At 67.8% G+C, this 56,330-nt stretch carries 51 protein-coding genes (1 of these 51 running past the window's edge); 21 read left to right on the top strand and 30 right to left on the bottom strand.

What is annotated here, in order from left to right; all coding sequences use genetic code 11:
- From hflX to F0Q34_RS17060, 10 genes are all read right to left on the bottom strand, one after another.
- Positions 1-600, bottom strand: partial view of a GTPase HflX gene (gene hflX, locus F0Q34_RS17105; RefSeq protein WP_149813464.1) — the start only. The gene continues 744 nt to the left of window position 1, outside the view; only the first 600 of its 1,344 coding nucleotides appear in the window; it begins with the start codon at positions 598-600; its stop codon lies off the left edge, out of view.
- A gap of 163 nt (positions 601-763) precedes the next feature.
- A complete protein-coding gene (locus F0Q34_RS17100; protein ID WP_161600927.1) occupies positions 764-1,723 on the bottom strand; it encodes an ornithine cyclodeaminase family protein in 960 nt (319 codons plus the stop codon).
- 162 nt (positions 1,724-1,885) lie between these two features.
- Positions 1,886-2,872 carry a Bug family tripartite tricarboxylate transporter substrate binding protein gene (locus F0Q34_RS17095; RefSeq protein WP_149813462.1) on the bottom strand — a complete coding sequence of 329 codons (987 nt, stop codon included), beginning with the start codon at positions 2,870-2,872 and terminating at the stop codon, positions 1,886-1,888.
- Positions 2,873-3,025: 153 nt separating this feature from the next.
- The gene (locus F0Q34_RS17090) at positions 3,026-4,291 is read right to left on the bottom strand and encodes an NAD(P)/FAD-dependent oxidoreductase (RefSeq protein ID WP_149813461.1); all 1,266 of its coding nucleotides are present in this window, start codon (positions 4,289-4,291) and stop codon (positions 3,026-3,028) included.
- Positions 4,288-5,952, bottom strand: a complete 1,665-nt coding sequence (locus F0Q34_RS17085) for a thiamine pyrophosphate-binding protein (RefSeq protein WP_149813460.1) — start codon at positions 5,950-5,952, stop codon at positions 4,288-4,290. The genes F0Q34_RS17090 and F0Q34_RS17085 overlap by 4 nt, the downstream gene beginning before the upstream one ends.
- Entirely contained in the window at positions 5,949-7,169 is a 1,221-nt protein-coding gene (locus tag F0Q34_RS17080; protein ID WP_149813459.1) for a pyridoxal phosphate-dependent aminotransferase, read from the bottom strand. Before F0Q34_RS17080 ends, F0Q34_RS17085 begins: the two co-directional genes overlap by 4 nt.
- 11 nt (positions 7,170-7,180) lie before the next feature.
- Positions 7,181-7,531 (bottom strand): RidA family protein, encoded by a 351-nt coding sequence (locus F0Q34_RS17075; protein ID WP_149813458.1) that lies wholly within the window; start codon positions 7,529-7,531, stop codon positions 7,181-7,183.
- A 12-nt stretch (positions 7,532-7,543) separates the two neighbouring features.
- Positions 7,544-8,512: a D-2-hydroxyacid dehydrogenase gene (locus F0Q34_RS17070; RefSeq protein ID WP_206668070.1), complete on the bottom strand. Its 969-nt coding sequence runs from the start codon at positions 8,510-8,512 to the stop codon at positions 7,544-7,546.
- A gap of 36 nt (positions 8,513-8,548) precedes the next feature.
- On the bottom strand, positions 8,549-9,262 hold the full coding sequence (locus F0Q34_RS17065; protein WP_241665549.1) for a GntR family transcriptional regulator: 714 nt from the start codon (positions 9,260-9,262) through the stop codon (positions 8,549-8,551).
- Positions 9,263-9,704: 442 nt separating this feature from the next.
- The gene (locus tag F0Q34_RS17060; protein ID WP_149813456.1) at positions 9,705-11,489 is read right to left on the bottom strand and encodes a di-heme-cytochrome C peroxidase; all 1,785 of its coding nucleotides are present in this window, start codon (positions 11,487-11,489) and stop codon (positions 9,705-9,707) included.
- A gap of 317 nt (positions 11,490-11,806) precedes the next feature.
- Between F0Q34_RS17060 and F0Q34_RS17055 the strand changes: the two genes are divergently transcribed.
- Positions 11,807-12,202, top strand: a complete 396-nt coding sequence (locus tag F0Q34_RS17055) for a DksA/TraR family C4-type zinc finger protein (protein ID WP_306419397.1) — start codon at positions 11,807-11,809, stop codon at positions 12,200-12,202.
- Between the two features lie 155 nt (positions 12,203-12,357).
- On the opposite strand, the gene F0Q34_RS17050 is transcribed toward F0Q34_RS17055, so the two are convergent.
- On the bottom strand, positions 12,358-12,933 hold the full coding sequence (locus F0Q34_RS17050; protein ID WP_149813454.1) for a hypothetical protein: 576 nt from the start codon (positions 12,931-12,933) through the stop codon (positions 12,358-12,360).
- A gap of 228 nt (positions 12,934-13,161) precedes the next feature.
- On the opposite strand from F0Q34_RS17050, the gene F0Q34_RS17045 reads away from it, so the two are divergent.
- Complete coding sequence (locus F0Q34_RS17045; protein ID WP_149813453.1) at positions 13,162-13,395, top strand: hypothetical protein; 234 nt, start codon at positions 13,162-13,164, stop codon at positions 13,393-13,395.
- A 147-nt stretch (positions 13,396-13,542) separates the two neighbouring features.
- Here the strand turns inward: F0Q34_RS17045 and F0Q34_RS17040 are convergent, their stop codons facing one another.
- The 5 genes from F0Q34_RS17040 to F0Q34_RS17020 all read right to left on the bottom strand — a co-directional run bounded on the left by F0Q34_RS17040 (position 13,543) and on the right by F0Q34_RS17020 (position 18,291).
- Positions 13,543-14,568, bottom strand: a complete 1,026-nt coding sequence (locus tag F0Q34_RS17040) for an ABC transporter substrate-binding protein (protein ID WP_149813452.1) — start codon at positions 14,566-14,568, stop codon at positions 13,543-13,545.
- Positions 14,569-14,639: 71 nt separating this feature from the next.
- On the bottom strand, positions 14,640-14,957 hold the full coding sequence (locus F0Q34_RS17035; protein ID WP_161600926.1) for a DUF3325 domain-containing protein: 318 nt from the start codon (positions 14,955-14,957) through the stop codon (positions 14,640-14,642).
- Positions 14,957-16,543, bottom strand: coding sequence for a PepSY-associated TM helix domain-containing protein (locus F0Q34_RS17030; protein ID WP_206668069.1), 1,587 nt, complete (start codon positions 16,541-16,543; stop codon positions 14,957-14,959). The genes F0Q34_RS17035 and F0Q34_RS17030 overlap by 1 nt, the downstream gene beginning before the upstream one ends.
- Positions 16,540-16,785, bottom strand: a complete 246-nt coding sequence (locus F0Q34_RS17025) for a DUF3649 domain-containing protein (RefSeq protein WP_241665548.1) — start codon at positions 16,783-16,785, stop codon at positions 16,540-16,542. The genes F0Q34_RS17030 and F0Q34_RS17025 overlap by 4 nt, the downstream gene beginning before the upstream one ends.
- Before the next feature lie 309 nt (positions 16,786-17,094).
- Positions 17,095-18,291 (bottom strand): acetyl-CoA C-acyltransferase, encoded by a 1,197-nt coding sequence (locus F0Q34_RS17020; protein WP_149813449.1) that lies wholly within the window; start codon positions 18,289-18,291, stop codon positions 17,095-17,097.
- Positions 18,292-18,644: 353 nt separating this feature from the next.
- On the opposite strand from F0Q34_RS17020, the gene F0Q34_RS17015 reads away from it, so the two are divergent.
- Together F0Q34_RS17015 and F0Q34_RS17010 are read left to right on the top strand one after the other, a co-directional pair.
- Complete coding sequence (locus F0Q34_RS17015; protein WP_149813448.1) at positions 18,645-19,973, top strand: aspartate aminotransferase family protein; 1,329 nt, start codon at positions 18,645-18,647, stop codon at positions 19,971-19,973.
- A complete protein-coding gene (locus F0Q34_RS17010; RefSeq protein WP_206668068.1) occupies positions 19,970-20,998 on the top strand; it encodes an amino acid ABC transporter substrate-binding protein in 1,029 nt (342 codons plus the stop codon). The genes F0Q34_RS17015 and F0Q34_RS17010 overlap by 4 nt, the downstream gene beginning before the upstream one ends.
- A gap of 266 nt (positions 20,999-21,264) precedes the next feature.
- On the opposite strand, the gene F0Q34_RS17005 is transcribed toward F0Q34_RS17010, so the two are convergent.
- Both F0Q34_RS17005 and F0Q34_RS17000 read right to left on the bottom strand, forming a co-directional pair.
- Complete coding sequence (locus F0Q34_RS17005) at positions 21,265-22,122, bottom strand: isocitrate lyase/PEP mutase family protein (RefSeq protein ID WP_149813447.1); 858 nt, start codon at positions 22,120-22,122, stop codon at positions 21,265-21,267.
- Positions 22,123-22,164: 42 nt separating this feature from the next.
- The gene (locus F0Q34_RS17000) at positions 22,165-23,127 is read right to left on the bottom strand and encodes a Bug family tripartite tricarboxylate transporter substrate binding protein (RefSeq protein ID WP_149813446.1); all 963 of its coding nucleotides are present in this window, start codon (positions 23,125-23,127) and stop codon (positions 22,165-22,167) included.
- A 126-nt stretch (positions 23,128-23,253) separates the two neighbouring features.
- Here F0Q34_RS17000 and F0Q34_RS16995 point away from each other — a divergent pair, with 126 nt between their 5' ends.
- On the top strand, positions 23,254-24,285 hold the full coding sequence (locus F0Q34_RS16995; protein WP_149813445.1) for a LacI family DNA-binding transcriptional regulator: 1,032 nt from the start codon (positions 23,254-23,256) through the stop codon (positions 24,283-24,285).
- Positions 24,286-24,413: 128 nt separating this feature from the next.
- Here the strand turns inward: F0Q34_RS16995 and F0Q34_RS16990 are convergent, their stop codons facing one another.
- Genes F0Q34_RS16990 through F0Q34_RS16975 form a run of 4 tightly spaced genes read right to left on the bottom strand, consistent with a single transcriptional unit; the run spans position 24,414 to position 28,161 of the window.
- The gene (locus tag F0Q34_RS16990; RefSeq protein WP_149813444.1) at positions 24,414-25,622 is read right to left on the bottom strand and encodes a Bug family tripartite tricarboxylate transporter substrate binding protein; all 1,209 of its coding nucleotides are present in this window, start codon (positions 25,620-25,622) and stop codon (positions 24,414-24,416) included.
- Between the two features lie 34 nt (positions 25,623-25,656).
- Positions 25,657-26,775 (bottom strand): Ldh family oxidoreductase, encoded by a 1,119-nt coding sequence (locus tag F0Q34_RS16985; RefSeq protein ID WP_149813443.1) that lies wholly within the window; start codon positions 26,773-26,775, stop codon positions 25,657-25,659.
- Positions 26,776-27,453 (bottom strand): RraA family protein, encoded by a 678-nt coding sequence (locus F0Q34_RS16980; RefSeq protein WP_149813442.1) that lies wholly within the window; start codon positions 27,451-27,453, stop codon positions 26,776-26,778.
- A gap of 54 nt (positions 27,454-27,507) precedes the next feature.
- On the bottom strand, positions 27,508-28,161 hold the full coding sequence (locus F0Q34_RS16975; protein WP_149813441.1) for a GntR family transcriptional regulator: 654 nt from the start codon (positions 28,159-28,161) through the stop codon (positions 27,508-27,510).
- A gap of 229 nt (positions 28,162-28,390) precedes the next feature.
- Between F0Q34_RS16975 and F0Q34_RS16970 the strand changes: the two genes are divergently transcribed.
- Positions 28,391-29,125 (top strand): response regulator transcription factor, encoded by a 735-nt coding sequence (locus F0Q34_RS16970; protein ID WP_149813440.1) that lies wholly within the window; start codon positions 28,391-28,393, stop codon positions 29,123-29,125.
- A 316-nt stretch (positions 29,126-29,441) separates the two neighbouring features.
- Here F0Q34_RS16970 and F0Q34_RS22665 read toward each other — a convergent pair whose 3' ends face one another.
- Positions 29,442-29,864 (bottom strand): hypothetical protein, encoded by a 423-nt coding sequence (locus F0Q34_RS22665; protein WP_161600924.1) that lies wholly within the window; start codon positions 29,862-29,864, stop codon positions 29,442-29,444.
- Positions 29,865-30,308: 444 nt separating this feature from the next.
- Between F0Q34_RS22665 and F0Q34_RS16965 the strand changes: the two genes are divergently transcribed.
- Genes F0Q34_RS16965 through F0Q34_RS16950 form a run of 4 tightly spaced genes read left to right on the top strand, consistent with a single transcriptional unit; the run spans position 30,309 to position 36,268 of the window.
- On the top strand, positions 30,309-31,253 hold the full coding sequence (locus F0Q34_RS16965; protein WP_241665547.1) for an NAD-dependent epimerase/dehydratase family protein: 945 nt from the start codon (positions 30,309-30,311) through the stop codon (positions 31,251-31,253).
- A 56-nt stretch (positions 31,254-31,309) separates the two neighbouring features.
- Positions 31,310-32,695 carry a class I SAM-dependent methyltransferase gene (locus F0Q34_RS22085; RefSeq protein ID WP_149813438.1) on the top strand — a complete coding sequence of 462 codons (1,386 nt, stop codon included), beginning with the start codon at positions 31,310-31,312 and terminating at the stop codon, positions 32,693-32,695.
- A complete protein-coding gene (locus F0Q34_RS16955; protein ID WP_149813437.1) occupies positions 32,692-35,529 on the top strand; it encodes a rhamnan synthesis F family protein in 2,838 nt (945 codons plus the stop codon). The genes F0Q34_RS22085 and F0Q34_RS16955 overlap by 4 nt, the downstream gene beginning before the upstream one ends.
- A gap of 4 nt (positions 35,530-35,533) precedes the next feature.
- Positions 35,534-36,268: a class I SAM-dependent methyltransferase gene (locus F0Q34_RS16950; RefSeq protein WP_206668067.1), complete on the top strand. Its 735-nt coding sequence runs from the start codon at positions 35,534-35,536 to the stop codon at positions 36,266-36,268.
- A 69-nt stretch (positions 36,269-36,337) separates the two neighbouring features.
- Here F0Q34_RS16950 and F0Q34_RS16945 read toward each other — a convergent pair whose 3' ends face one another.
- Both F0Q34_RS16945 and F0Q34_RS16940 read right to left on the bottom strand, forming a co-directional pair.
- A complete protein-coding gene (locus tag F0Q34_RS16945; RefSeq protein ID WP_241665546.1) occupies positions 36,338-36,964 on the bottom strand; it encodes a response regulator transcription factor in 627 nt (208 codons plus the stop codon).
- 50 nt (positions 36,965-37,014) lie between these two features.
- Entirely contained in the window at positions 37,015-39,420 is a 2,406-nt protein-coding gene (locus tag F0Q34_RS16940) for a PAS domain S-box protein (protein WP_161600923.1), read from the bottom strand.
- Positions 39,421-39,853: 433 nt separating this feature from the next.
- Between F0Q34_RS16940 and F0Q34_RS16935 the strand changes: the two genes are divergently transcribed.
- Together F0Q34_RS16935 and F0Q34_RS16930 are read left to right on the top strand one after the other, a co-directional pair.
- On the top strand, positions 39,854-40,108 hold the full coding sequence (locus F0Q34_RS16935; RefSeq protein WP_149813434.1) for a hypothetical protein: 255 nt from the start codon (positions 39,854-39,856) through the stop codon (positions 40,106-40,108).
- Positions 40,109-40,294: 186 nt separating this feature from the next.
- Complete coding sequence (locus tag F0Q34_RS16930; RefSeq protein ID WP_149813433.1) at positions 40,295-40,870, top strand: phasin family protein; 576 nt, start codon at positions 40,295-40,297, stop codon at positions 40,868-40,870.
- A 246-nt stretch (positions 40,871-41,116) separates the two neighbouring features.
- Here the strand turns inward: F0Q34_RS16930 and F0Q34_RS16925 are convergent, their stop codons facing one another.
- Together F0Q34_RS16925 and F0Q34_RS16920 are read right to left on the bottom strand one after the other, a co-directional pair.
- A complete protein-coding gene (locus F0Q34_RS16925; protein ID WP_149813432.1) occupies positions 41,117-41,335 on the bottom strand; it encodes a hypothetical protein in 219 nt (72 codons plus the stop codon).
- Between the two features lie 280 nt (positions 41,336-41,615).
- The gene (locus tag F0Q34_RS16920) at positions 41,616-42,404 is read right to left on the bottom strand and encodes a GntR family transcriptional regulator (protein WP_149813431.1); all 789 of its coding nucleotides are present in this window, start codon (positions 42,402-42,404) and stop codon (positions 41,616-41,618) included.
- A gap of 102 nt (positions 42,405-42,506) precedes the next feature.
- Between F0Q34_RS16920 and F0Q34_RS16915 the strand changes: the two genes are divergently transcribed.
- From F0Q34_RS16915 to F0Q34_RS16905, 3 genes are all read left to right on the top strand, one after another.
- The gene (locus tag F0Q34_RS16915; protein ID WP_149813430.1) at positions 42,507-43,508 is read left to right on the top strand and encodes a Bug family tripartite tricarboxylate transporter substrate binding protein; all 1,002 of its coding nucleotides are present in this window, start codon (positions 42,507-42,509) and stop codon (positions 43,506-43,508) included.
- A 91-nt stretch (positions 43,509-43,599) separates the two neighbouring features.
- Positions 43,600-44,970 carry a 3-carboxy-cis,cis-muconate cycloisomerase gene (pcaB, locus tag F0Q34_RS16910; protein ID WP_149813429.1) on the top strand — a complete coding sequence of 457 codons (1,371 nt, stop codon included), beginning with the start codon at positions 43,600-43,602 and terminating at the stop codon, positions 44,968-44,970.
- Between the two features lie 76 nt (positions 44,971-45,046).
- Positions 45,047-45,937 (top strand): dihydrodipicolinate synthase family protein, encoded by an 891-nt coding sequence (locus tag F0Q34_RS16905; RefSeq protein WP_149813428.1) that lies wholly within the window; start codon positions 45,047-45,049, stop codon positions 45,935-45,937.
- Between the two features lie 206 nt (positions 45,938-46,143).
- On the opposite strand, the gene F0Q34_RS16900 is transcribed toward F0Q34_RS16905, so the two are convergent.
- Positions 46,144-46,323, bottom strand: coding sequence for a hypothetical protein (locus F0Q34_RS16900; protein WP_149813427.1), 180 nt, complete (start codon positions 46,321-46,323; stop codon positions 46,144-46,146).
- A gap of 309 nt (positions 46,324-46,632) precedes the next feature.
- On the opposite strand from F0Q34_RS16900, the gene F0Q34_RS16895 reads away from it, so the two are divergent.
- The 4 genes from F0Q34_RS16895 (at position 46,633) to F0Q34_RS22185 (ending at position 50,863) form a co-directional block, all read left to right on the top strand.
- Entirely contained in the window at positions 46,633-47,670 is a 1,038-nt protein-coding gene (locus F0Q34_RS16895) for a D-2-hydroxyacid dehydrogenase (RefSeq protein WP_149813426.1), read from the top strand.
- A 56-nt stretch (positions 47,671-47,726) separates the two neighbouring features.
- On the top strand, positions 47,727-49,262 hold the full coding sequence (locus F0Q34_RS16890) for an ABC transporter substrate-binding protein (RefSeq protein ID WP_149813425.1): 1,536 nt from the start codon (positions 47,727-47,729) through the stop codon (positions 49,260-49,262).
- Between the two features lie 342 nt (positions 49,263-49,604).
- On the top strand, positions 49,605-50,207 hold the full coding sequence (locus F0Q34_RS16885) for an ABC transporter substrate-binding protein (protein ID WP_241665545.1): 603 nt from the start codon (positions 49,605-49,607) through the stop codon (positions 50,205-50,207).
- A 209-nt stretch (positions 50,208-50,416) separates the two neighbouring features.
- Positions 50,417-50,863: an alpha/beta hydrolase fold domain-containing protein gene (locus F0Q34_RS22185; RefSeq protein WP_277755295.1), complete on the top strand. Its 447-nt coding sequence runs from the start codon at positions 50,417-50,419 to the stop codon at positions 50,861-50,863.
- A 268-nt stretch (positions 50,864-51,131) separates the two neighbouring features.
- Here F0Q34_RS22185 and F0Q34_RS21860 read toward each other — a convergent pair whose 3' ends face one another.
- On the bottom strand, positions 51,132-51,602 hold the full coding sequence (locus tag F0Q34_RS21860; protein WP_161600922.1) for a hypothetical protein: 471 nt from the start codon (positions 51,600-51,602) through the stop codon (positions 51,132-51,134).
- Between the two features lie 259 nt (positions 51,603-51,861).
- On the opposite strand from F0Q34_RS21860, the gene F0Q34_RS16870 reads away from it, so the two are divergent.
- The gene (locus F0Q34_RS16870) at positions 51,862-53,265 is read left to right on the top strand and encodes an L-serine ammonia-lyase (protein WP_149813422.1); all 1,404 of its coding nucleotides are present in this window, start codon (positions 51,862-51,864) and stop codon (positions 53,263-53,265) included.
- 223 nt (positions 53,266-53,488) lie between these two features.
- Here the strand turns inward: F0Q34_RS16870 and F0Q34_RS16865 are convergent, their stop codons facing one another.
- Entirely contained in the window at positions 53,489-54,460 is a 972-nt protein-coding gene (locus F0Q34_RS16865; protein WP_161600921.1) for a calcium-binding protein, read from the bottom strand.
- Positions 54,461-54,954: 494 nt separating this feature from the next.
- Between F0Q34_RS16865 and F0Q34_RS16860 the strand changes: the two genes are divergently transcribed.
- A complete protein-coding gene (locus F0Q34_RS16860) occupies positions 54,955-56,298 on the top strand; it encodes an amidohydrolase family protein (RefSeq protein ID WP_161600920.1) in 1,344 nt (447 codons plus the stop codon).
- The last annotated feature ends 32 nt before the right edge of the window (positions 56,299-56,330 follow it).

Raw genomic sequence — 56,330 nt, 5'->3', positions numbered from 1 at the left:
GTCCCGGATCTTGCGGCGGTCGAGGTCGAGGGTGCTTTCGCCCGCGCCCGGACCCTGCCGGCGCTCGCCGCCGCCCGCGGACTCCCGCAGGCGGGGCGCGACATATTTCAGACGCGCCATCTCCACCTGCAGCTTCGCCTCGCGCGTATTGGCATGGCGGTGGAAGATCTCGACGATGACGCCGGTGCGGTCCAGCACCTGCGCGCCCGTGGCGCGCTCCAGGTTGCGGATCTGGCTGGGCGAGAGTTCATGGTCGACAATAACGAATTCCGGCCTGCGATCGGCTTCCGGCTCCGGCCCGGCCGCCTCGGCCGCGCCTTCGAACCGGCGCCGCGCCTTGGATTTCGGGGCCGTGGCCACCGATGCGACCACGCCGCTGCCGCCGGTCAGCGCCGCCAGTTCCGCCAGCTTGCCGCTGCCCAGCAAGGCTCCGGCGCCGGTGCCCTCGCGGCGCTGGGACACCGTGCCGGCCACCTCGTAGCCCAGCGTTTTCACCAGGCGCCCCAGCTCCTCAAGGCTGGCCTGGTGCGCGACGTCATCGACCTCCGGTGTCTGGATGCCAACAAGGATCGCGCGGGGGATAGGGGGCTTGGTCTCCATGGGCGCTTCAGTAGCACGGATCGGGCCGCATCCTGGAAGTCCCGGAAGGATGCGTGCGATGGTCGTCCCGGTGCCGGAGCCAGTGGGGGACGCCCACCTCGAAGGTCAGGCATGCGCGTTTGGCCCGCGGCGCCGGATCAGGCGGGCTCCAGCCTCGCGGGCATCAGAGCGGCAGGCGGCGCCCCAGGCCGCGCGCCTGGGCCGCGCGGTAAACGGCAATCGCCGCCGCCGCATCCGCCAGCCCGGTTCCGGAGAAGATCAGCGCCAGGCGCTGCGATGCATGGCTGCGGCCACAACTGCCGCTCACCACCTGCGCGAGGCTGCCCTGATAGGTCGTCAGCACATCGCCCGTCTCGGCATGGCCTTCGGATTGCGCCACATCATCCGAAAAGCGGGCCTCGAAGGCGCCCATTGTCGCGCCATCCCAGGCCACGCCGGAATCGACCATGGCGGCGAACCCACCTGGTGCCATCCAGCCGGCATCCAGGAAATGCGTGCGGGCAGCCAGGCGCGGCACCGTGCTGACAACGATATCCGCCTCCCGCAGCGCCGCGCGGGGATCGGTGCTGGTTTCGGCCTCCAGCCCCCTGGCGCGGACGAACTCGGCGAAGGCGGCCGTTGTTTCGGGGCGGTTGCCATGGAGGATGGCGCGGCGCAGCGGCCGCACGGCCTGCAGGGCCTCCAGGTTGGAGCGCGCCTGCGTGCCGCAGCCGATAAAGGCAACAGTGGCGCTCTCCGGCCGCGAGAGATGCCTGGCGCCCACCGCGCTGATCGCCGCCGTGCGGACAGCGGTGATCCAGTCGCCATTGATGACGGCGACAGGAAAGCCGGTTTCCGTCTCGTTCAGCAGGATCAGCGGGCGGAACTCGGCCTGGCCGAGCGCGGCGTTGCGGGGGAAGTAGCCATACCACTTCACGGCGCCAAAACCCTCGGCATTGACCACGCCACCCTTGGCGCGAAAGCTGGATGGCCCGCCGGCGGGGATGGACAGCGCCGGCCGTGTGGAGGCCTGGCTGGCGGAAACGGCCATGAAGGCCGCTTCAACAGCATCATTGATGCTCGCCGGCGACAATTCGCAGGCGGCGACGTCGGCGGCCGATAACCACAGAACTTCGTCTTGCACTGCCAAACATCCTTTGATGCGTCATCAACACCGGATCGTAGGCCAACCCAGGCGCCGCGGGGACGGTCCTGGCGGGGAAATTCCGGGAAAGCCGGAAGGCCTGCCAGCCGGCCGTGCGGCGGGAGGAGGCAGTGCCTCCCCCCTTTCGGCGAACGGCCCCCGTCAGTCCACCGTCGCGCCGGACTGCTTCACCACGGTTGCCCAGTTGGCCAGATCCTGTTCATGGATCTTGCGAAAGGCCTCCGGGCTCGGATCAGCCGGCGGGGAGATGCCCTGGGAGGTCACCAGCCATTCCTGGAAGCCGGGCTCGCTGATGATGCGGGTGACTTCCTCGCTCAGCCGCGCCTGGATGGAGGCCGGCAGGCCGGGCGGGGCGATGAGCCCGTACCAGGTGCTGGTGACGAAGCCGGGCAGGCCGCAGGCCTCGGACGCCGTGGGCACGTCCGGAAGCGGCGGCAGGCGTTTCGCGGTGGAAACCCCCAGCGCCCGCGCCTGGCCCTGCTGCACCGCCGCGATGGACGGGCCGCTCTGGTTGAAGAAGAACGTGACCTCGCCGGCGAGCAGCGCCGTCATCGCCGGCCCCTGGCCGCGATAGGGAACATGCATCACATCGATGCCCGCGGCCTGGGTGAGCTGCACCGCCGCCAGGTGGGACGAGGCGCCATTGCCGGTGGAGCTGTAGTTCAACTGCCCCGGTCGCGCCCGCGCCGCCGCCAGCAGGTCCTGGCAGGTGCGGAGCTCGGGGTTCTTCTGCGGGTTCACCAGCAGCACGTTGGGCACGTCACCCAACAAGGCGATGTGGGTGACGTCGCGGAAGGCGTCGAAGGGCAGGTTGCGGTACAGCGCCGCGTTGATGGCATGCGTGCCGGCGGTGGCCAGCAGCAGCGTGTAGCCATCCGGCCGCGCCTTGGCCACCTGCTCGGACGCGATGTTGCCGCCGGCGCCGGTGCGGGGCTCCACCACCACAGGCACCTTCAGCGCCTGGCTGAGCGGCTCGGCCAGCTTGCGGGCATAAATGTCCGTGCCCGCGCCGCTGGGGAAACCCCCCATGATGGTGATGGGGCGGGAAGGCCAGGACGCCTCCTGCGCCTGGGCGGCGGGAACGGCTGGCAGCAGCAGGGCCAGCATCGGTAGGGTTAAACGAAGCATGCGGTACCGTTTCCTTGTTCGCGGAACAGGTGGGGTCGTGTGATGTCTGGCGTCGTTGCGCCTCTAGGCTTGGGGCGGCGGACGATCATTGTCCTCCACCGGCCAATGGGGATTCGGGCGGCTGTTGCCGCCCCGTCGCCTGGTGCGTCGCGATTACCGGAAGCGTCGCGCCGAAAAGGCCTCCAGTGCGATTTCAGGCTTCTGGCCGGAAAGCAGCTGCGCCACCAAGCGCCCGGTGCGCGCGCCGGCCACCAGCCCGACATGGCCGTGGCCGAAGGCATGCACCACATCCGGCGTGGCGCTGGCGGGGCCGAGGCAAGGCAAGCCATCCGGCGTGCTGGGCCGGTGGCCCATCCAGACGCTGACGCGCTCCAGCGGCAGGTCGGCCGGCAAGGCGGGAAAGCTTTTCCGCAGATGGTCGCGCAGGATCTCGGCGCGCTTCCAGTTGGGCGCGGCCTCGAGGCCCGCGATCTCCACCTGCCCCGCCGCGCGCAGCCCATCGCGCATCGGGTTCACCACCATCTTGGCGAGGGAGAGGCTCATCGAGCGGTTGGGGCCGACATTGGTGCCACGGATCATGACGTGGTAGCCGCGCTCGCTTTCCAGCGGCACGTGGTCCCCGGCCTGGGCGGCCAGGGGCGCGGAACGGGCGCCGCAGCAGATCACCGCCGCGTCGCAGTCCAGCGCGGAGCCATCGGCCAGGGCCACCCCGCGCAGCCTTCCGCCCTCGATGCGCAGCCCTCGGGCGGCGACCGGGCGCAGCACGGCGCCCTGTTGCACCGCATGGGCCGCCAGCGCCGCCACATAGGCGCCGGGCGAAAGGCAGCGCCCCGCCTCCTCCACCAGCACCGCGAAGGTATAGGCGGGGTCCAGCTCCGGTTCCGCCGCGCGCAGCGCCGGGCCTTCCAGTTCGGTCCAGATGATGCCGACCTGTTGGCGGATGCGCCAGCCCATGGCCTCAGCCTCGAACTCGGCGCGGGAGGTGAAGGCATGCATCACCCCGCGCTGCTCGATCAGTTCCGGCACGCCGGCCTCGCGCGCCAGCGCGGCATGCAGCACGGCGGAGTCCTTGAGCAGCGGCCGCAGGGACTGGGCGATGCGCAGCAGCTTGGCTTCGCTGGAACCGGCTGCGATGTAGCGCAGCAGCCAGGGAAGCGCGGCCGGCAGGCGGCTCCAGCGCACCGCCAGCGGGCCGAGCGGATCGCTCAGCCAGCCGGGAATCTTGCGCCACAGCCCCGGACCGCTGGGCGGCAGCACGGAATGGGAGGAGAGCCAGCCCGCATTGCCGAAGCTCGCCGCCTGCTCTCCCCCGGGCTTGCCGGGGTCGAGCAGGGTGACGCGGTGGCCGGCGCGCAGCAGCTCCACCGCACTCGCGGCGCCTTCGATGCCGGCGCCGATCACCGCGACATGGCGTGTCACAGGGGCTGGCCTTCCGGCATGTCGCGGCCGACGGAGCGGGCGCGCGGGTCAAGGAAGCAGTGCAGGATGGCGGGCTTGCCGGAAGCCAGCGCCCGCTCGAAGGCGGGGGCGAATTCCTCCGTGCGGCGCACCGTCTCGCCATGGCCGCCGAAGGCGCGGGCATAGGCCGCGAAATCGGGGTTGGTCAGGCGCGTGGCGGAGATCCGGCCGGGATAGTCACGCTCCTGGTGCATCCGGATGGTGCCGTACATGCCGTTATCGATGACGACGATGATGGCGGGGATGCCATGCTGCACGGCGGTCGCGAATTCCTGCCCGTTCATCAGGAAGTCGCCGTCGCCGGCAATGGCGATGGCTGTGCTGCCGGGCTTGTGCCGCGCGGCCATCACCGCCGCCGGCACGCCATAGCCCATGGAGCCGGAAGTGGGCGCGAGCTGCGTGCCGAGCTGCCTGAAGCGCCAGTGCCGGTGCATCCAGCCGGCGAAATTGCCGGCGCCGTTGCAGAGCAGCGTATCCGCCGGCAGGCGCTCGTTCAGCCAGCGCAGCACCTCGCCATACTGGAAGTCGCCCGGCAGGGTGCGGGCTTGGCCGGAGAAGTCCAGGTAGGAGGCATGCGCCGCAGCCGTCGCTTCGGCCCAGGAGGGCGTGGCATCGGGGGAGAGCGCGGCCAGGGCTGGCGCGAAGCTGCGCGGCGCCGCCTGGATGGCCAGCACCGGCGCATAAACGCGCCCCAGTTCCTCGGCGCCGGGATGCACGTGGATGAGCTTCTGCCGGGGCACCGGGATGTCCAGCAGCTCATAGGAGTTGGAAGGCATCTCGGACATGCGGCCGCCGACCAGCAGCAGCAGGTCCGCCTCCCGCACCATGGCGGAGAGATGCGGGTTGGGGCCGATGCCGAGGTCGCCCGCGTAGCAGGGATGGTCCCAGCGGAAACGGTCGGCGCGGCGGAAGGAGGTGCAGACGGGCAGCGACCAGCGTTCGGCGAATCCCGCCATGGCGTCCACCGCCGCCTCGTCCCAGCCCGAGCCGCCGAGGATGACCAGCGGCTTGCGCGCGGCGCGCAGATGCTCGCCCAGTGCTTCGATATCCGCGGCGGCCGGGGCGGCGACGGCGGGCTCGACGCGCGGCGCATCGGCCACGCTGGCCATCTCGACCAGCATGTCCTCCGGCAAGGCGATGACCACGGGGCCGGGGCGGCCCTGCATGGCCACGCGGAATGCGCGGGAGACCATCTCGGGGATGCGGTCCGCCGTGTCGATCTCGGTGGCCCACTTGCACATGGTGCCGAAGACGGCGCGGTAGTCGAGCTCCTGGAAGGCCTCGCGCTCGCGCATCTCGCGCGCCACCTGGCCGACGAACAGGATCATCGGCGTCGAATCCTGCATCGCCACATGCACGCCGCAGGAGGCGTTGGTGGCGCCAGGCCCGCGCGTGACGAAGCAAATGCCGGGGCGGCCGGTCATCTTGCCATAGGCTTCGGCCATCATTGCGGCGCCGCCTTCCTGGCGGCAGGTGATGACGTCGATCGCGGCGTCATGCAGCGCGTCGAGCACGGCCAGGTAGCTTTCGCCCGGCACGCAGGTCACGCGCTCCACGCCCTGCGCCAAAAGCTGTGCGACGAGGATCTGCCCGCCCGTGCGGGGCGCCTCCGCGCCGCTCACGACAGCGCCTCCACCGCGCGGGCGATGCGCGTCATCGCCGTCCGCAGCTCCGCCTCCGCCGTGGCGTAGGAGATGCGGAAATACGGCGCGAGGCCGAAGATGGAGCCGGGAACCACAGCCACGTCATGCTCCTCCAGAAGGTAGCGGCAGAAATCGGCGTCGGTTTGCAGCACCTCGCCGGAAGGGGTCTTGCGCCCGATCACCCCGACGCAGCCCGCGAAGGCGTAGAAGGCGCCCTCGGGCTTGCGGCAGGAAAGGCCGGGGATGGCGTTCAGCGCCTGCACCACGAGGTCCCGCCGCTTCTCGAAGGAGGCGCGGCGTTCCTTCAGCAGCTCCTGCGGGCCGTTCAGCGCCTCGATGGCGGCAGCCTGGGAGATGGAGGAAGGATTGGTGGTGCTCTGGCTCTGCACCACCGCCATGGCGGCGATCAGTGCCCGCGGCCCGGCGCCATAGCCGACGCGCCAGCCCGTCATGGCATAGCTCTTGGAGACGCCGTTGACGATCAGCGTGCGCTCCCGCAGCGCCGGCTCCACGCTCACCGGGCTGGTGCAGGTGAAGTTGCCGTAGCAGAGATGCTCGTAGATCTCGTCTGACATCAGCCAGACCTGCGGGTGGCGCAGCAGCACGTCGCAGAGGGGGCGCAGGTCGGCCGGGGTATAGGCCGAGCCGGTGGGGTTGCTGGGCGAGTTCAGCATCAGCCAGCGGGTACGCGGCGTGATGGCGGCCTCCAGGTCGGCCGCATCCAGGCGGAAGCCGTTCTCCTCCCGCCCCACCACCGGCACGGGCACGCCGCCGGCGATGATCACCATGTCCGCATAGGAGGTCCAGAAGGGCGCGGCGATGACCACCTCGTCCCCCTCGTCCAGCGTCGCCATCAGCGCGTTGTGGATCACCTGCTTGGCGCCGGCGCCGACGGTGATCTCGGCCGGCTCATAGGCGAGGCCATTCTCGCGCTGCAGCTTGCCGCAGACCGCCGCCTTCATCTCCGGCGTGCCGTCCAGCGTGGTGTATTTCGTCTGCCCCGCGCGGATGGCGGCAACGGCGGCGTCCTTCACATGGTCCGGCGTGTCGAAGTCGGGCTCGCCGGCGCCCAGGACAATGACGGGCCGCCCCTCCCGCTTCAACTGCGCGGCACGCGCGCCGATCTTCAGGATCTCCGACACGCCGATATTGGCGATGCGCCGGGCCGGGCGGAACTGAGGGGTGGCCACGTCCATTCTCCGTCTCCTCAGCGCGCCGCGATCGCCATGATCTCGACGCGGATGTCCGGCAGGGCCAGCGTCACCGCGCCGCAGCAGCGCGCGGGGGTGTGGCCGGGCACCAGCCAAGCGTCATAGACCTCGTTCATCGCGGCGAAATCGGCCATGTCGGCCAGCCAGATCGTCACGTTCAGCAGCTTCGACTTGTCGGTGCCGGCGGCGGCCAGCATCTCGTCGATCTTGGCCAGCACCTGCCGCGTCTGGCCGGCCGCATCGGCCGAGCGGTCATCGGCGGTGTGGCCCGCCAGATAGACGGTGTCGCCATGGATCACGGCGCGGGAGCGGCGGTGGTTCTGGTCGAGCCGGGTGATCTCGCTCATGGGTCCTGTTCCTCAGACGATCTGGTTGTGCAGCCGGTCCTCGCCGCGCTGCAGCCGGTCGAGGTTCTCCACGAGGATGTCGAGCACATTGTCCTCGTAGCGCTGCGTTTCGCCGGCGCTGTGCGGGGTGATGAAGACATTGGGCAGGTCCCAGAGCGGCGAGGATTCCGGCAGCGGCTCCTCCACCACCACATCCAGCGCGGCGCCGGCGATGCGGCCCTCGCGCAGCGCCGCGATCAGCGCCGCCTCGTCCACCACCTTGCCGCGGGCCACATTGACCAGGCGCGCGGTGGGCTTCATCGCCGCCAGGGCCTCGGCGCCGATCAGGCCCGTGGTCTCCGGCGTGAGCGGGCAGGTGAGCGCCACGATATCAGCGCGCGGCAGCCACTCCTTCAGGGAGGCGATGGAATGCACCTCGTCCGCGCCATCGGCGCCGGCCGCCGGGTCCCGCCGAAGCCCCACCACATGCATGCCGAAGGCCTTGGCGAGACGCGCCAGGCGGCCACCGATGCGGCCAAGGCCCACCACCAGCAGGGTCTTGCCACCCAGCTCATCTTCGCGGCGGGCGATCTCGCCGATCATGCCGCGCCAATGGTGCTTCGCCTGGTTGTCGCGCGCCTGCGGCAGCAGGCGGGCCATGGCCAGGATCAGGGACATGGCGTGCTCGGACACCGCATTGGCGTTGACGCCCTGGGCGCTGGCCAGCCGCACGCCACGCGCGCGGAAAGCGGCCTGGTCATACTGGTCCACGCCGGCGCTGACGGATTGCACGAAGCGCAGCTTCGGCGCCTTCTCCAGCAGGGCATTGTCCCACAGCCCCGAGACGACCACCACATCCGCCTCGGAGGCGCGCGCCGCCAGCTCCTCGCGCGAGCCGACCTGGAAGGCGCGGATACCGGTGCCGCGCACCGCGAAGCGGTCATGCAGGCGGTAGGCGGGATGGGCGAAGAGGATGGTCAGGTCCTTGGAGTCTGGAAGCAAGGCTCTTCTCCGGAGACAGGGGTTTCAGGTACGGGCTCAGGCAGCGCCGTCCAGCACATGGGCGGCCAGCGCATTGCCGGTATAGATCTCGCCATAGCCGATGCGGATGACCTCGGTGATCTGGTCCAGGCGACGGCTGATGTGCTGGCGTATCAGCGTGCCGGCCATGGCGGCATCCCGCTGGCGCAGGTGCCGGACGATGGCCAGGTGCTCGTTCTGCGTGCCCGCGCGGCGGTCCTTCATGTCGATCCATCGCACGAAGCGGATCCGCTCGTTGGTGGCGCAGACGGCACGGACGAATTCGTCGTTGCCGGACAAGCCGGCGAGGCGCTCATGGAACTGCTCGTCCAGTTCCAGGAGGCGCAGGGCCTGGGCATCCTCGTCCGGCGCATCTCGGCTCGCGAGGGCGAAGGCTTCCAGCCCGTCCAGCTCGGCATCCGTGGCACGCTCGCAGGCAAGCTGCACGCCGCCCACTTCGATGGCCGCGCGGAACTCGTAAAGCGCGAGAACCTCGGCTGGGTCCAACGCCCGGACGTGGTAGCCCTTGTTCATGGTCGGCACCAGAAAGCCTTCCGAGGCGAGGCGGTTCAGCGCCTCCCGCAGCGGCGTGCGGCTGACACCTAGCTGACGCGCCAACTCCACCTCGTTCACCCGCCCGCCTGGCGAAAGGCGGTAGGTGCAGGCCATCGCCTTGACACGATCATAGATGCGGTCAGCGGCGCGAATGGAAGCCGGAAGGTTCATGGACATAGCTTTAACATGGCTACAGAATAACTGTATACACTATTGCCGTCAATTTTGTCCGCATCGTTGCGGTGCTGAAGCGTGAAGCTCTGATCCAGCTACATCCGAAGGTTTCACACACGTCATGGGACGAACTTGCGCGGGTGCTTCGTCATGGTAGAAGAAAACCTGGGATTGAAACAATTTCCTGATCTTCTCCTTTCTTGCCTTCCAGGGAGGAGAACAAGGAAACGCGGATTGGCCGGAAGCCAGGAAGACCTCGGGCATCGCTGAAACACGTCCCCGGGACCATCTGCGGCATCGCTTCCAGTGTCTGGAACCGAGGCAGGGTTCCCTCAGCGCAGGCACACCATCCCGAGGGGGGAAGGGTGGGGCAAAAGCCGCCCTTCACGGCCGCCACGAGGGCACGGAGCCGCTTTGCGCCGCGTACCGAGCACAAGAGCGCTGCCTAGAGGGTCTTGAGGTACTCGATGATCTCCCAGCGCTGCTGGTCCGTGAGTTCCGGGCCGATCACGCCATTCCCGAGGGGTGCGTCGCGGAACTCATGCCCACGGTTCGAATTGCCGGGGATCGAGGTGTCGAAACGGAAACCGCCATTGAAGGCGGTTGTCGCAAACCCGACATGCTTCGGATCGAACTGGCGGCTGCCGACATAAAAGGCCCTGTCCCGCTGGTCTGCCGGCAGCAACATCTGGTAAAGGCTGGGAACCGATCCGTTGTGCAGATAGGGCGCGGTGGCCCAGACCCCGTTGAGAGGGCGCGCGCGATAGGCCAGAGGCGCACGCCATTCATTGGGCCTTCCGCCGTTCATCTCATGGCGCCCCGGCCGGACCACGCCGCGGGCATCGGTCCAGGAACCCTGCTCAGGAACATTGTTCGCGTCGTACCAGGCATTGATCACATTGCTGGTGACCCGCCTCAGCCCCTCGGCCGCCGGGACCTCCTCGCCGCCAGGCAGGACAGCCCGGCGTTCGGCGAAGTTCCGGGCGGCCCTGGGATCGGTTTCGATCTTGTCGAGCGCAACCATCGTGACACGTGGCGGAATGGCTGCGGTGCCAATGGCGGCAGGGTCCCAGGGTACATGGCATCCGGAGCAAAGCCGCTGGAAATGGGCCCTTCCCCGCTCCGCGGCGGCGCGGTCGATGGAGCCCAGGATCTGCTCCTGCCAGGGCGGGGAACGCAATCCGCCGCCCGGCGCCCGGCCGGCAAGCTGCCGCTCCATGTCGTAGAGATTCTGGATCCGTACGGAGGATCTGTGAAGTTGCTCCGGCGGCCCGACCAGCTTCACCAGCGAACGCACGCCCATCGCTTCAGCGACGTTGCGGCTCATCGGCTGGAGGATGGAGCCATTATACTGCACCCAGTCGAACCAAGGCGCATCCCAGAGCGGAGGATAGCTGACCGGCGCGTCCGCGACAGCCAGATTGCCGTGATTGCCGGTCAGGGTTCCGAAAACGAAGTTCCCGCCGCGGCCAAGGGCATCCAGGCGGCCAAAGCCTTCCTCTACCGGGTAAAGCCTGCGCTTCTCCGCCAGCCCGCGTTCGGTGCGGCCCGCATCCAGGGCCAGCTCAAGCCTGCCATGAAGCCTGTTGCGGGCATCTGGCGTGTCGGGCTGACCATCGGCCCTCAGGACCCGTTCGGCGAAGCGTGCGAAGCGCGGCTGGGATTCGAAGGTCCAGAAGAGGGCGAGGCCAACCTGCTCCTGGAAGGCGCCGGTATCCGCCATCGAGGGGCCGCCATCGATCCGGATGGCACGCCGGCCATACTCGACCTGCCCGGTATGGCAGGCGGCACAGGTCATCCCGACAATCGCTTCCGGCTCATCGGTTCCTTCGTTGATGCCGAACGCGTCCCGGGCGAACCCGACGGGCAGGCCGTCCGGATTCACGGATGATGGCGCTGACGGAATGAAGCCGAAGCGCGCGAGGTGCTCCGGGGTGGCGAAACGAGGTGCCGGTCCCGGCCAGCTGGCGCGGGGCTGTTCCAGCGCCAGGAACCACGCATAGGGCATCACCTTGGTGCCCTGCGAGGTGTGATAGAACCATTCGCGCTGCTCCGGACGCCAGTTCTGCGCGTCGAGGTAGGTGACACTGTCGGGTGGATCATAGTCGGGCAGGCGCCCGGCGCAGCCGACGGCGCTGGCAGCGACCGCGATGATCCCGATCATCCGGAAGCGCCGGGCCACGATGTCGCCCCGCCATGCGACATGGTGCCGTGTCATCGCTGTGCGCATGCCATCTTCTCCAGCGCTGCATCCGGAGCGTCGTGACGGACCCCGTCCTGCCGGCATGCCATGAGCTGTCCCGAAGAAGGCTTCCTCGCGGTTGGCCCCGCAATGCTCAGCTGCGGCTCAGGAGGTCGACGACAAACTGTGGATGCACGAAAGGTCCGGTGTCCAGAAGAACTTGCCGCCTGTGCCTGCGATCCATCGCAGAGGCTCGGGGCCGGCCCTTCCGGTTCTCCATCCATGGCGTCGAAGGGCTTCTTCCCTGTCACCGCCTCATCAGGCATGTCCGGCGTCCCGATCGACGCCCGCTGGCCTGATGCGCGATGCTCCCGGGGATTCAGCAAAGACAAAGCCTGGGGGATGGAACGGTTCCCGCAACGCCGCGCGCATCGTTGAACGCGCCGCCGCGGCCACCAACTTCATCTGCTGCGACGCCAAACAGGCAGGAGGCAACAATGGCCAGTGGCTGGGCGCCGGATGGCGCGGTGCAGGATCAGATCGACGACACGGTTGCGGACGGGGTGCTGAGGGCGCGGGCCAACCTTCCCACGGGGGATGGAGAAACACATTGCCTGGAATGCGGCGATGAGATCCCGGCAGCACGCCGCCGGGCGCTCCCGGGCGTTCGGACCTGTGTTTCCTGCCAATCGGCCCTGGATCGGCGTCCGGTGAATATCGGCTTCAACCGCAGGGGCAGCAAGGACAGCCAACTCAGGTGATGCTGTGTTTCCGGCCGGACCCCGCCAAGGCACTGACCGCGCGACGGGCGGGGCATCGCCGATCAAGGCGCCTTGCCGGCAGGGCGCCCAGCCCGACCGCCCGTTCCCATCCGGCGCGATAGCCCGAGATCCGGTTGGCGGCGGGGCCGCGGGCTTCAGTTCGGCACCGAATCCGGCGATGTCGCCACGGACAGCCTCAGGCCGCGCAGGATGCCGGTTTCCGCCTCGGACGGGTCGGCGGGGAGCAGCACGACAGGCGAACCCTCCCCCATCTGCGACAGCATTTCCGGCAGGCTGATCGCGGTGATCAGACCTCTTGCGAAGCAGGTGTCCTCATCCTCCTCCCGCGCATCCACGCCGAACGGGATGGTCGCCATCCCTTCCGGCTCTGGCGCGGCCTCAGGGCGGATGGCGATGCTGAAGCCCTTCAGGGCGAGGCCTCCCTGCTGCTTCTTCTCCACCACCCATCCAACGATCCTGCCGGCGCCGGGCTGGTCGTCCCGTTGGGCTTCCAGCCAGAACAGCGGCGGCAGGGCGTCCGGCACGGCGGGTGAGCGCGACACCTCGGATCGGGTCAGCCCGCGTGCCAGGCCGGCAATCTCGTTGTCGACCCACAAGGCGGGCGCGCCTTCCGAGCGCAGGCGCCGCGCCACGCGCCGGATGTCGGCCGGGGCCTGCTCGCCAAGCATGGCAACCAGCAGGCTGCTCGCCGGAAACCTCGGCCTCGGCATTCCTCGCATCATGCGCCTCCTTTTGTGCTGCCCAGTGATGCCCGAAGGCGGCAGGCGACGCCAACCGGGCAAGGCCTGCAGAAGCCGGCGCCGATCCTGCCTGTGGCGTGTTCACGCCCGGTTGCACCGCCACCCCGGCGCATGGAACTATGATCGAGGGAATGCGTGGCGGCGGCTGGCTGGCCGGATAACCGGACGCCGCTCCCACCATCCCACGGAGGAGATGCCATGCCCGATCAAAGCAGCGCGGCAGAAGGCCGGCCGGCCTCCACGCCCGGGATCACGCCAACCGAAACTGATATCGGCCGCCCCGTGCTCTACCGCACCTGGCCTGAAGGCGACCTGGAGCGGGGCGTCATCACGAGCTTCGACGCGGCCCAAGTGCTTGTCCGCTTCGGGGACGACCACCGCAGCAAGGCGGTCCCGTCCACGATGCTGCGATGGGCCGACGCCGAACCGTGAGGCGCGGGATCAAGCGCGACCGGGCGGGCGGTGCCAGGTTGTGACCCGGCCCCCGGCTGGATCGCAACGGCTCACGCAGGCCGCTCCGGGCTTTCGTTTCCATGAGCATCCTCGCCCGGCCGGATGATGCGCCCCGGGCGGGTTCCGCTAGGGCGCGATGCCGGCCTGAACGGCGGATGCCACACGGGTCGCGGGATTTCCGTCAACAGCCGCGGCGATGTCAGCCTCAAGGGCCGACAATGCGAAGGGAAGGGAAAGCACGCTTCCAAAGGAAAGGGCGGCGCCAACCAGCGGGCTTGTCACCACCTCACGGCCTTCGCGGTAGGCCCGGAGGAATCGCCGCATCGGGATGTCGGCAAGGCCGGGAATCTTCTCGGAGGAAATCCATACCAGAAGGTCGGCATCGAGCGGCGACAGGTCCTCCGGCGACAGCCTGGCATAGAAGCCGCGCCTGTCGCTCAGGCGGTCCAGGGAGGCGGGCACCACGAAATCGAGTTCCGTGAGGAAATGGCCGCGCGGGTCGCTGCGGGTGAAGGCGCCGGTTTCCCCGCCGAAATGGTAGGCGGCCACGGCGGAGCGGCCGGCCCAGCCGGGATTGCGCGCCCGCATCCCGGCGAATTGCTGGCGGGTTTTCCCGATCAGGTCCGCAGCCGCGCCGTCCTTGCCGAGGGCGTATCCGATCACGCGGACCAACTCATCCCATGGCGTGAACGTCGCCTGGTTCGGCGCGTGCATCAGCACCGGCGCGACGCGGGAAAGCGTCGCGTATTCCGCGTGCGAGATTCCCGAGCCGATGCCCACAATCAGGTCCGGCTCCAGGATGGCGATGGATTCAACCGAAACCTCGCCCGACAACACGATGGGCGCCGGACCGCTGAGATAGGGTTGCGCCCAGGGCCAGACGGACGATGGCTGATCGCCAAACCAGTGCCGCACCGCGACGGGATTGATCCCGAGCGCGAGCAGCGTGTCCTGCGTCCTGTAGCCGATCGAGACAACGCGGCGCGGCGGCGCTGGCAGGACGATCTCGCCATAGTCGTGCCGGATCCGGATGCCGCCTTGAGCCAGAGCCGGCGGGGCCGCGAGGCTGCCCGCCAGGGCCCCCAGCATGAAGCGGCGCGTTACGCCGCCCGAGGGGGCCGGAACATCCACGGGTTGGTGTCTGCTTTTCATGTTCTGCCTTCCTGCCCGCCTGTGGGGAGCTCCTGGTCCCGTCGTTCCATGCCGGTCACGACCTCGACCCTTTAGCACAAGGCCAGGAGGATGCCGGAGGCCAGCAGCGAAGCCGCCAGGACAGGCACGGACCGGGGGTGATAGGAAACCAGAAGAACCATCACCATGGCGGCCAGGCTCATCAGGCCGAACCATCCCACCACAGCCTGTCCTCCGTCATCGGTTGCCAGGAGCAATGCCAGGGCCGCGGCGAGAAGCAGGAAGCCCGAGGCAAGCAGCAGCTTCCGCTGCCACCAGGCGGGGCCGCGCCTCCGGAGGATCCGCTCATGATGACGGTCCATGCTCAAGCCCAGGACCATGAAGCCGGCAAACACAAGGGAGAACGCCATCATGACATGGGTTCCGCCACGGCCTGAGCCGGCTCGCGCCCCTTGCGGCTCCCCAAAGGCGCCGCCGCTGCCATGGCCGGCCGGCGCCGCGCCACCTTCCAGGCCAGGGCCGCCAGCAACCCGCCGCAGCCGAGCAGGCCCAGCTCGAACCAAGCCCGCACCATGTCGCCCTCCTGCAGCGCCGTCAGGAAATCGCGTTGGGTGAACAGGGCGCTGCCGAAGGGCAGCAACATGAAGGCCAGAGCGCCGGCGGCAAATTGCTCCATCCATGCGCGGCGGGCCGGCCGAAGAAGCGGGTGCAGCAGGCACAGGCCCCAGGCGATGAAGAAGGCATGCACTTCCCACTCGGCGCGCTGCGGCATTCCAGGGGGAATCGCCCGGTTGGCCCAGAAGAAGGCCGCCATCGCCAATGGCAGGCCGGCGATCGCCGCGATGTTCAGGTGCCCGACGAGGCGCGTGCCGAAGCCGGGCCTGCCCTGCCGGGACGCCTGCTGCTGCCGCTTCACCGCCCACAGGACGCAGCCGGTGGCCACCATGACGCTGCCGGCGAGCCCCGAAAGCAGGAAAAGCGCGCGCAGCGGAGGCCCGGCGAAGCGGCCGATATGCAGGCCATACATCACCCCGCGCAATTCGGCCGCCGGGCGATCTTCGGCGCTGCTGTGAAGCAGCATGCCTGTTACGCCATCGAAAAGCAGGGTCTGCGGATTGTAGGAGATCCGCTCCGCTTCGGCACGCACGATCTGGATGGTCGCCGCGGCGTCGCCCGGATGAGCCACGACGATGCGGCCGATCCGGCCGCCGTGCCATTGGCTTTGCGCTTCCTCCAGCAGGGGGCGAATGGGCGCGAGTGGCTCGGGGATGCCGCTGCGCGGACGCGGCGGCGCATTGCCGAAGGCTTCCGTGTTGAAGGTGGCGCGCTGGCCTGGATAAACGCTGTCCACGCCCCAGGGCATCACCATCAGCATGAACAGCACCAGGCCGGAATAGGTGATCATGAGGTGATAGGGGAGAGCCAGAACGGCGCAAACATTGTGCCCATCCATCCAGGAGCGCTGGCCCTTGCCGGGACGAAAGGTGAAGAAGTCGGCGAAGATCCGGCGATGGGTGATGACGCCGCTGACGATCGCCACCAGCATGAACATGGTGCAGATGCTGACGATCCAGCGGCCCCAGAGAGCGCCGACGTAATGAAGCTGGAAGTGGAAGCGGAAGAAGAACTCGCCGCCCAGCGTGTTCCGCGCCACGACGGGCTCCCCGCTGCCGGCGTCCAGCACGGCGCTGCGGAAGACCCGTCCCCTGGCGGCAGCATCGCGCCAGAAGGCGCGGATGGTTGTTTCCCGCTCATCCGGCAAGGTGATGAACCAGCTGGGCGAGTCCGGGGCGAGCTTCCGCATGGCGGCGATGGCGACTTCCGCGACCTGTGGCTCAGGGCGGGCAAAGGCCAGTTCCGGTCGCATCCAGTGGGAGATTTCCGGCCGCAGATACGCCGCCGTGCCGGTGAGGAACACGGCGAACAGCACCCAGCCCAACAGCAGGCCTGACCAGGTGTGCAGCCAGGCCATGGACTGGCGGAAGCCATCCTTCATGCGGGATGCCCCTGGGCAAGAAAAACAATCAGCCCCAGCACCATCACGGCAGCCGCCATGCCGACGCAAAGGCGCAGCAGGCCGCGCGCGGCGAAGGCCCAGATGATGGTGGCGGCATAAAGGGCGAAGCTGGCCATCGTCGCAGCCAGCACGGCCTCGGCGCGTGGCAAGGGCAGCATCATGGACAGCGCCATGGTCGCCAGGGCCGTCACGGCGTAGCCACCGCCGATCCCCGCCGCCATCCTGACCGCAACAGCGGCCCCTCGCCGGACCCCCGGCCTCAGGGCCGGCCGTGGACGCGGGCCCGCAGCGGGGCCCCATCCTCCCATGCGCCGCGCGAGCCCGCCGACCTCCGCCGATCCATCTGAAACCACGCCCAATCGATGTAAATGATAGTCATTCGCATATTACGGCCCCAATCCGTCCGCAAGGGGCAGATGGTGGAAAATCGAGCCATCCCGCCGCCGGGCGGCCTTTCCCCAACCTGCCATTCCCTGGCGATGCCCAGGCGGTGCGGAGCATGCCAGGCGACACGGCGATCCTGGAGCAGCCTAGTCCATGACCTCCAGGGCGATCGCCGTGGCCTCACCGCCCCCGATGCACAGCGACGCCACGCCCCGCCTCAGGCCGTACCGCCGAAGAGCCGACAACAGCGTGACCATCACCCGCGCACCGGATGCCCCGATCGGATGGCCCAGGGCACAGGCGCCGCCATGGGGATTGACCTTGTGCTCCGGCAGCGAAAGGTCGCGCATGGCCGCCATCGGCACCACGGCGAAAGCCTCGTTGATTTCGAACAGATCAACCGCTTCCAGCGTCCATCCGGTCTTTTCGGCCAGCTTCCGGATGGCGCCGATGGGTGCCGTGGTGAACAGGCCAGGGGCCTGGGCATGGGTGGCATGCCCGGCAATGCGGCCCAGGGGATGAAGGCCGCGCCGGTCAGCCTCGGAGCGGCGCATCAGAACCAGCGCCGCGGCGCCATCCGAGATCGAGGACGCGTTTGCCGCGGTGACGGTCCCGCCGTCGCGGAAGGCGGGCTTCAACTCCGGTATCCTGTCGAGCCTGGCCTTGGGTGGCTGCTCATCGGCCGGGACGACGCGCTCGCCCCTGTTGTTCCGGATCGTGACCGGGGCGATCTCCGCATCGAAGGCGCCCTCCGCCATCGCCTTCTGCGCCTTCCGGACGGAGGCGATCGCGAAAGCATCCTGCGCGGCCCGCGTGAACCGATAGGCTTCGGCGCAATCCTCCGCGAAGGTTCCCATCAGCCGGCCCTTGTCATAAGCGTCCTCCAGGCCGTCGAGAAACATGTGGTCGAGGACCCGACCATGGCCCATCCGGTATCCCGGCCGCGCGCGGTCCAGAAGATAGGGCGCGTTGCTCATGCTCTCCATGCCGCCGGCGATGACGATCCTGGCGGAGCCGGCAAGCAGGGCGTCATGCGCGATCATCGCCGCCTTCATGCCGGAGCCACACATCTTGTTGACGGTGGTCGCCCCCGCCGAAAGCGGAAGGCCGGCGCCGAGCGCGGCCTGCCGGGCGGGCGCCTGTCCCTGCCCGGCGGGCAGGACGCAGCCGAACGTGACCTCATCGACCTGATCCGCGGCCAGGGACGCCCGCGACAGCGCCGCCATGATCGCGGTCGCCCCGAGTTGCGGCGCGGTCACTTCCCTGAGTTCGCCCTGCAGGCTTCCCATCGGCGTGCGCGCAGCACCGACAATAACCACCGGGTCCTCCAGCGCTGCGTCCATGACGATCCTCCTCCGGGTGTCCGTGCCTGCCTGCGCGGCGTGGGTATAGATGATGCCGGGCTTCCTCTTTGACCACCGCGCAGCGGATGCGCCGAGCAGGCAGGATCTTCTGGCACTGGCGCGAGCGATGATACGGTGCGGAACCGCCGGCCCTGGAAAGCGGGAGGGGCGGCCCCCAAGGCGCCCAATCCCGGCTGCGTGATTCCTGTTGCCCTATTTTTGTGATCACAATACGCTTTTGGACCAGATGATGGAACGCGGACCGACCCGTCGTTCCCGACCGCGAGGATCCGCGCAATGGCAGTCTTCACGCTTATCCATGCCGCACCGGCGTTCCCTGAGGGAGCCAGGGCATGAGCGCCTCCGCCGTTCTCCGCCGCAACAGCGATCTTGGTGACGCCGTTGCCGAAGCGCGGGCGCGCTATGCCGGCCGCCGCCCACAGAGCGCCGCCCTGCGGGAAAAGGCAATGGAGGTCATGCCGGGCGGCAATACGCGCACCCTGCTGTCCTACGCCCCCTTCCCCACCGCCATGGCGCGGGGCGAGGATTGCCGCCTCTGGGACATTGACGGCCATTCCTATCTCGACCTGTGCGGCGAATACACGGCGGGATTGTTCGGCCATTCTCAGCCGCGCATCCACGAGGTTCTGCATGCCACGCTGCAGCGTGGCATCAACCTCGCCGCGGTGGGCGAGAACGAGGAAAAGTTGGCCCGCCTCCTTTGCGGCCGCTTTCCTTCGCTGGACAAGGTGCGCTTCACCAACAGCGGCACGGAAGGGAACCTGATGGCCCTCACCGTGGCCCGCGTCTTCACCGGCCGGGACACGGTCATGGTGTTCCGCGGCGGCTATCACGGGGGCGTCCTGACCTTTCCGCTTTCCGGCAGCAATCCGGCCACGCTGCCACTCTCCTTCACCCTGGCCGACTACAACGACATCGAAAGCGCCACGGCGGTGGCCAACGCCCATGCCGGCTCGCTTGCGGCCATCCTGGTCGAGCCGATGCAGGGTTCAGGCGGGTGCATTCCGGCCAGTCCCGAATTCCTGGCGGCGCTGCGCTCCCTTGCCGACAAGACCGGCGCGCTGCTGATCTTTGACGAGGTCATGACCTCGCGCATGTCGGCAGGCGGCATGCAGGCGCGCCTCGGCATCACGCCGGACCTGACGACGCTGGGAAAATACATCGGTGGCGGCATGAGCTTCGGCGGCTTCGGAGGCCGCGCCGACATCATGGAGTTGTTCGAGTCCAGGGTGCCGCATGCGGGCACCTTCAACAACAACGTGCTGACCATGGCGGCAGGCTGCGTCGCCATGGGCGAGATCTTCACCGCCGAGGTGGCCGAGCTGCTGTTCCAGCGGGGCGAGGATCTGCGCGCGCAGGTGAATGACGTGGCCCGCGCGGCCAAGGTGCCCGTCTGCTTCACCGGCATCGGCTCCCTGCTGAATGTGCATTTCCGGTTGCCCGCGCCGGATCGCGGCTATGCCTCGACCGCGGATGAGGAGGCGCTGCGCGAATTGTTCTTCTTCGACATGCTGGAGGCCGGCATCTATCTGGCCCGGCGCGGCATGGTGGCGCTGAGCCTGCCGGTCGGCCCGGCGGAGCTGGACCACTTCGTCAAGGCGGTCACCGAGTTCTGCGAATCCCGCGCGCCCCTGCTGCGCGCCGGGAGCGCGGCCCAGTGACGCGCGCGTGGGCCCTGGGCGGGCTGTTCGGCGCGATCTTCGCCGGGCTCTGCTTCGCCGCGCCGGCCACCGCCGGCCCCACCCTGGATGCCGTGAAGAAGGCGGGCACGGTCCGCTGCGGCGTCACCAGCGCCGTGGCCGGCGCCGCCCGGCCGGATTCCAAGGGACGATGGACCGGCTTCCACGCCGATATCTGCCGCGCCATCGCCGCCGCCGCGCTGGGCGATGCGGAGAAGGTGACCTTTGTTCCCGTCACCGCGCAATCGCGCTTCACCGCCCTGCAAAGCGGCGAGATTGACACGCTCATCTACATCACGGCCCTGACCCTCAGCCGCGATGCCACGCTTGGCCTGAACCAGGTCGGGACGTATTTCTACACGGGCCAGGGCTTCCTGGTGCGCCGCAGCCTGAACATCAGCCAGCTGAAGGAGCTGGATGGCGGCACGGTGTGCGCGACGCAGGGCAGCGTCATCGAACGCAACATCACCGACTATGCGCGCCGCACCGGCATCAATCTCAGCACCATTTCCTTTGACACTGCAGCCAATGTGCTGGCCGCGTTCCTTGCCGGACGTTGCGACGCCATCAGCAACGACACGCTGAGCCTGACAGCCAACCGGCTCGCGGCGCCCGATCCGGATGCTTTCGTGCTGCTCCCGGAGCTGATCGCCAAGGAGCCGCAGGGCGCCATGGTCCGCAATGGCGACGCGGAATGGGCGAACCTGGTGCGCTGGACGATTTTCGCGCTGATCCAGGCGGAGGAATTCGGCCTCACGCGCGAAACCGTCACCGCGGCCCGGGACAACAGCACCGATCCGCAGGTCCGGCGCTTCCTGGGCCGGGGAGAGCCGGTAGGGGCCGGGCTCGGCCTCGCCGATGACTGGGCCTATCAGGTCGTCCGCCAGGTGGGCGATTACGGCACCCTCTACGACGCCCATCTTGGCAAGAACGGGCTGGGGCTGGACCGGGGGATGAACCGTCTGTGGAATCAGGGCGGGCTCATGATGAGCTGGCTCTGGCAATAACACCGCCGGCTGCGGCGGGAACGGCAAGCCCAGGGTTGGCTGGGCTGCCACACGGCAGGGCCCGTCCCACCGGACGGGCCAGCCTTCGCGGCGACCATGGGCGCCCTGGCTGCTTCAACGGGCGCGTCGGCGGCACCTCCGTCCCGAACACAGGGAACGCGGCGCCCGACCGGCATCCGCATCGACATGCCGGCGGAACAGCCGGCCTCCTGCCCGCCTCCAGGCCAGGCCAGGCCATGGCGCTTTCGGCGGAGCGGGCGGCCCTTTTACAAGCGGAACCGCGCGGCCTGCCGGTCGTAATCCGCATAGCCGAGCAGGGCCGTCAGCTCGGCCGGTGGCAGCGCCGCCTGGGACTGCGCTTCCCCCGCCGCCAATGCGGCGAGACCGGCCTTGATCCCGGCCGCCACCGGAGACAGCAATCCGGTCGGATAGGCTCCGATCTTCAGCCCCAGCTCCGCGGCGCGCTGCTGGGACGGCGTCTCGCGCGGGGCGCCCGGTGACAACACGGCAAAGGTGGGGCGCCCGGCGGCCGCGGCGACGGAGCGGCGGACTTCCTCCTCGTCGGCAGGCGAGTCGAAGAACAGGATGTCCGCGCCTTCCTCCACAAAGGCCTCGATCCGCGCCAGCGCCTCGTCGAAGCCCTGGGTCGGCCGGCAATCGGTACGGGCCATCACCAGGATGCCGGACTCTTTCGCGGCCTCCACGGCGGCGCGGATCTTCATGCGCGCCTCGTCCCGCGGCAGGCAGGGCTTGCCGCCGCCGCTCAGCGGGCGTGGCGTGATCTTGTCCTCGATCAGGATGGCGGCTGCGCCGGCGCGGCCATAGGCGCGCACCGTGCGCTGCACGTTCATCGCATTGCCATAGCCATGGTCGGCATCCGCCAGAACCAGCAGGTCCGGCGCCGCGCCGCGCACCATGTTGAAGGAATCGTGCATTTCAGCAAAGGAAACGAGGTCGAGATCCGGTCCGCCGAGCCGCGCGGCGGCGACGCAGGAGCCGGAAAGGAACACGGTCTTGAAGCCCGCCTCGGCTGTCAGGCGGGCACTGAGCCCGTCCCATACGGCAGGCATCACAACGAGGCCGGGCTCGGCCAGCAAGGCGCGCATGCGCTCGGGTGCGGTCATGGGCGGTTCACTCCGGTTGAGAATGGAAAAACAGGCGGGCGGTCATTCCCGCCATGGCTGGCGCTGCCACAGGGCGCGCAGCTTGACGTCGTCCGCCAGGAACAGGCGCTGCTGCTCCTCGCCGCTCATCACCCGCAGCGGCAGGGACAGGCGCGCGGCCTCGCGCACCCATGCGGGATCGGCGAGCGCCTCGGCGAAGGCGGTGCGGAAGCGGTCCCGCAGCTCGGCCGACATGCCAGGCGGGCCGATCACCCCGCGCACGGAGCCCGCCACCATGTCGATGCCCTGCTCGCGGAAGGTGGGCACGTCGGCGGCTTCCTGCCAGCGGGCCGGGCCGCCCTGGCCCAGCAGCCGCAGCGCGCCCTGCCGCACAAGGGCGATGCCCTCGCTGACATTCAGGGAACCGGCGGCGATGTCCTTGGCCAGCACGCCCTGGATGATGGGCGGCGTGCCGGAATAAGGCACATGGGCGAAGCGTGTGCCGGTGGCTTCCTGCAGCGCCAGGATCAGCAGGTGGTCGTCGGTGCCGATGCCGGCGCTGCCGATGGCCACGCTTTCCGGCCGGGCGCGGGCGGCCTCCAGCAGGTCCTTCAGGCTGCGCAGCGGTGAATCCGCACGGACGAAAATGCCGCCGGGGTCCTCCACCACATTGGCCAGGTAGGTCAGGTCCTGCACCCGGTAGCGCACCTGCCGCTCGATCGGCAGGGTGATCAGGTTGGGCGTCTGCGCCACGCCGATGGTGTAGCCATCCGGCTCCGCTATGGCGACGCTTTCGAAGGCGAGCTGGCCGGACGCGTTGGGGCGGTTGATCACCACCATGTTCGCGTTGTTCAGGCGCGGCGCGACAAAGGGGATGATGGCCCGCGCATAGGCGTCCATGCCGCCGCCGGCGGGGCCGGGACAGATGACCTGGATGGGGCGCTCCGGCCAGGCGGCATGGGCAAGACGGGGGGCCGCGAACCCGCCCGCCATGGTGAGCAGGAGATGTCTCCGGCGCAGCGGCATAGCTGTTCCTCCTCGCGTTCCGGTCTGGTGCCGGATGGTGGGAGGATGCTAGTTAGATTGATCCAAAAGGCGCAATGCCCGATCGGCGAAATCCTCAGGAAACTCTTCCGCCAAGCGGAGTGCCCCATGTCCAACAGCGTTCCGCCCCGCCGCGCCACGCTGAGCGACGTCGCCGCGCAGGCGGGCGTTTCCCGCGCCACGGTGTCCCTTGTGCTGCGGGACAGCCCGCTGGTCGCGGAGCCGACGCGGGCCAGGGTGCGCGCCGCGGCGGAAAGGGTGGGCTATCTCTACAATCGCGGTGCCGCGACCATGCGGGGCACTCGCACCAAGACCGTGGGGCTGGTGGTCACCGAGATCGACAACCCGTTCTTCGCGGAAATGGCGGCGGGCGTGGAAGCGGCGCTGGACCAGGCCGGCTATATCGCCTTCCTCGCCGCCACGCGGGACGCACCGGATCGCCAGGACCGCGCCCTGCGGCGGCTGCGGGAACACCGGGTGGACGGCATCATTCTTTGCCCTGCCCTTGGAACGCAGGTGGCGGAGATCGCGACCCTGGCCGCGCATGGCGTTCCCTGCGTGCAGGCGATGCGCCGCGTGCCCGGCAGCGGCGGGGATTTCACCGCCCCCGCCAATCGCGCGGGGATGCAGGCCCTGGCCCTGCATCTGATCGCCGCCGGCCGCCGGCGCTTCGCCTTCGCCGGCGCGGGGGTGATGCATTCCGGCGTGCGGGAACGGCTGGCCGGGTTGCGGGATGCCTTGCGCCGGCACAGGCTGCCGCCACCCACGCTGCTGCGCACCCCCGGCACGCGCGCCGGCGGCGCGGCCACCGCGCGGCTATTGGCGGCGCTGCCGGAACGACCGGATGCGCTGGTTTGCAGCAATGACGTGATGGCCTTCGGTGCGATCGCGGCGCTGGAACAGGCGGGCTGGCGCGTCGGGTCCGAGGTCGCCGTCACTGGCGTTGGGGACGTGCCGGAAGCCGCGACCTACCGCCCGGCGCTGACCACGCTGCGCACCGGGCCGCGGCAGATCGGCGAGGCGGCGGTGCGGCTGTTGCTGCGCCGCATCGCCGATCCTGGAGCGCCCGCGGAACGGCTGGTGATGCCGGCGGAGCTGGTGGTGCGGGCCTCCTGCGGCGGTGGCCGGAGGTCCGCATGACAATGCCAGGGTCGGGGAAGCTGCCATCCGCCGAGACAATCCCGCAGCGGATGGCGGCCTTTCTATTCGCGCCAGGGCCGGCGCTGCCACAGCGCCCTGGCCGCCGCGTCGTTGCGCATGACAAAGGCCTAGTATTCCGCCCCCACGATGGGCCGCAGGGGCAGGTTCAGCCTGGCTGCCTCCGCCTTGAAGGCCGCGCCCTCCAGCGCCGCGCCGATGGCCGCGGTCAGGCGGTCGCGGATCTCGGCGGGCAGGCCGGGCGGGCCTACCAAGCCACGGGCGGAACCGCCAATCACGTCCAGTCCCTGTTCCCGGAAGGTGGGCACGTCGGGCGTCCCGGCCCAGCGTTCCGTGCCGCCCTGGGCCAGCGCCCGGGCACGGCCTTCCTTCAGCAACGCGAAGCCTTCCCCCATGTTGAGCGACCCGATGGCGAGACGGCCACCGATCAGGTCGGTGATGATGGGCGGCGTGCCGTTATAGGGGATATGGGACAGGCGGATATCGGCCGCGGCCTCGAGGGCGAGCCCAAGCAGGTGGTCGTCGGAGCCCACGCCGGCGGTGCCATAGGCCAGCTCCCCCGGCTGCCGCCGCGCCGCCGCGCGCAGGTCGTCCAGGCTGCGCCAGGGCGAATCCGGGCGCACAAAGAAGCCGCCGGGGTCGTCCACCACATTGGCCAGGAAGGTGAAGTCCGCGATCCGGTATTGCGGCTGCCGCTCGATCGCGATGGTGTTGGCCGCCGGGGTGGTGATGGCGCCCAGGGTGTAGCCATCCGGCGCCGCGCGGAAGATGGCCTCGAAACCGAGCTGCCCGGCGGCGCCGACCCGGTTCTCCACCACGAAGTGCGCCCCGGGCAGATGGGCCTGGACGTGCTGCAGCAGCACGCGCGTCATGACGTCGACGCCCATGCTGCTGAAGCGCCCGCCCCGGCCCCGCACGCAGATGAAGTGCGGATGGCGTGTCAGGCGGATCACGGCGCGGAACGACTTCTTGGGATCGTAAGGCACCTCCCGGTGGGCCGGCAGCGAGGTGCTCTCGCTGCCGCCGGCCAGCAGCAGGGTGTGGCCATCCGGCAGGGCGCGCGCCACCTGTTCCGCCGCCAGGGCGCCGCCGGCACCCGGCCGGTTCACCACCACCATGGGCTGCGGCACGAAGGGGGAAGCGGCCTCGGCGATGGTGCGGGCGATCACGTCGCTGCCCCCGCCTGGCGCGAAGCCGACGACCAGCTGGATGGGCCGCGTCGGCTGCCATCCGGCGGCGCCCTGCGCCCGCAGGATGCGCGGTGCGGCGGGCGCCAGGGCCAGGCCACCCAGAACGGCCCGTCGGTTGATGATCGTCATTGGTTCTTTCCTCCCGTGGCGGCTTGCTGTCGCGCTACGTCTCCTGAAGCCGGTAATCGGCGCCGCAGCGCGCGCAGATCTCGCGCAACTGCCGGGCCAGGGCCGCCGGGATCGGAATGCCTTCTCGCGCGCGGCGGGCACGCTCGGCTTCCTCCGGGTCTCCGGGCAACAGCACCGGGCGGGTGGGATCGGCCGGCGTTGAATCGCGCAGCATCGCCGCCATGGCGGCCAGATCCTCCTCGAAGCCGCCCTCGGGCCGCAGGGCTAGGGGGTCAAGGGCCAGGAAGAAATGTCCGATATCGTCCGGCTCCGCCGGAGGGCGCGCGCCGGCACGCAGCGGGGCAAAGGCGGCGCCCGTCAACGTGGCTGACAGGATCTGCACCATCAGCCCTAGGCCGTAGCCCTTGTGGCCGCCGGTCGCCTCGGCGCCGCCGAGCGGAGTGATGCCGCCGCCGGGCCGGTTGAAGATGACGTCCATGGCTTCCGCGGGATCGGTCACCGGCGCGCCATGCTCATCCGCCACCCAGCCGGCCGGAACAGGCCTGCCGTTCAGCTCGTAAACCTTGACCTTGTTGGCGGCGACCGTGGTGGTGGCCATGTCCAGCACGAAGGGCGGGCCATCCGCCAGCGGTGCCGCGAAGGCGATGGGGTTGCTGCCCAGCAGCGGCACCGTGCCACGCGTCGGCACCATCAGCACCGTGCGGGCGGAACTGGTGATCAGCGCCACCAGCCCTCGCTCGGCCGCGAGGCGCGCATAATAGCCGGCCGCCCCGAAATGATGCGAATTGCGGACGCCCACCGCGCCGATGCCGCCTGCCAATGCCTTGTCGCAGGCCAGTTGCATGGCCATGACCGCCACGGGATGGCCCAGGTTGCCGCCGGCATCCAGCAGAGCCAGCGAAGGCAGGTCCCGCAGCAGCCGCGGCCGGGCGCGCAGATCCACCCGGCCCTCGCGCTGCATCCGCTCATACATCGTCAGCATCGAGATGCCGTGGCTGTCGATGCCCATGAGGTCCGTTTCCACCATCGCGCGGGCGGTGGTTCCGGCCAGGTCATCCGGCATGCCCCACCGGCCGAGGATGTCGAGGATCTGCTGCCGCACGGCTTCGGCCGTGGCCAGCTGCGTCCCCGGAAGATCCGACGCGGCCGCCATTCAGCGCGAAACCTCGCAGCCTTTCGCGGCCAGGCTTTCCGTCACCCATGCGCGGTCCCAGCCGGCGCCGGCGATCGCCGCGATGGTTTGCGCTTCCTTGGCGGCATGGACCTCGGCCGCGGCGATGACGGCCGCCGCCGCGGCCTGCGGGATGACCACCACGCCATCCTCATCGGCGGCGATCAGGTCGCCCGGCATCACCACCTGCCCGCCGCAGGCCACGGGATAGCCGATCTCGCCCGGCCCGTCCTTGTAGGGCCCCGCCGGCGTCGCGCCGCAGGCCCAGATGCCGATGTCGAGCTGGGACAGATTGCCGATGTCGCGCACTGCGCCGTCGATCACGAGTGCGGCGAGGCCGCGCTGCGTGGCATGGCCGATCATCAGATCGCCGGCGACGGCGATGGAAAGGTCGCCGCCGCCGTCGCAGACCACCACGTCACCAGGCTGCGCGAGGTCGATCGCGCGGTGCAGCATCAGGTTGTCGCCAGCGCGCACGCGAACCGTGACGGCATGCCCGACCACGCCCCGGCGCCCCCCAAAGGCACGGAAGCCGCCGCGCATGGCCTGCATGCGGTTCATCACGTCCCCGATATTGGCGACGGGAAGCGCGGCCGCGCGCTGGAGCAGCGCAGGGTCGCGAAAGATCTCGCGCTCGGAAACACGGAAGCCCACGGTCATGGCGTTATCCTTGGATGGTTGTGCCGCATCGGGTGATCTCCACGAGCGCGCGGTTCAAGCCGGCATGCCGCCTTCAAGCGTGTCGAGCATGCGGTCGCGGCCGAGCATGATATGGCGCTCGGCCACATCGCCCGCCGCCGCCGCGTCGTGGATCGAGATGGCCGCCAGCAGGTCCTCATGCTCCCGCAGCGACAGGTCAAGCTGCGCCGGATGCAGGAGCGAGCGTCGCCGGAACAGATGCAGGCCCTTGACCGCCTGGTCATAGGTGCGCGCCATCGGCGCGTTGCCGCCCGCCGCCATGATGGCCGTGTGGAATTCCAGGTTGCGGCCGTAGTAATCGGCGAAGCGCTGGGCCGAGGCGGCGTCCCGCATCTGCTCGTTCAGCTGTTGCAGCCGCAGCAGGCATTGGGGCGTCGCGCGGCGCGCGGCCAGGCGCGCGGCGGCGCGGAACAAGGCGGCGCGCAGGTCATAAAGGTCCAGCGCGTCCTTCATGGAAACCTGACGGACCAGGACGCCCCGGTTCGGGATGATCTCCAGCAACCCGGTTTGCTCCAGGCCCCTGGCGGCTTCCCGCAAGCTGGCGCGGGAAATGTCCAGCCGGCGCGACAAGGCCAGCTCGTTGAGCCGTTCGCCGGGCAGGACCTCGCCCTGAAGGATCATGTCCTCGATCCGACGAGCAATGGCATCGACCCCGTGACCCCTGACCATTCCTGGACAGCCCAACCTATCTGACAACGCAAAAAGCCTGCAAACACCGTCAGATTGTCGGCAATTCTCTACATACCGTCAACTCCGGGCCGGCGAGTGCGGAGACGATCCGGCAGGCTATCTCATTTTCGTGATTTTTATATTTATTGCTGTTATATCAGGCACGGTATATCAACCCTTTAGCGATGGCGCGGGAGGTAAGCCCCCGCATGCTCTTCCGGAGGGTTCCATGCCTGCTCCCCGCCCTATCCTGATCGTCGAGGATGATGACATCCTGCGCGCCACCCTGGCCGAGATGATCGGCCTGGAGGGCGAGTTCAGCGCCGTCGAGGTCGGCAGTGCCACCGCGGCAGAGGAAACACTGGCCCGCGCGGGCGCGCATTACGACGCGATCCTGCTCGATGTCGGCCTGCCCGATGCCGATGGGCGCGACTTCTGCGCCAAGCTGCGGCGCGAGGGCCAGCGCATGCCGGTCATCATGCTGACCGGCGCGGATGGCGAAGCCGATGTGGTCCGTGGGCTGGAGGCCGGGGCCAACGACTACATCGCCAAGCCGTTCAGGCTCAACGAGGTGCTGGCCCGCGTGCGGGCGCAACTCCGCAGCTTCGACAGCTCGGAGCATGCGGTCTTCAACCTGGGGCCTTTCAAGTTCCGTCCCAGCGCCAAGATGCTGGAAGGGCCTGGCGGAAAGTCCAGGATCCGGCTGACGGGCAAGGAATGCACGATCCTCAAATTCCTGCACCGGCTCAACGGCCAGGCTGCCTCCCGCACGCGGCTGCTGAACGAGGTGTGGGGCTACAGCAGCGCCGTGAGCACCCATACCCTGGAAACCCACATCTACCGCCTGCGGCAGAAGATCGAGGCTGATCCTTCCAGGCCGCGTCTGTTGCTGTCGGTTGCCGGCGGCTATCGGCTGGAGGCCGGCATGGAGGGCGGCGAGCCGGAGCACCGCCCTACGCATTGAGCTGCCCTCAAGGCCTCTCGGATTTTCTTGGCTTCCATGAAGCCGGTTCCGGCGCTTCAGGAGCGATTTAGGGCCAGATTCCATCGCCATCACGGTTCCGGCTCGCCAGACCCGTCCGATGGCTCATGGGCGGCGGGAGTTTCATTGCTCTCGCCGCCGGTTCACAGGCCGCCTTGTTTCTGGCGGCACAACGTTGCCCCGCCTTGCCCTCCTTTTCAGGTGTTGGGCAACCGGTCAAAGAATGAAGTCGTCGGCGCCTACGGTTGCGCCGCCTGCCAGAAGAATTTTCATCTCCGCCCCACCGCTGACAACGGTGTTAACCCGGATCAGCGTGTTGCCACCCTGATTGACTGCCCGGACCTGCCCAGCCGCAGAGAATTCGGCTCTTCCGATGAGCAGGAACGTATTGTGGGCGCCGCCGGCACGGCATCGATATCGGAAAGATCAATGCGATCCTGGTTCCCGAAGCTGTCGCCGAAGGCCTCGATGACATCGCGGTTTCCGGCTCCAGCAGGCGACTGACTGCGGTGTAGAGGAAGATATCGTTTCCCAAGCTGCCTCGGAGCAGGTCATTGCCCCCGCCGCCATTCAGCACGTCAGTGCCGGCGCCGCCATGACAACCGAAGCCGACGGTGTGCCAGCCGAGCTCCGCAGCCGCGACTGGCCGGAAAAGGCCGAGCTGCGCCGGCTGTCGGGACGCGCCCTCCCCCTGTTCCGGCGCCTGGAGGCCTGCTTTCATTTCCGCTGTTCGGCTCCCACCCTAGCGGAAGCCGAGCCTTGCGGCCCGCGCTGCCCGGACGGTACCCTGCCCGCTGGGGCACGGATGAGGGAGAGAAGCTCCCCGGGCTCGTCATGCCCCGAGGATTTGGGCATCGGCCAGAGATACGACGCCGCGGAATCAGGGGAGCCGCAAGCGGAACTCCGCAGGTAGCGCGCCCTCTGTTCAGAAGGCCGCCCTTTCCAGGTGACCCGATGCCTTCAAGCTCCGGAGGTAGTCAGCCGATCCTGTTATGCAGCGCACCGGAGATAGCCACAGGCCGTTCCGGTCGCCACCATCCGGCCGATCTTCCATCTTGCAGCGCCTTGGGCACAAGTATAAGTCGTAATAAAATGATGATCCCAGCTTCTCTTGCTTTGGAATTTAAACATTGAGATTATTTCTGAAATGAAAGGCGGCGCCCACATGATCCTGGGAGGGTGCGGCTTTATCGGCCGTCACGTTGCCCTCCTTCTTGCTGAGCAAGGCGAGGACGTCATTCTTTGCGACCGCGTTCCCAGCACGACGGTGTACCCCGAGGCCGTGCGCGAACGGATCAAGTGGCAGCCTTTCAACCTGCAATCGGCTGAGTGGGACGTCCTGCTCGAAGGGGTCGGAACAGTGCATCATTATGCCTGGGCCTCGATCCCGGCCACCGCCCATGCCGACCCGATGCAGGATCTGGCGCTGAACACCCTGCCCTGTCTGGCCCTGCTGGAGGCCATGCGGCGGCGCGGCGAACACAGCCCGCGCCTAGTCTTCACCTCCTCCGGCGGCACCGTTTACGGCAAGCTCCGCCGCGTCCCGGTCCATGAGGACCATCCGCTGGCGCCGATCACCGCCTATGGGGCCGGCAAGGTGGCGGCCGAGCTATATCTTGGCCTTTACAACACCTTGCATGGGCTGGACTGCCGCATCGCGCGCCTTTCCAATCCTTTCGGGGCCGGGCAGGACCTGGCGCGCGGCCAGGGCGCCGCGACCACCTTCCTGCATCACGCGCTGACGCACCAGCCCATCACCATCTGGGGCGATGGCGAGGTCGTCCGGGACTACATCCATGTCTCCGACGCCGCGGCCGGGCTGGTCGCGCTGGCGCGCATGCCGCGCCGTGAGGGAACCTTCACCTTCAACATCGGCAGCGGTCAGGGCGTCAGCCTGAACGGCATCATCCTGGAGCTGGAGAACCGCCTCGGCCGTGTTCTGGATGTCCGGCGGGAGCCGGGTCGCCCCTTCGATGTGCCCGTGAGCGTGCTCGACATTTCCCTGGCGCGGGACACGTTGGGCTGGGCGCCACGCCTGTCCTTCTCGGATGGGATTACGCGGACCCTCGCCGACCTGAACCGGGAAGCTCCGCTTTCCACGCTGCACTGAACCCTTCGCGCGTCCCTCTCGACGTCATCTTGCCTCCAGTTAGGATTGAGCCGAACGTGGGTGAAATCTTTGAGCGTACCGTGCCCGAAACGCCGCTGGAATGGACCGGCGAAAGGCTGACCACGGCGGCAGGGGGGCAGGTCGAGATCGAGCATCTGCACCGCTATTTCCTTGCGCGGACGCTGTGCCGCGGCCGGGACGTGCTCGACATCGCCTGCGGCGAGGGCTACGGCTCGGCGCTGATGGCGCAGGCGGCGCGCTCGGTCCTCGGCGTCGATGTTTCGGCGGAAGCGGTGTCGCATGCGGCGCAGGTCTATGCGCGGAGCAATCTGCGCTACGAGCATGGCGATGCACGCAGCATCCCGCTGCCCGACCAGAGCGTCGACATGGTGGTTTCCTTTGAGACGCTGGAACATTTCTTCGAGCATGACCGCTTCCTCGAGGAAGTGCGGCGGGTGCTGCGGCCGGGTGGGCTGTTGCTGCTTTCCTCGCCGGAGCGGGATGTTTATTCGCCGCCTGGCAGCACGGCCAATCCCTACCATGTCAACGAGCTGTCGCGGCCGGAGTTCGAGCGGTTGCTGCGCCGGCATTTCGGCCATATCCAGATCATGTCGCAGCGCCCGATGCTGGGCTCCGCGCTGGTCGCCGATGACGGGGAGGATCTGGCCGGCACGCTGACCTTCGAGAAGCGCGGGCCGCAGCATTATGAGGCCAGCCACGGCCTGCCGCGCCCGCCCTACCTGCTCGCCCTGGCTTCAAACGCGGCCCTGCCGCCGGCCAGCCATTCGCTGTTCATCGAAACGGATCAGATCCAGGAGCTGACCAACCTTCCGGCGCTGCGGAGCGAGTTGCACCGGCATGCGGCCGCGCATCAGGAACTGGAACATCAGTGCCGCAAATACGCGGAACAAGCCGAAACCTATGAGCGTAACGCCCAGGGGGCGGAGGCCCGGCTGCAGGAGCTGCAGCGAGCGCTGGAGGAAAGCCGCGCCGGGCTGCAACGCGTGCGGGAGGAGGAAGCCGCCGCGCGTGCGGGAATGGCGCAGCGCCTGGCCGTTCTTGAGGAAGAACGCGCGGCACAGGAGGAGCGCGTTGCGGCGCTTTCCGTCGCGGCCGGTCGCGTCGCCTCGCTGCAGGCGGAGCTTGATGGCCTGCGCCAGCAGCGGAACCTGCTGCGCCAGGCACTGCGGCAGCGCCGCCCAGGTGCCCCGGACGAGTGGCGCCAGCGTGCGCTGGCAGCCGAGGGCGAGGTGGAGGAATGGCGCCAGCGCGCCCTGGTGGCGGAAACCGAGGCCGCCGAGTGGCGGCAGCGTTACGAAGGGCTGCGCGCAAGGCTGATCACCATCCTGCACCGCTTCCAGATCCACATCATGTCGCGCATCACCCCGAAGGCCGCGAAACGCTTCGTGCGCGAGCGGTTGCTCGGAGGCGGCCGCCAGTGAACCTGATCAGCGAATTGATGCCCGCGGGCGAGATCTCGTCCGGAACCGCTGATTTCCTGCGTGCCTCCGGTATCTTCGATGAGGCGTTCTACCGCCGGCTGGTGGAACTGCCTGCGGAAGAGGACGCGGCGCTGCATTACCTGCAGCATGGCTGGAAGCATGGCCTGGAACCGAATGACAGCTTCTCCGGCAGCTTCCTGCAGCCCTTCTACGCGTCCTGCGGCTATGACGGGCCGCCGGCGCTGAGCTGGGCCGATCTTTGCGCGCTGGGTGGCGCCCGGCTGCCGACCAATGCGCCCGAGGCCGAGGCGCAGGCCTTCCAGCTCCGCAGCATCCCGCTTTTCGACGCCGACCATTACGCGCGCCTGATCCCGGTCGGGCTCGACCCGGCGCTGCACTATGTCCTGATCGGCGAACGGCTGGGGTTGCGCCCCTCCACCGGGTTCGATCCGGCCTTCTATGGCGAATGCTATCCGGACCTCATCGCCGCCGGGATGGCGCCGCTGCAGCATTACTGGTTCCATGGCCGGCATGAGGGGCGCCGCTGCCTCGCCGCGGCGGACCGGCTGGAGTTCCCGCCCCTGCCGGCCGGAGACACGCGGCCCGTCGTGCTGGTGGTTTCGCACGAGGCCTCGCGCACCGGGGCGCCGGTGCTCGGCTGGAACATCGTCCGCCATCTCGCCCGGGACTACCAGGTGGTGTCGGTGATGATGCATTCGGGGCCGCTGGAGGCGGATTTCGCCGCCGCGGCGGCGGTGCAGGTTGGCCCCATGCAGCGCAGCGAGTGGGAGCCGGCACAGGCGCGCCGCATGGCGGAGCGGCTGGTGCGCGAATACCGGCCGCTCTACGCCGTCACCAACAGCATCGAGACGCATCTGATGGTGCCGGCCCTGGCCCGGTTCGGCGTGCCCTCCGTGTCGCTGGTGCACGAGTTCATGATCTACACCGGCCAGGCCCATCTGAAGATGGCCGACATCTATCACTGGGCGCCGGAGGTGATCTTTCCGGCACGGATCGTCGCGCAATCCTCCTACGACAATTTCTACATCCTCGACCATCGCAGCGGCATTTCGGTCATTCCGCAGGGCCAGGCCGAGCTGCCCTCCAGGCCGGACATATCGGCCTCCCCGGAGGAGGCGCGGGAGGCCGCGGACCGGCTGCGCGCCATCATGCGACCCGAGGGCGAGGAGGACGCCTTCGTGGTTCTCGGCGTCGGCACGGTGGAGATCCGCAAGGGCGTGGACCTGTTCGTCAGCACCGCCGCCACGCTGCGGCGCATGCATCCGGAACTGCGCTTCCGCTTTGTCTGGATCGGCGGCAACTTCCAGGCCCTGGGCGACACCGGCTTCTGCACCTTTCTGGCCGACCAGATGGCCCGCTCCCGGCTGGAAGGGAGCGTGGTCATGATCGAGCCTGTGGCCGATCTGGAGCCCGCCTACGCGGCCGCCGATGCCTTCTTCATGTGCTCGCGCCTCGACCCCCAGCCCAATGTCGGCATTGACGCCGTCACCCGCGGCATCCCGACGCTTTGCTTCGAATCCGCCTGTGGCACCGGTGAGGTGCTGGCCGCCGATCCGGCGACGCGGCATCTCGTTGTTCCCTATCTCGACGTGCATGCCGCCGCCTCCGTGCTTGGCGAGCTGGCGCGGAACCGGGAGGATCTGCCGCGGCTGCGGTGCGAGGTGGCGCGCGTCGGACGCGAAACTTTCGACATGGCCCGCTATGTCGCCGCCATCGATGCGCGCGGGCGGGATGCCGCCGACCCGCGCCACGCCGCCGACCGGGACCGGCTGATCGAGGCCGCCATCATCGATCCCGATCTGGTGCAGCCGCCCGGCGCCCCGGAACTCGACAACACGGAACTGGCCCTCTACGCCATGCGGCAATGGTCGCTGTGGAACGTGGTGGACGAGCCGCATGTCACCTCCCCCTTGCGCCGGCCCTGCGCCGGCTTTCACCCGCAGGCCTATGCCCAGGCCCATCCGGAGGTGATGCGCCCGGCCACGCGCGACCCCGTGGCGCATTGGCTGGAGCGGGGCAGGCCCGCAGGACGCTGGTCGCACCCGGTTTATTCGCCCCTGCGGCCCTTGCCGGGCAGTGAGGGCGCCTCACCGCTGCGCATCGCCCTGCACAGCCACTTCCATTATGTCGATGTGGCGCCGGACCTGGCTTGGCGGCTTTCCTGCAACCGCAGCGCCTGCGATCTTTTCCTCACCACCGGGACTGAGGAGAATGCGGAGATCCTGCGCCGCGCCTTCCGCCAGCATCGCGGCGCGGTGGACATCCGCATCGTGCCCAATCGCGGCCGCGACATCGGCCCCTTCCTGACCATGCTGCGGCAGGAGCTCGCTTCCGGCGGCTATGATGTTTTCGGCCATGTGCACGGCAAGAAGACGCTGGTCGTGGGCGGCGGCATCGGCGATGCCTGGCGCAACTTCCTGTGGGAGAACCTGATCGGCGGTCAACACCCCATGCTGGATCTCGCCGCCGCGGCCTTTGTGCAGGACTCCGGTCTGGGGCTGCTGATGGCGGAGGACCCGCATCTGGTGGGCTGGGATAAGAATCGCGACTTTGCCGAGGATCTGGCACGGCGCATGGATATTCCCTTGCCCCTGGATGATTTTTTCGATTTCCCCATCGGCACCATGTTCTGGGCCCGCCCGGCCGCGCTGCGGCCGCTGCTTGACCTGGGGCTCGGCTGGGACGACTACCCCGAGGAGCCGGTCCCGTATGACGGCACGATCCTGCACGCGCTGGAGCGCCTGATGCCCTTCGTCATACGCCGCACCGGCCATGGCATCGGCGGCCTGCGCGTGCCAGGAACCAATTGGTGACGCAATGAAGCAGTGTTGCATCTGCGGCGGTGACGCATTCGAGGATCGCGAGGTCCTTTGGCCGGCGCTGATCGAGGAATGGGGCCTTTCCACGGAGGAGGCCGCCTACATCAACCGGCAGCAGGGCTTCACCTGCCTGTCCTGCGGCGGCAACCTGCGCACCATGGTGCTGGCGCGCGCGCTGCTCGCGGCCTGGGAAGGGGGCGATGTGCTGCGGGATTTCGTGGCCAGCCGCCGCGCCCGCGCGCTGGACGTGCTCGACCTGAACGGCGCGGCCGGGCTCGGGCCGATGCTGGCGAAACTGCCGGGTTACCGCCTGGCCAGCTACCCGGAGGAAGACATGCAGGCGCTGAGCTTCCCGGCGGACAGCTTTGACGCCGTGCTGCATTCCGACACGCTGGAGCACGTGCCCGATCCGGTGGCCGGCCTGCGCGAATGCCGCCGCGTGTTGCGGCCAGGTGGCGTGATGGCATTCACCGTGCCGATCATCATTGGCCGGATGACACGGCGGCGAGACGGCTTGCCGCCCAGCCACCATGGCGATCCCAGCCAGAGCGGTGACGATTTTCTTGTTCAAACCGAATATGGCGCTGATGCCTGGTGCCAGGTGATGATGGCGGGCTTCGATCACGTCACCTTGTCAGGCCTGGATTTTCCTGCGGCGCATGCCATCAGCGCGCGCCGTCCGGGGGCCGCGGCGAAGAAGCCCCTAGGTTTGCTCGGCCGCTGGCTCGGCTGAGTCCAGGAGCGCCCCCGGGGCTGCGCCTGGACATGGTCCGGGCGGATCATCACGGCAGCCAGGGCAATTTCAGCCCGCCTCCGGCGTCCGGTCCTCGGCGGGTGAGCCCAGGCCAGCCTGGACCGCGAGGCGCACCGCCTCGGCGAGGCTGCCGACGCCGAGCTTCGCCAGCATCCGGGCGCGGTGGAGCTCAATCGTGCGCGGGCTGAGGCCAAGCTTCCGCGCGACTTCCTTGTTCTGCTTGCCCGTCATCAGAAGTTCCAGGACCTCGCGCTCGCGGGCGGAAAGCTCCGCGATCCTGGATGCGCTTTCCGACGCCGCGCCTGCCGCACCAGGCAGCTCGCTTCTGCCGCATGCTGCCTCGATCGTATCGAGCAGGGCGCTGTCATCGAAAGGCTTCTCGACGAAGTCGGCCGCGCCGGCCTTCATGGCCTGCACCGCCGTCGCGATATCGCCATGCGCCGTCATGATCACGACGGGCGCCTGAACGCCAAGCGCCTTGAGACGCCGCAGCAGCTCAAGCCCATCCAGGCCCGGCATCCTGACATCCGTGAGGATGCAGCCTGTGTCAGCGCAGCCGGAGACAGGCAGCGCGTCCAGGAAGGCGGCGCCGGACGGGTAGGTTTCGGCGTCCATGCCCGCCGAACGCAACAGCATGGCCACAGCCCGACGGACGGCGTCGTCGTCATCGATCACATGCACTCTCCGCCGGAGGTGCTGTTCAACGGCCATGTTCCCTTTCTCCATCATGGGCCGCCGGCTTCCGGGGGTACCGATGGCGCTGCCGGCAAGGTGAAGCGGAACACGGCGCCCCCGCCCGGGTTCGGCTCCGTCCAAAGGCGTCCACCATGGCCTTCGATGATGGAACGGCAGATCGACAGCCCAAGGCCCATGCCGCCCGGCTTGCTGGAAACAAACGGGTCAAAGAGGCGGCCGGCATGTTCCGGCGGAACGCCCGGTCCGGTGTCGGCGATGGCCACCTCCACCATCTCGCCACTGGCCGCGGCCGCGGTGACCACGAGTTCCCGCCGCGGCGACGCGGCAACCTCCCCTGGAGCAGCAGGCGCCATCGCCTCCAGTGCGTTGCGCATCAGGTTGACCAGCACCTGCTGGATCTGGATGCCGTCAACAAGAACAGGGGGAAGCCGCGCGCCGAAGTGAAAGGCGACGTGGATGCCATGCTCCCTCGCATCCACCAGCGCCAGCACGCCCGCTTCCTCGGCCAGCTTCGCAAGATCCTCCAGCCGCCTGTCGCCTTCCCCCTCTCTGCCGACGAAATCCCGCAGCCGCCGGATGATCTGCCCGGCCCGCAAGGCCTGCTCCGCCGCGAGGTCAATGGCGTCACGGATATCCGCCTGTGCGGCCAGCTGATCGGGCGAAGCGGCCAGCATGCGCCGCGCTGCCTTCACGGCACTCACGGTCGCGGTCAAGGGCTGGTTCAGTTCATGCGCCAGCGCGGATGCCATTTCTCCGGCCGCGCTGAGACGCGAGACATGCAGCAACTCCGCCTGCAACTCCCGGAGCCGCGCTGCCTTGTCGCGCAATCTCGCCTCGGTCATCTTGCGCTCGGTCACGTCTCGCACGACGCCCAACAGGCGGACCACCCTCCCCTCCGATCCCAGATGCGGTTGGCCGTGCACCTCGACCCAGCGCACCTCGCCGTCATCCGCGCGCCGGATGCGGCACTCAAGAACCGCACTAGTGCGGCTTTCAAGCAGTTCCTCATAGATCCTCTGCGCCCTGGCGCGATCCTCGGGAACAACATGCCGGAGAAAGGCGCCCAAGCTCCACTGCGACAAAGGGGTGACGTAGCCGAAGATCATGTCGTGCGAGGGCCCGCGCACGATCAGGCCGGTTGCCACGTCCAGTTCCCAGAACGCCAGCCGCCCTGCCTGCAGCGCCAATTGCAGCCGCGCCTCGCTTTCGGCCAGCGCCGCCTCCACCGCCTTGCGCTTGGTGATGTCCACCAGCACATTCACCCCACCGGCAAGCCCCCCTGTCCCGTCACGCAGCGGCGTCGGATAGGCCATGAACGTGACGCGCGTGCCGTCTGGCCGCCTGGCGACGACTTCCTCGCCATGCACGGGCCTGTTTTCCCGTAGCGCTACCCCCATGGGGCATTCCTCATGCCCGATGGATGCGCCATCCGCTGCATGGAGTTGCAGGGCACCGCCCCAAAGCATCTCCCCCAGTGGCGGATACCATCCCCAAAGGTCAGCGGCGGCTTCGTTGTAGAAAGTGAGGCGTCCGCCGGCATCCGTGGTGTAGACGGCGACACCCAGCGCCTCGATCAGGCCGCGCAGGGCCTGCTCGGCCCCCCTCCGGTCATCGATGTCGATCGCGATCCCGATCCAGCGTTCGATGCGTCCAGCCGCGTCGCGCACGGGTGCGCCACGGCAAAGGTGCCAGCGATGGCTTCCATCCGGGTGGCGGCGGATGCGGAGCTCGACCTCGTATGTTTTTCCGCGATTCACAGCATCGAACCACGCGGTCCGGACACGCTCCCGGTCCTCGGGGTGCAAGGAGGCCAGCCAGCCTTCCCCAAGCGCTTGCTCAGGCGGAAGGCCGGCCAGGGCGGTGTAGTGCTGGTTGACGTATGTGACGCGCCCACGCGCATCGGCGAACCACACCACCTGCGGCGAAACCTCGAAAAGGGCGCGGTGACGCGCATCGCTCTCGCAAAGCGCGGCATTCGCGGCATCGAGCTCACGCATCCGCAATCCCGCCGCCAGCTCGGTCATGACCGCGCCGGCGAGGTCGGCCAGGGCATGCTGGTCTTCGTCGGTCCACTGGCGGGGCGCCCCGTCGATCACGCACAGGGCACCGGCCACGCAGTTGTTTGGAAGCACAAGGGGCATCGCCAGATAGGCCACGACGCCCAGATCCGTTATGGCGGGGTTGCCCCGCAGACAGGGATCCGCGCGCGCATCCGCGACGACCAGCGGCAGCCCGGTTTCCACGACCCTGCGGCAGAATGAAGAATGGAGCGGGGTTTCGCGCAGATGAGCCAACGGCTCGGGCAAGCCCTGCGCGCTGAGAAAGAACTGCCGATCGTCATCCAGAAGCGTGACCAGGGCAATCGGTGCCCGTACGAGGCGCCGTGCCAGGCGGGTCAGCCTGTCGAACCGTTCCTCCGCAGGAGAGTCGAGCAACCCGGTCGCACGCAGCGCCGCGAGGCGCGACCCGGAGCCGCCGCCGACGCATGGCCCTGCGCCGCCGTCACGCGATCGGCCGTGTGCGCCCGCCCTGGAGAGCATTCCTGCACACCCGCTTCCCGATGCCAGCCCGGCGCGGCCGGCTGCCTATCCGATTGTGGATGTAGATGCCTGATGCGCCGGTTTAACCCCCCCCCGCCTCCGACCGCTGACAAGGAGGCAGGCGACACACATCCGGAAGGTCCGAGCAGGCAGTCTCCTTCCAGGCAATGGCGGCTGTGGCGCCGCATACGTACTTCCACGACATACGTAGTTTTACGAGATGCCCGTCAGCTTGCACAAAGCTAAGTGTAACCGGTCTCGATGCCGCAACGATTTTTCTGCGGTATCGCGACGATCACGTTTCTGCTGAGCAAGGGGAGGAAGACGGGTGCATGAAGCGACAAACTGGTGGACCCAGCCGAATGGCCTCCTGGCGGCAGAGCTCGATGGCCTTCGGTTGATTGTGCGTGGCCCGACCGAAGCCGACAGCTTCGCACGTTTCATGTTGCTGGACAGGGTATCCCGTGACAGCGACCTGTTTGCCCTCACCGCGTCGGGAACTGCCGAAAGCTTGGGCGAGGCAATGGAAGCGGCCGAACGCAAAGCCATGTCTTGCACTCGGATCGGGTCGGCCGAAGCCTGAGCGCCCTGCTTCCCGAAGGCCATTTCGCCCAAGCGCTTCCAGAGGCAACAGCCCGGCCCCAGGCGGGACGGGAGCTTTGGACGAGGGGTCCGGTCCCTCGGCAGAACACCGCAGGCAGACCCATACGGTTTCATGGAGAACCGCAGGAACCCGCCGCCGTGACTTACAGCTGGAGATAGGAAACTAATGCCCGACATCAACAAGCAAGATCAGAAACAGCCCCAGATCACGCAGCACGGCGCGGGGAACAATGAGGCCCAGATCCTCCCGGGCGTCCAGGCAGGGCTGGAGATGATTCGCCGCGCCGGGGAAGCGACGAATGAGAGCCTGCGTCGCAGCGCGGAGGTGGCGATCGCCACCCAGTTCCAGATCGCCCAGGATTCATTCAGGGTTTTTGAGGAGATGAGGCGCCAGGCGGCCCAGATGGCCTGCGACACGAAGGGCGATACGCACCGGTTCCTCATGCTGCCCACGATTGCCGGAAGGACCCTGCGCGATGTGCAACAGGGTGTCACCGGCCTGGTTGAAGGGGCGGCGCAGATCAATCTTCGCACAGCTCAGGCATCGCTCCGCGCGGCTGACCCTGCCGGGCTGATCGCGCTGCAACAGCGCTTCATCCGGGACCATGTGGATCTGCTGACCCAGGGCACGGCGACCCTGATGCGCGCCGTTCAGCGCACCACCGAGGAAGCCCTGCGCCCGCAGAAGGAACAGGTCCAGCAGCATCGGACGGAAGAACATTACAGGCAGGCCGCGGAGTGACCCTCCGTCAGAACAAGGCTTCTATCTGAGAAAGGACGACCGGTGCATGCTGGAGAAGCACCGGTCGTTTCGGCCTTCGGCACCTTGCCTGCCGCTGGTGACCATGCATGGCGGCCAGCCGTCTCCCGATGCCCCGAATGTCCGGCATCACCGGAACCATCGGCCCCTGCCTTCAGCCGCTTTCCTTGATCTGCCACGCCGGCCTTTCCACCAGCGTCAGGCCAGACGCCAGCGCCTGTTCATGGGTTACTCCTCAGGTGGCAGCGCTTTTTGAACATCGGTATCAATCCCCGCGATTGCCGCGCGCATTGCCGTCATCAATCGGGCGGCTTCCAACGCGCTCAGAACAAGGAAAGGCGCATCTCCTTCTTCTTTCATCTCGATCACCACGAAGCCATCGCGATTGGCGAAGGCCCTGAGCTCCCCGTGAAAGGGGTCGTCATCCGGAAAAACAATTTCGGCCATGGTGTTCTCCTTAGCTTTCGCCTGATCCGCTGAATCAGCGCCGTGATCATGAACGGCCCTGGCCGGGCACTGTGCCCGCATCATGGCCGGCGATCATCAGAACCTTCATGCCAGGGTGGATCGCCCGCGCGCCATCGGCGGTTTGGCGCAGATTTCCTGGCGCGGCAATCCCGCCTGGTGAGCAACGGGCCATTCCTGGCTTCGGCTGCGCCTGGGCTTCGGTCCTTCACCTCCATCACCAGGACCGCCTGGCGGCCGGGCTGCGAAGATGCAATCAGCGTCAACGCCTGGAGGATGCGTCTCCGGCCAGGGGCAGGCGCCTGAGCCGGGTGGCGTAGGAAAACCGCTCCGCCGGATGCAGGCTGATCGTCACCGCGAGAGGCTGGCCGGCAGGGTCGACATAGCGGCGGGTGATCTCCAGGGCGTGGTCCCCGGGTTCCGCCAGAAGCGTCCGCGCCACCAAGCCCTCCGGAATACCGGCGGCCCGGATCTCCTGTGTGACCTCGTCGATGGGGCGCCCCGTGCTTTCCGCCAGCAGCGTCGCGATCAGGCCCCTGAAGGAACCGTCGCTCAGTCGTTGCCCGAGGTCGCGTGGCGCGGCGCCCGCATCGGCGTAGCTGTCTGTCCAGCAGAGAGGCAGCCGGGTGCCGGCCGGAGGAACGCGGACACTGGACACATGGACCCAGCGGCTGCCCGGTCGGACCGAAAGGCGAGGGGCAAGGGCATCATCGGCGACAACCGGGCTGACCTGTAGGATGCGCCGCTCCGTTTCCGCCGCATATTGCAGAAGGTCATCGATCCCGGTGAGGGATTGGGCATAGGTTCCCGGCCGCCGCGGCACCGCCGCCGTCACATGCGTGCCGGACCGCCGCCGGCGCGACACGAGCCCCAGTTCCTCCAGCCGCAGCAATGCCGAACGGACAGTGGCGCGGCTGACGCCACGGGCCGCCGAAAGCTCGACTTCCGTCGGTAGCCTCGTGCCGGGCGGGTGCATGCCGCGCGCGATCTCGTCGGCAAGTTCCTGGGCAAGGGCGGCGTAGCGCGGGGGGGCAGAAGCTGCGAGCGACATGACGGCAATGGTACGTACCAATTTCTCGTTGACAAGGAAGATTGCCGATCCATAAAAGTCCGTACCAATCAATAAGTACGAACCAAAACGGGAGAGGTCGTCATGCTGTCTCGCCGAAGGCTGATCGGGTCCGCTTCCCTTGCTTGCGTGACGCCGGCCTTGAAGGCGCCAGCCGCCAGGGCACAGGCCGCGGCGGGCTACCCAGACCGGCCGATCCGCCTGATCCTGCCTTTCGCCGCCGGTGGCCCCACCGATACCCTCGGCCGTGTTTTCGCGGAGCAACTCAGCAAGCAGTTGAATGGGCGCGTCGTCGTGGAGAACCGCACCGGCGCGGGCTCCACCATCGGCGCCGACGCCGTCGCGAAAGCGCCCAAGGATGGTTACACGCTGCTGTTCAACAACCTGTCCCACTCCATCAACCCATCGCTTTATCGCCGCCTGCCATACGACACGGTGGGCGACTTCGTGCCGGTGTCGACCTTGATGGAAGGGCCGGTCATTCTCCTGGTCGGGGCGGATTCACCGTTCAGGAGCCTCAAGGACCTGATCGACGCAGTGCGGGCGCGGCCGGATCATTATGACTATGGCTCGGCAGGGAACGGCTCGGCGGCGCATGTTTCCGCCGTGCAGATCCTGGCGCTGACAAAGGCGCAAATGAACCACGTCGTCTACCGCGGTGTGGCGCCCGCCATGGCAGATCTGCTGGCCGGCACCATTGCCCTGGTGAACGACACATCGACAACGGCGCTCGGCAGCATCCGCGGCGGCATGGTCCGCCCCCTCGCCGTCACCTCGGCCGAGCGGGTGCCGTTCCTGCCGGACCTGCCCACGGTGCGGGAAAGCGGCATCCCCGAACTGGCGAATTTCCGCATGTCGACCTGGAACATGCTGCTTGCCCCCGCGGGCACGCCGGAGCCGATCGTGGCGAGGCTGCATGACGAAAGCCGGAAGGCGCTCACCGATCCCGCCTTCGTGGCCAGGCTGGCGGAACTCGGCAACGTGCCCATGGCTCCGGCCGACCTCGCCGGCAGCCGCGCCTTTCTTGTCGCCGAGATGGAGCGCTGGCGCGGTGTCATGGCGGAGGCGGGGGTGAAGCCCGAGTAGAGCCCTCGGGCGGACAACAGGATGATCAGCCCCGGCGCGGCTTTCCTTGCCGGGCCTGCTTGAAACCACCAGGCCTTTGAAGAGACCTCCCGTGACACCATTCGCTTCCGTGACAACCGTTATCGACTCCGCCCTGTTCCGCGACGCTTTCGGCACCCCGCAGATGCGGGAGGTGTTCTCCGACCGCAGCCTGGTCGCCCGCTATATCGAAGTGGAGATCGCACTGGCCCGCGCCGAGGCGCGGTGCGGCGTCATCCCGGCCGAGGCCGCCGGGCAGATCGCATCCCGCTGCAACATCGATGCCCTGGATTTTGAGCTGCTGCGAAAGGAAACCGACAATGTCGGCTATCCGATCCTGCCGCTCGTCCACCAGTTGGTGAAGCAATGCGGCGAGGCCGGGCGCTACATCCACTGGGGGGCGACCACCCAGGACATCATGGACACGGCGGACGTGCTGCGGGTCCGCGCCGGGCTGCGGATCGTGGAGGATGAGATCAGGGCCCTCCGGGGCATTCTGGCCGATCTGGCGGCAAGGCACCGTGACACACCGATGGCCGGGCGCACGCATCTGCAACAGGCCCTTCCGGTCACCTTCGGCTACAAGGCAGCGATCTGGCTGGCCATGTTCGACCGGCATGCCGAACGCCTGCGGCAGCTCAAGCCACGGGTGCTTGTGGGCCAGTTCGCGGGCGCCGCGGGCACGCTCGCCTCGCTCGGCGACAAGGGGTTGGAGGTCCAGCAGGCATTCTGCGAGGAACTCGGCCTCGGTGTGCCGGCCACGACCTGGCACGTTGCCCGCGATGGATTCGCCGAGGCCGTAAACCTCCTCGGCCTGATCACCGGATCGCTGGGCAAGATCGCCTATGATATCATGCTCATGGCCTCGACCGAGTTCGGCGAGGTGTATGAGCCCTTCGTGAAGGGTCGCGGCGCTTCCTCGACCATGCCGCAGAAGCGCAACCCGATCTCATCAGAGCTGATGCTGGCCGCTTCCAAGGGGGTCCGGCAGCATGCCGGCCTGATGCTGGACGCCATGATCCATGATCTTGAACGGGCAACCGGGCCCTGGCACGCGGAATGGATGGCCATTCCCGAAAGCTTCGTCCTCACGGCCGGGTCGCTGCATCAGGCCAAGTTCGCGCTGGGCGGCCTGATCGTGGATGAGGAGCGGATGCGGCGGAACCTTGCCGTCAGCAAGGGCCTCATCGTCGCCGAAGCCGTCATGATGGGGCTGGCGCCTTTCACCGGGCGCGATGAGGCGCATGACCTCGTCTATGAGGTATGCCGCGAGGTGAACGAACAGGGTGGCACGCTGGCGGACGCTCTGGCACGCCGCCCGGAGGTGACGCGCCACCTGGACCGCGCTTCCATCGACCGGCTAACCGACCCGGGCAATTATCTCGGCATGGCGCCTGAGATGGTGGATCGTGCCATCGCCGCGTCGCGGCAGCAGGGCGCCTGAGGCCGGGGCGTCAGGCAGGGCATTCAACCACCGCCCCTGCCTTGGCGGTATCCGGCGCAACAGGGGGAGAACGGGCATGGCGGACACATCGGAGCTGCGGGGCGTCTTCCCTTATCTCGTGTCGCCGGTCGACAGCGATGGACGCGTGATGCGCGGTGTGCTGGCCGATCTGGTGGAGCATCTGATCGATGCCGGTGTCCACGGCCTGACGCCGCTCGGCAGCACCGGGGAATTTGCTTACCTGAGCACGGCGCAGCGGCTGGAGATCGTTGAGGTCGTCGTGCAGGCCGCGCGGGGGCGGGTGCCGGTTATCGCTGGCGTGGCGGCCACCACCATCCGTGATGGCGGGGCCATGGCGCGCGAGGTCATGGCCCGGGGGGCCGATGGCGTTCTTGCGATCCTGGAAGCCTATTTCCCGCTCCCGGATTCCGGTGTGGAGGCTTACTTCCGGGCCGTGGCGGAAGCGACGGACGGCCCGGTGGTGCTTTACACCAATCCGCAATTCCAGCGCGCGGACCTGTCGCTGCCGGTGATCCGGCGCCTCTCAACCGTTCCGAACATCCGCTACATCAAGGATGCCTCCACCAACACCGGCCGCCTCCTCTCCATCATCAACGAGACGGAGGGCCGCATGGGAGTATTCGCCGCATCCGCGCATATTCCCGCCTGTGTCATGATGCTTGGCGGCGTGGGCTGGATGGCGGGTCCGGGCTGCATCGTGCCGCGGCAGAGCGTGAAGCTTTATGAGCTGTGCCGGAACGGGAAGTGGGAAGCGGCCATGGCGTTGCAGCGGGAATTATGGGCCGTGAACCAGGCCTTCGCCCGGTATTCTCTGGCGGCCTGCATCAAGGGCGCGCTCGAACTCCAGGGATTTCCCGTAGGAGCACCCTTGCCGCCGCAAGCCCCCCTGGACGAGGCAGGGCGCGAGGAGATCCGGCAGCTGCTGAAGCGGATGGACCTGCTATAGCCATGTCAGGCATGCGCGCCGGCTGAGCGGAATCGCAGCGGGCGGCGTTTCGCCTGGGCCAGCATGGCTGGTTGTCTTCGCCTTCTCCCTGTGCCGGAGCCGAACGTCCTCCTTCAGCAGGCGGAAGCGTGGTCCGGATGCCTTCGGACGTTGCACCTGTGTTCCAGCCGGTTCCCGAACATGCCGGGGCTCACCCGTGGAACAACTCAGCGAAACTGGTCCAGCCAGCCCAGCAGGAACGCGCCAAGAACCGCCAGCAGAACGCAAAGCAGGATGCCGAGCGCAAGGATCGCGCGGCGGCGGCCATCGCTCCTGGGGCTGCGCTCCGACCAACGTGGCATGCCGGGGAAACGCGCGGGCAAGGCATCGGTGATCCGCTCATCCACGCCTCGCCATCTTGTGTCGTCCGGGGTGCGATGACGGGTGCCGGTTTTGGGATGGACGGATTTGGCTTCGTGGCCTCTTTCCGGAAAGCGCGAATGGCCGGACCATGCCGGCGCGGAACGATTCCGTGACGGAAAGGAGCCATCCATGATCGAGCCATCTGCCCTCGTCGCCCCTGAAGGGCGGAGGAGGGTTCCCGGTGCAAGCCATGGCAATGCCGCGCTGCCCGATCATGGCGATCCGGTGATCAAGGGGCATCCGAGACGCGGAAGGCTGGTTCCTGGTTCCGTCTCGCTTGCGGAGAGCGCAGGATGAACGGGCGGCAAGCCATTGCTATCGCTTCTCCCCTGGAAGCCGAGCATGTCGCGGCGCTGCGCGAACTCGCACCCGGCCGGCTGGAGGTGCTGCACGAGCCGGACCTGCTGCCGCCCATCCGCTACACCGCCGACCACAAAGGCGCTCCCTTCACACGCGATGCCGCGCAGGAGAAAGCCTGGCGGGCGCTGCTCGCGCGGGCCGACATCCTGTGGGACTTCCCGCCGGCCGAGCGGCTGGACGAAATACCCCGGCTGCGCTGGATCCAGGCGACGAGCACGGGCGTCGGCCCGCTGGCGGCGAAGCTGCGGCTGGGAGAGCGCGGCGTCACCGTCACCACCGCGCGCGGCGTCCATGCCGGGCCGCTGGCGGAATGGGTCTTCATGGCGCTGCTGCAGCATGTGCGCGGCCTGGATCACCTGCGGCGGGAACAGGCGGCGCGGCGCTGGGTCCGCTATTGCGGGGAGGACATGGCCGGCCGCACCCTGCTGCTGATCGGAGCGGGGGATCTGGCGCGCGGCTGCGCCCGCATCGGCAAGGCCATGGACATGCGGGTGGTCGCCCTCGCGCGCCGGCCCGACCGGGAGCGCGCCCATGCCGCGCTGTTCGACCACGTGGCGCCCGCCTCCGAGTTGCTGGAGCGGCTGCCGGAGGCGGATGCCGTGGTCGTCACGGTGCCGCACACACCGGAAACGGAAGGCATGTTCGGCGCCGCCGCATTCGCCGCCATGCGGCCGGGCGCCGCCTTCGTGAACATCGGCCGCGGCGCGGCGGTGGATCATGATGCGCTCCGTGCCGCGCTCGGCAGCGGGCGGGTCGGCTTCGCCGCGCTGGATGTGACGGAGCCGGAGCCGCTGCCGCCGGAGGACCCGCTCTGGGCCATGCCCAATGTGCTGATCAGCCCGCATTCGGCCAGCACCGTCTCGCGCGAGAATGCGCGCATCGTGGCGATCTTCCGCGAGAACCTGCTGTGCTGGCTCGATGGCCGGCCGGAGGCCATGCGCAATATCCTGCCGCCCGGCCAGTTCTACTGACCCGCGAGGCTTCGCACCCCGGCCGGCGGCGCCGGGGCCAACAAGGAGATGACGGCATGAAGCTCCTGCCCCGACTGGCCCTTGGCCTGTCCCTGCTGGCGGCCGGCCCGGCGATGGCGCAGAATCTGCGGATCGGCATCCAGTCCCCGCCCAGCACGCTGGACCCGCACTGGCTGCTGAACCTTCCCAACACCGGCGCGCTCCGCAACATCTACGAGACGCTGGTGACGCGCGATGCGCAGATGCAGCTCCGCCCGGGCCTCGCCGAATCCTGGCGTGTGGTGGACGAGACCACCTGGGAGTTCCGGCTGCGCCCCGGGGTGCGCTTCCATGACGGGGCGCCCCTCACCTCGGCCGATATCGCCGCCTCGTTCCAGCGGGTGCCGAATGTGCCGGGCAACCCGAACCCCTACACCATCTACCTCGCCGGCGTTGCGGCGGTGGAGCCGGTGGACGAGCTCACCTTTCGCATCCGCACCAACGGGCCGTTGCCGATCCTGCCGACCAACCTGACGCAGATCTTCATCGTCCCGCGCTCCGTCGCGGAAAAAGGCAATGCGGAGTTCAACGCGGGCACGGCCGCCATCGGCACCGGCCCCTTCAGGGTCGCGAGCTGGTCCACCAACCAGCCGCTGGTAATGAACCGCAACGATCATTGGTGGGGCGGCAGCGTGCCCTGGGAGACGGCGAGTCTCGTGCCGATCCCCGTGGACAGCGCGCGCGTCGCCGCGCTGCTGGCGGGTGATGTCGATTTCATCAACAACCTGCCCTTGCAGGATGCGGGGCGCATTCGCGAGGACCGCCGCTTCGCCCTGTTCGACGGCCCTTCCGTCTATGCCGCCAACCTCTACCTCGATGTCGAGCGGCCGAACCCGCCCGGCGTGGAGGCCGAGGGCCGCAACCCGATGAAGGATGCGCGGGTGCGCCGCGCCATGTCGCTTGCGCTGAACCGCGAGGGCATCGCGCGCCAGATCATGGAAGGCTATGCCGACCCGACGGACCAGCCCGCGCCACCCTTCATCTTCGGCGCCCTGCCCAACCGTCCCGTGCCGGGACAGGACATCAACGCCGCCCGCGCGCTGCTGGCGGAAGCGGGCTTCCCGCAGGGCTTCGGCCTGAACCTTTTCTGCTCGCCAAGCCGGACGCCGCGCATCTGCCAGGCCATGGCGGCCGCCTGGACGCGCATCGGCATTCGCACCACGGTCGAGATCGTGCCGCAGGCCACCTTCCTCACCCGGCGCAACAAGCGGGAATATGGCGCCTTTGTCACGGCCTTCGGCTCGCTGACGGGCGAGACCTCCTATCTGCTCGGCTCCCAGCTCCATTCCGCCGGCACGGTGCCTGGCCTCGGCACGCTGAACTTCACGGGGCTGGGCAGCCCCGAGACGGACGCGCTCATCCAGCGTGCCCGCGCGACACTGGACGATGCCTCGCGTGCACAGCAATTGCGCGCGCTGATGCAACGCAGCGTGGATGAAAGCCTGATCATCGGCGTCGGGCTGCTGCGTTCCGTCAATGCTGGGCAAGCGCGGCTGAACTTCCAGGCACGGGCCGATGAGGAGGTCCTGGCCGTCGAGATCAAGCCGCGCTGACAGGGCAAAGATGCCGGGGAGGTGCCTGCGTTTGTGACTGTGGCGGCGGGGACAAGGCTGCCGGCCTTTGCACGCCTGGGGCTTCCACCATGCGCGGGCTTGCGGAGCCTCTCCGATGCTCAACGGCATCCTGGCCCCAACACCACGGCCGCCAGCATCATGGCGCCAGTTGATCCAGCCCGGCGCCTCATAGCCCGGGATGTGCGGTGGCCAAGGCTTGCACCAGGGCTGCCGGCTTCGGGCTGCTGACGCGCCGGATTCCTTCAATGATCCGGTGCCCTGGCACCCCAGTATCCTTTCCCTTTTCGTGATGGTCCTGGACCAGACTTGGAATCCAGGACGTTGATTCCGGCGCACCATCCTGGGCGGCGCCATCCATGGCAGCCTCGATGGCCTGTCCTACCGCGCCACCTCCCAGAACTGGCGGGCGGCCAGAAGCTGCTGGGCGTCGTCTCCTTCGTCAACGACATCCACACCCTGGGCCTGGACACGGCGCAGGGCCTGCTGATGACCGAGAGCTTCTACTGGGACCTCAACGACCACAGCCGCGCCTTCACGGAGCGCATTCTGCCCAAGGCGCCGGACAACTATTCCAACCAGTGCCAGGCGGGCGCCTATTCGGCGGCGCTGCACTACCTTAAGGCCTTGGGCGAGGTGGGGCTGGAACGCGCCAAGGCCTCGGACCGCAAGATAGTGGAGCTGATGAAGCGCATGCTCACCGATGACGATGCCTTCGGTCCCGGCAGTATCCGTGCCGACGGGCGCAAGTTGCATGACGTCCATCTTTTCGAGGTGAAGAAGCCTGAGGAGTCACGTGGGCCCTGGGATTACCTGAAGCTGGCCCGCACCACCCCGGCGGCCGGGGCGTTCCGCCCCCTCGCCGAAGGTGGCTGCCCGCTAGTGAAGGCCCGAAGGCCGGGGAGCGCCGCCGCCCTCTCGCACTGAAGCACGCCTCGGCGGCAGCCTGCCGGCCGCCCACCAATGCAAACCCTTTCGCCGCGGGAGGCGCACCTTGCCTTCACCGGCTCGCGCGCTGCGCTGCAACCCGGCCCCGCCCCGGTGGCCGAGGTGGAGGACCTATCCTGCCCCGGGCCGGCGGGCGAGATCCGCCTGCGGCATTACCGTGGCCAGGGCAGCGCGCCCGGAGCCGTGTTGTGCCCGATGGGGCGCAAAGGCACGGTGCCCCATCGGACTTCCAGATGCTGCTTTATCCGGCCACCGACCTGCGGGCGAACACATCGTCTTACAGGCGCTTCACCGAAGGCTATCCCCTCACGGCCGCGACCATGCATTGGTTCATCGATCATTACCTGCCCATGCTGGAGCAGCGTCATGACTGGCGCGCCTCCCCCTTATGCGCGCCGACCTTGTCCGGGGCGGCTCCGGCCTTTGTCAGCACAGCAGGACATGATCCTTTGGTGGACGAAGGCATCGCCTTTGCCCAGCGTCTGGATCGCGAGGGCGTGCATGTCACGCATCTGCATGTGGCGGACCAGATGCATGGTTACCTGACCATGGGCCGCTTCGTTCCTGCGGCAGACCTGACGCTGCGCCAAGCGACAGCGGCGCTCCGGGCGCATTGGAGCATGGAGCAAGCGTAGCCGGCGGGGAAGCCCGGAGGTGGCGCGGACAGCGCGAGGAGCGAGCGATTCAGCCGACTGCGTCCAGATTCCGGTCCATGTGTCCCGAAATGACCAAGGCCAAGCTGCAACAATGAGCCCCGTGGAATGTTGGCCTCCCATGATCGGCCTTGAGGCCATAACCACAAGGAGGCTTTTCCATGCTCCGCCTGTTCCGCAACCTTGCCATCCTCCGCGGCCTATGGGGCATCTACAAGCGGAGCCGCCGCCGCTAAGCGGCGGCAATCCTTCAGGAGGGCGTCTCCGTTTGCGGCGCGGTGGAGCGGAATGCGGATTGCCATTGCCGTTGCACATCCTCATTCACATCACTGGCGGACTGGCCGGGGTGAACCACCGTTGTCGCTCCGTTTAAGCTGAAGCGGTAGGGCCGCTGGTCCCGTTCCGCCTTCTCCAGGCAGCGGGCGATGATGTGGGGCAGGTAGTCGCCTGCCTGGGTGGGATAATCAACAATGTCGTTGCCCATCGGTCGGCCTCCCGTTGCGACACAACAGCTTGGGCTTTCGGAACGCAGGAAGGCAAGGCCGTTTCGGATGCAGGAGCGGCCTGAGATATCGCCGCCTGCCGGGAAAGTTGGCGAGCTTCCGTTCCTTATCCGCAGCTGGGCCACCGCCGGGATACCGCCCAATCGGTTGCGATCACTGCGTCCGGCATCCGGGCGCATCCATTGGAAAGCGGCTCTGAGCGCATCGGCATGATGCATCTGGGCAAGCTCCCGCAGGAAATCAGCTTTGCGGCGAAGCCGGCAAGGTCACTCTCGCAATCAGTCCGGCAGGGACCCGGAACTGGATAATCCCAGTGACCTCCAAGGGCGGTACCGTCGGGGAACCTCCAGATACTCATGGCCCGCCTCGCTGTGCACTGCAACAACGTGCTGGGCAGATGGATCGTCGGCGCGATGCTCTCCAAGCGCGGCAAATGATGCTTGAGTTCCTGGGCCATTGAGGCTTTGGTGGAGCGAAATGGCTCAGCTTCCCGATCCCCGGCCTTCTTCGACCCCGCTCCCCTGGGCAGGGCTGTTTGACCTTTTCCGCATCGGGATCGGCCCCTCCAGTTCTCACACGGTCGGACCCATGATGGCCGCCGGGCGCTTCATCGCGGAGCTGCCGCCGCTCCAGTACAGGTCCATCACAGTGGATCTTTACGGCTCGCTTGCGCTGACCGGGAAGGGGCACGCCACAGATACCGCCCTGGCCCTGGGACTGCTGGGGCAGAAGCCCGATACTGTTGATCCGGATGCTGTCCCGGTCCTGCTGGAGGGGTTGCGCGCCTCGGGTTGCCTGACCCTCCGGCACGGTGTCCAAGTGCCGTTCCATCCCGAAACCGATGTGATCTTCCGCAAGCGGGAGGTGCTGCCGCGGCACGCGAACGGCATGGCCTTCACCGCCATGGGACAAGGCAATGACTGTGTTCGCCGGGTCTTCTACTCCATTGGCGGCGGCTTCATTGTCGAGGACGGGGAGGACGGCGAGGCGAATGGCTTTGTCGCGCCCGCGATTCCGTATCCGTTCGGAACGTCCGCGGATCTGCTCTCCATGGCCAGCGCCGCTGGCCTGACCATTGCGGAGTTGCAGCGCCAGAATGAGCGCGCCATCCGCAGCGACCGTGAGATCACCGAAGGCATCGCCCGGATTTGGGCCGCCATGCGCAGCTGCGTTGAACGCGGCCTGCACCAGCGGGGCGAGCTTCCGGGCGGGCTGAAGGTGCGGCGGCGCGCGCCTGGGCTGCATGAGCGGCTGCTGGCGCGCGCCCGGACAAACGAAGCCGATCCGATGCGCGGCATGGACTGGGTCAATCTCTATGCCCTGGCTGTCAACGAGGAGAACGCCTCAGGCGGCCGCGTGGTGACGGCGCCCACGAATGGCGCGGCCGGCATTGTTCCGGCTGTGCTGCATTACTACGTCAATTTCGTTCCGGGTTCTGATGACCAGGGCATTGAAACCTTTCTCCTGGCGGCCTCGGCGGTCGGATCCCTGATCAAGCGCAACGCGTCGATCTCCGGCGCGGAAGTCGGCTGCCAAGGGGAAGTTGGCTCGGCTTCAGCCATGGCCGCCGCTGGACTGGCTGCCGCGCTTGGAGGCAACAACATGCAGGTGGAGAATGCAGCCGAAATCGGGCTGGAGCATAATCTCGGGCTGACCTGCGACCCCATCGGCGGATTGGTGCAGATTCCCTGTATCGAGCGCAATGCCATTGGCGCCGTGAAGGCCATCAATGCCGCGAGGCTGGCCCTGCATGGTGACGGCGCGCATCATGTGAGCCTGGATCAGGTAATTCGTACCATGCGCGAAACAGGACATGACATGCTGTCCAAGTACAAGGAAACGTCCGAGGGTGGATTGGCGGTAAACGCCATCGAATGTTGACGCGCTGCATTGTCGCGATGGCAGGGGCATCTGGCAGGCAGGAGGAGGAAAGCTGCCGGCGCAGCGAAGCTGCGTTTCTCAATCTATCATGGCCGCATTGACAGGTTTCAGCAGATCGTTCTCGGCCCGCCCCTGCTCCATTGGGCGCCTCTGATGGGAGGCGCCCAAACCCCTCCTGCCGGTAAGATCGCCCTGCCTTAGGTAAAACCGGCAGGCCCTGCGGTCAGCCGATCAAGATATGATTATAGTATGCGCCAGGCGCGCTATCATAAGTATTGTCGAAATACAGTTTTTCGACTCCGACAAGATCGACCGTATATCTGTTCTCCTGAACAATCAGTTCAGGATTAGATCCCGTCGTATCAATGTCCACCTTGCTGCCATCATAGTAAACCTTGACGGTGTCGTAATGGCCCCTGCCGAGGTCGATGACGGCGTTGCTGTCGAGGGTGAGAAAGAATTCCTCATCCAGAATAAGGGTCTGGTTGCCTTTGTCGCCAGAAACGACGTTTTCAACATTGCTGATCACGCCGCGGTAGTCGAAGGTGCCATCCCCATCAAGCTTGACAACATCCTTGCCGTCGCCGCCGTCTAGCACCTTGTCGTGCTTGTCAGCCACCAGGACGTCATCGCCCTTTCCGCCATAAAGCTTGTCCTTGCCGTCGCCGCCTTTCAGCCAGTCACGGCCTTCTTCGCCATAAAGGCGATCGTCGCCCTTATCCCCGTTCAGGCCGTCATGGCCACGACCACCATACATGTGGTCATGGCCCTTGCCTCCATGCAGGTAATCGTCACCACCCTCGCCGTAGATCTTGTCATCGCCTTTGCCGCCATAGATCACGTCGTCGCCGTCGTCTTTATACTTGCCGTTTCCGTGGCCGTGGTACCAGTCGTTCTTGTCCTTCGCGTAATCCCGATCGGCTTCCTTATCGTCCTCCATGTCGTCCTTGTCTTTATGATGATCGTCGTGCCGGTCTCCTTTATCGTAATATTTTCCCCGGTCGGGGCCATTGTCGCCATAGAGCTTGTCGTCGCCCTTTCCACCGAAGATCTTGTCGTCGCCTTTGCCGCCCTCGACATAGTCATCGCCAGCGCGGGCATCGATCTTGTCGTCGCCGCCCTTTCCGAAGATGAAGTCGTCCCTCCTTGTGCCTTCGAGATCGTCTTTCCTGTTGGTTCCAACGACGAATGCCATTTTGGCTTCCTCCCTGTTCCGGTTGAACGGATCCAGCTTCAACGACACGGAAGCCATTTCGCTTCCGTTCCATATTGAATGCTCCCTGGATGAAGTTGCATCCATGCAACATCCCGTGAAACGAATGACAGTTAATTCAGAATACTCGATACCATGAGCTAGGGATTAATTGAATCGACTTCCCTGAATATTGCAGAGATGAAGTATACATCTCAACTGGAGGGGAATCTCGACCGGATGGCAAACAACACCCTTTGGAACATTGCCTTTCACCATTTGCCGGATGGTTCCTGTCACAGGCTTCCTGTTGTCCCTTGGTCGCCGCGGCGGCAGACGCTGGAGGAGGCGTGCCGGTTCTGCCGTTGTTGCGCGGCCTGTCGCTGAGCCAGATCCCGGAGTCATTGTCCGAAAATCAGGGACAAGGCGGAACGCTGATGGACGGCCTGGCCGAGGGCGCGCATCCTTCCGCCCAACAACCAATCCAGGAAACATCCATGCGCCTCGCCCGCCGCGGCTTCGTCTTCGCCCTTGCCAGCCTCCCCTTTGCGCGCCTGCCTCAGGCTCACGCCCAGGTGGCCGCTCCCATCCTGCTGGACAATGTCCGCTACTTCGACGGCCGTGCCATGGCAGCCCCCACCCGCCTGCTGATGGCCAACGGCATCCTCCGCATCCTCAACTCCGATGCGGCGCCGGAAGGCGCGCAGCGCGTGGATCTTTCCGGCCGCTACGTCATTCCCGCGATGATCGCGGCTCATTCCCATGTCGGCCACACCGCCGGCGGCACCTCCGGGCGGCAATACTACACGCGGGAAAATGTCGAGGCGCAGCTTCGGCAGTATCAGGCCTTCGGCATCGGCGCCGCCGCCTCGCTCGGCCTCAACGCGCCGCTTTTCCATGCCCTGCGGGCGGAAAGCCGCGCCGGGCGCCTCGCTGGTGCGCTGTTCCTGGGCGCGGGCCCGGGCCTCGGCATGCCCGAAGGGGCACCGCCCGCCGGCCCGATGAACCTCGCCGATGACCAGGTCATCCGCCCCGCCGATCCAGCCGCCATGCGCCAGGGCATCAACGACCTCGCCGACAAGGGCATCGATCTCGTCAAGGTCTGGATCGACGGCCTGGGCGACACTGTGCCCCAGATGACGCCGGAGATGGCCCGCGCCGCCGTGGAGGCCGCGCATGGGCGCGGGCTGAAGGTCGCGGCCCATATCCACGACCTTTCCCAGGCCCAGCTTGCCGTGGAAGCTGGCGTGGACATCCTGGCCCATGGCATCCGCGACAAGGAGATCGATGGCGGCCTCCTCGCCCTCATGCGCGAGCGCGGCACCTGGTACATCCCGACCATCCAGATCGATGAGGCCGAATACCTCTATGCGGACGATCCCGCGATCACCGAGGACCCCTTTCTCCGCGCCGCACTGAACCCGGCGATGATCGCGCGCATGCAAGACCCTTCCTGGCGCGCGGCGCAACTCGGCCGCGCCGCCCCGCGCCGCTCCGATGTGCGGATCAACAAGCTGAACCTGAAGCGCATCCATGACGCGGGCATTCCGGTCGCCTTTGGCACGGATTCCGGCGGCACGCCGCTTCGCGTCCAGGGCTTCGCCGAGCACCGGGAGTTGGAGCTGATGGTGGAGGCCGGCCTCACCCCCGCCCAGGCCCTCGACATCGCCACGGCCCGCTCCGCCCAGCTCCTCGGCCTCGCCGACCGTGGCAGCGTGCGGGATGGGCTGCGCGCGGACCTCGTGGTGCTGGAGGGCGATCCGCTGGCCAATATCCGCAACACGCGCCGCATCGCCCGCGTCTACCAGGCGGGGCGGGAGGTGGCGGGGCCCATCACCTGATCCTCAGGCCAGTGGCATCCGGAAAGGGCTTC

The sequence above is a fragment of the Teichococcus oryzae genome, assembly GCF_008386565.1.
In the GTDB taxonomy this organism is placed as follows: domain Bacteria; phylum Pseudomonadota; class Alphaproteobacteria; order Acetobacterales; family Acetobacteraceae; genus Pseudoroseomonas; species Pseudoroseomonas oryzae.
This window is presented reverse-complemented; position numbering and strand designations above follow the sequence as displayed.

Excerpts from the sequence above, each read along its gene's own strand:
- F0Q34_RS17095 (WP_149813462.1), bottom strand. The coding sequence starts at position 2,872 with ATGCTTCGTTTAACCCTACCGATGCTGGCCCTGCTGCTGCCAGCCGTT.
- F0Q34_RS17080 (WP_149813459.1), bottom strand. The coding sequence starts at position 7,169 with ATGGACGTGGCCACCCCTCAGTTCCGCCCGGCCCGGCGCATCGCCAAT.
- F0Q34_RS17075 (WP_149813458.1), bottom strand. The coding sequence starts at position 7,531 with ATGAGCGAGATCACCCGGCTCGACCAGAACCACCGCCGCTCCCGCGCC.
- F0Q34_RS17065 (WP_241665549.1), bottom strand. The coding sequence starts at position 9,262 with ATGTCCATGAACCTTCCGGCTTCCATTCGCGCCGCTGACCGCATCTAT.
- F0Q34_RS17060 (WP_149813456.1), bottom strand. The coding sequence starts at position 11,489 with ATGCGCACAGCGATGACACGGCACCATGTCGCATGGCGGGGCGACATC.
- F0Q34_RS17055 (WP_306419397.1), top strand. The coding sequence starts at position 11,807 with ATGCTCCCGGGGATTCAGCAAAGACAAAGCCTGGGGGATGGAACGGTT.
- F0Q34_RS17050 (WP_149813454.1), bottom strand. The coding sequence starts at position 12,933 with ATGCCGAGGCCGAGGTTTCCGGCGAGCAGCCTGCTGGTTGCCATGCTT.
- F0Q34_RS17045 (WP_149813453.1), top strand. The coding sequence starts at position 13,162 with ATGCCCGATCAAAGCAGCGCGGCAGAAGGCCGGCCGGCCTCCACGCCC.
- F0Q34_RS17040 (WP_149813452.1), bottom strand. The coding sequence starts at position 14,568 with ATGAAAAGCAGACACCAACCCGTGGATGTTCCGGCCCCCTCGGGCGGC.
- F0Q34_RS17035 (WP_161600926.1), bottom strand. The coding sequence starts at position 14,957 with ATGGCGTTCTCCCTTGTGTTTGCCGGCTTCATGGTCCTGGGCTTGAGC.
- F0Q34_RS17030 (WP_206668069.1), bottom strand. The coding sequence starts at position 16,543 with ATGAAGGATGGCTTCCGCCAGTCCATGGCCTGGCTGCACACCTGGTCA.
- F0Q34_RS17025 (WP_241665548.1), bottom strand. The coding sequence starts at position 16,785 with ATGGCGGCGGGGATCGGCGGTGGCTACGCCGTGACGGCCCTGGCGACC.
- F0Q34_RS17020 (WP_149813449.1), bottom strand. The coding sequence starts at position 18,291 with ATGGACGCAGCGCTGGAGGACCCGGTGGTTATTGTCGGTGCTGCGCGC.
- F0Q34_RS17015 (WP_149813448.1), top strand. The coding sequence starts at position 18,645 with ATGAGCGCCTCCGCCGTTCTCCGCCGCAACAGCGATCTTGGTGACGCC.
- F0Q34_RS17005 (WP_149813447.1), bottom strand. The coding sequence starts at position 22,122 with ATGACCGCACCCGAGCGCATGCGCGCCTTGCTGGCCGAGCCCGGCCTC.
- F0Q34_RS17000 (WP_149813446.1), bottom strand. The coding sequence starts at position 23,127 with ATGCCGCTGCGCCGGAGACATCTCCTGCTCACCATGGCGGGCGGGTTC.
- F0Q34_RS16995 (WP_149813445.1), top strand. The coding sequence starts at position 23,254 with ATGTCCAACAGCGTTCCGCCCCGCCGCGCCACGCTGAGCGACGTCGCC.
- F0Q34_RS16990 (WP_149813444.1), bottom strand. The coding sequence starts at position 25,622 with ATGACGATCATCAACCGACGGGCCGTTCTGGGTGGCCTGGCCCTGGCG.
- F0Q34_RS16985 (WP_149813443.1), bottom strand. The coding sequence starts at position 26,775 with ATGGCGGCCGCGTCGGATCTTCCGGGGACGCAGCTGGCCACGGCCGAA.
- F0Q34_RS16980 (WP_149813442.1), bottom strand. The coding sequence starts at position 27,453 with ATGACCGTGGGCTTCCGTGTTTCCGAGCGCGAGATCTTTCGCGACCCT.
- F0Q34_RS16975 (WP_149813441.1), bottom strand. The coding sequence starts at position 28,161 with ATGGTCAGGGGTCACGGGGTCGATGCCATTGCTCGTCGGATCGAGGAC.
- F0Q34_RS16970 (WP_149813440.1), top strand. The coding sequence starts at position 28,391 with ATGCCTGCTCCCCGCCCTATCCTGATCGTCGAGGATGATGACATCCTG.
- F0Q34_RS22665 (WP_161600924.1), bottom strand. The coding sequence starts at position 29,864 with ATGAAAGCAGGCCTCCAGGCGCCGGAACAGGGGGAGGGCGCGTCCCGA.
- F0Q34_RS16965 (WP_241665547.1), top strand. The coding sequence starts at position 30,309 with ATGATCCTGGGAGGGTGCGGCTTTATCGGCCGTCACGTTGCCCTCCTT.
- F0Q34_RS16950 (WP_206668067.1), top strand. The coding sequence starts at position 35,534 with ATGAAGCAGTGTTGCATCTGCGGCGGTGACGCATTCGAGGATCGCGAG.
- F0Q34_RS16930 (WP_149813433.1), top strand. The coding sequence starts at position 40,295 with ATGCCCGACATCAACAAGCAAGATCAGAAACAGCCCCAGATCACGCAG.
- F0Q34_RS16925 (WP_149813432.1), bottom strand. The coding sequence starts at position 41,335 with ATGGCCGAAATTGTTTTTCCGGATGACGACCCCTTTCACGGGGAGCTC.
- F0Q34_RS16920 (WP_149813431.1), bottom strand. The coding sequence starts at position 42,404 with ATGTCGCTCGCAGCTTCTGCCCCCCCGCGCTACGCCGCCCTTGCCCAG.
- F0Q34_RS16915 (WP_149813430.1), top strand. The coding sequence starts at position 42,507 with ATGCTGTCTCGCCGAAGGCTGATCGGGTCCGCTTCCCTTGCTTGCGTG.
- F0Q34_RS16905 (WP_149813428.1), top strand. The coding sequence starts at position 45,047 with ATGGCGGACACATCGGAGCTGCGGGGCGTCTTCCCTTATCTCGTGTCG.
- F0Q34_RS16895 (WP_149813426.1), top strand. The coding sequence starts at position 46,633 with ATGAACGGGCGGCAAGCCATTGCTATCGCTTCTCCCCTGGAAGCCGAG.
- F0Q34_RS16890 (WP_149813425.1), top strand. The coding sequence starts at position 47,727 with ATGAAGCTCCTGCCCCGACTGGCCCTTGGCCTGTCCCTGCTGGCGGCC.
- F0Q34_RS21860 (WP_161600922.1), bottom strand. The coding sequence starts at position 51,602 with ATGCATCATGCCGATGCGCTCAGAGCCGCTTTCCAATGGATGCGCCCG.
- F0Q34_RS16870 (WP_149813422.1), top strand. The coding sequence starts at position 51,862 with ATGGCTCAGCTTCCCGATCCCCGGCCTTCTTCGACCCCGCTCCCCTGG.
- F0Q34_RS16865 (WP_161600921.1), bottom strand. The coding sequence starts at position 54,460 with ATGGCATTCGTCGTTGGAACCAACAGGAAAGACGATCTCGAAGGCACA.
- F0Q34_RS16860 (WP_161600920.1), top strand. The coding sequence starts at position 54,955 with ATGCGCCTCGCCCGCCGCGGCTTCGTCTTCGCCCTTGCCAGCCTCCCC.